Raw genomic sequence first — 57671 nt, forward strand, 5'->3', positions numbered from 1 at the left:
TGCGGCCGGCGGCCGGCAGTGAATGAGAAGAGGCCAGTTCCTCTATATACGTCAGACAAATCATCCGGGCTTGCTCGATGTCGCCAAGGCGCAGCGCTTCAAACAGCTGTTTATCCCGTTCCGCTTCCCCGCCGGCGCGCGTCGCTTCCGCCGGCAGAAACCCCACTTGTGCTTTTTGCCGGTCGGCGTAATAATGAGCGGCCGACAGCGCCTCATAGTACGAGGAACGAAGTTGGTCAAGGCGGGAAAACGGGGAGCCGAGCCCGATATACAGCGCGGCGCCGTACCGGGCCGAAAACTGCCGCGCCAAATCGAGCGCCAATGCCTGGATGACGGGCTTCCAGGCTGGCTCGCCATCGTTTGGGCTGCGGAAAAACAAGACCGGCAGGCGCCGGTTCGCCATCCGCCCGATCCAATAGCGCGTTGGCGCCTTCCCGCTAAGCTGCTTGTCCAGCCATGATTTCCATTCGTCAGCCACCCCTGCATCCGGGAACTGAATGACGAGGAACATCCCCGACGCAATCGAAAACGGCAGCAGTTCCTTCCATCGCTCCCACTCATCAGCCGATACGTCTTCTGTCATGAGGACGGACAGCCATTCGCTTTCCACAAGCGTCTGCAACCGGCGAATCTGCTCCTCGAGCTGGCGGCTGCTCTCCTCGTGTCGCCGCTTGGCCGCCACTTCTTGGCTGACCCGTTCCAAAGCCGAAATGACCTCCTCCTTCCGGCTCGGTTTCAATAAATATTCCTTGACGCCAAACCGCATCGCTTGTTTCGCATAGTCGAACAAATCAAACGCCGACACAATAATGAACTCCAGATCGAGGCCGTCTTGGCGAATCGCTTCGATCGCTTGCAGCCCGTCAAGGCCGGGCATTTTGATGTCAATCAGCATGATATCCGGACGATAACGCTTGGCGATCTCGACCGCCTCGCGCCCGTTGGCGCCCTCGGCGACCACCTCGATATCCGGAAGGTGGTCGCTAATCATTTTGCAAAGCGCTCTTCGCTCCAACGCCTCATCATCGACGATCGCCACTTTCACCGTTCATCCCCCCTTGCCATCTTGGCAGCCATAACCGCACCGTCGTTCCTTTTCCTAGTGCAGACTCGATTTCGGCCACATCCATCACTCCGTAAAACAGCTGCAGTCGGCGAATGACATTGTGCAAGCCGATGCCGGTTGAATGGCCGCGCCCTTGCTCACGGCGCGTCCGCGGTTCTTCGCCGCGGATCAACGCTTCAAGCTCCGCTTTCACCTGCTCATCCATGCCAACGCCATTGTCGCGCACTTCCACAACGACCCGCCCGTTTTCGGCGAAAACGGACACGGACAGCTCGGCTCCCTGCTCGTACGTCTCAATGCCATGGATGAACGCATTTTCAATCAGCGGCTGCAACGTGAGCGGCGGAATCGGTTGATCGAGGCAAGATGGTTCCGCCTCTAACGAAAACTTGATCCGATCAAAAAACCGCGTCTGCTGGATGAAGAAATATTCACGGGCGATGCGCACCTCATCGGCAAGCGTCACCGTCCGCTGCAAATCACCCAAGTTGTAGCGCAAAATGGCCGCCACCGCTTCAATCAGCCGCGACGTTTGCTGGGCGTCCTCCAAGTACGCCATCTTCGCAACCGTGTTCAGCGTATTGAATAAAAAATGCGGATTGATTTGGCTTTGCAAGCTTTTGAGTTCCAGCTCCTTCACCAGCCGGTCGAGCTCAGCCTTTTGTTTCATCTCCGCAATCAGCTGCTTTAAATTGCGGCGCATGTCATTAAACGTGATCGTCAACAGCCGCAGCTCATCGTTGGTCATCGGCTCAATATCCGGCCCGTCCAGCCGCCCGTCAGCGATGGATCGGGCAGCGCGCGAGAGAAGAATGATCGGCTTCGTTAAGTGGCCGGAAAAGAACACCGCCAGCAAGGCGCCAAGCAACAACGTCGTGACAAACAATCCCATTCCCATATAGCGGAAATAGCGGTTGCGCCGCTCCACTTCATCGTACCGCCGTTGGTAGGCCGTCAGCTCATCGTCAATCAAGTTTAACGTTTCCTCTTGCAAAAAGGACGCAATGTTCATCGTTTCATGCAAGTGGGATGAGTACAAGCCAATATTTCCAGCTTGAAAATGATAGACCGTCAGCGCCGCCTCCTCCAGCAAACTTTCAATCATATGTTCATAGTTTTCCGCCGCCAGCCGGTCGGACAGCACTGGCAAGATGGCGCCGAGCTGCCGGCGGCGTTGCTGCAGCCAGCGGAACTCCCGCTCATAAGCGCGTGCATACCGTCCTTCTTTTTCCGAGACGTACGCATTGAGCTGTTCCATCATTCGGTTTGCCCGCTGCGACACCTCATTGAGCAACAACAATCGGCGCATCCGTTGATCATAATCGCTCATCATCTCTTCGCTCGTCTGATACAAAAGAAACACCGCTCCGTTCAGCAAAAGCAAAAAAACGGTAAAGCAAAGCAGCATCTTCGTCCGAATGTTCATCTGAATTCCACCCCGCTGTCACCGGCGCTTTGTTGCCTGCATCGTCCTGCCGCTTCAAGTCGAACGTGTTCGAACGTCAAGGCGGCCATCTCTCATGCTTTAGCGCTCGCCAACCCTTCTCCGCTTTCAGCCCCCTCCCTACGGAGGCCTGGCAGGCCCCTTCATGGCGTGTTGACCTCATAATTGCGCGCCGGGCGCAGCGGCAAGTCTTTTTTCCGAATGACTTTCGTCTCCGTATTCGTCACCACCGGCACGTCTTTCCCGGCGACGATCTCGGCCATCATTTTGACAGCCTTGTATCCCATTTCATACGGCTCCTGCACCACCGTCGCCGCAATCGTTCCTTTTTGCAAATAGCGGATCGTCTCCGGCAGCGTGTCAAAGCCAATAATATACGTCTTTTGCTCCCGATGAAACTGCTCGACCACCTTGGCAACGCCAATCGCATCAAGCGCGCTCGTGCCGTAAAACGCATTCACATCCGGGTGCTTTTTCAAAATCGTATACGCCTTTTCCGCGGCTTGCACACGCGTAATGTGCGACTCTTCGATGGCAACGATGCGGATTCCTTTTTCCTGTCTCACTGCATCCTCAAATCCGCGCACTCGCAGCTGTTGGTGCGCCGCCGTCAAACTGCCGGTAATAATCGCGACCGTCGCCTTGCCCTTTGTATCCTCAGCCAACGCCCGTCCCGCGAGAAAACCGGCATAATAATTATCCGTTCCCACATAGGCGACGCGTCGGCTCGTTGGAGCATCCGTATCGATCGTCACCACAGGAATATTCTTGTCCGTGATTTCGTTAATCACTGGGACAAATTCCGCTTCCGTCAACCCTTGGGTGATGATCCCATCGACTTTCGCTGCCGCGGCTTTTTTCAAAATGCGCAAATGCTCATCAATATTCGCCTGCCGCGGGCCGATATACTCGAGGTCAACCCCCAGTTCTTTCGCCGCCGCTTTCGCTCCTTTTTCCACGAGCCGCCAGTAATCATTATCGAGTTCCTCCGGCACAAGCACGAAATGATAGGCCTCTTTTGTTGTTTCCGGAACCCGTTCCTTTTCTGATTTCGGATACGCATACACGTTCCAAGCGCAATAGGCGGTGAAGGAAGCGCTTCCAATCAGCGCGGCGATGCCGCCCCCGTAAAACAGCCGTTTCCACCAATCGCGCATCTTGATCCCTCCTACCGCCATTGTACACGAACGTCGGGGCGCTAGCCTAGACAAAAGAAAATGGATGAATTGCATCTATATGAAATCCAAATAGGGGTCAGTCCGGCCGGCATCATTCGCCATACGGCGATGGCCATGCCCATCATCAAGTGCAGAGCGAGCAAAAAAACCCCGTTCCGAAACAAGCTCGCTGCATCGGAACGGGGTCTCTCCACTCGTTTATCCTTTCAACTTTTCCACTGCCTCAACCGACAGTCCAGTCAATTCACAAATCGTTGGCACATCATATCCTTTCCCTAGCATCCGTTTCGCGATGTCCATCTTGCCTTTTTCGATTCCTTTTTCGATTCCTTTTTCGATTCCCTTTTCCATCCCCCGTTGCTCATACGACACGATGAGATCCGTCACTTTTTTCGCTTCCTTCGTTCCCATTTGGTTCACCTCGTTTCGCAATTGGATTTCCTCTTGTTCGGACAGCGTCAAATACGTCTCGAAAAATCCAAACAACAGCCGCTGTTTCGCTTCGTCAAGCTCCAAGCGGACGAGCATGCGCAAAAATTCTCTTTTCACTGCCACTCTCTCACTTTCATTATACCCCATTTTGCTTAACAAGGCGGCCGCGACCGGGTTGTCGCGGCGAATGTACTCACGCCATGGCTGTTTGCGCAGTTCAACAGTAAGAAAGCGGAAATCGACAACGGTTAGGAACGGAAACTTGATGGTGAACGAGGACGGTTCATCGCGGTGTTCGTCATAGCTGAAGATGGCAATGGGAAGAATGCGACGGCGGTATTTTTGAAACAAACGGCTGACATAAATGAACATGCGCTCGGGAAACGTCGGCTGCGTGTAACTTTGGTGTTCGATATGGACGATGATCAGCCCATCTTCCCCTTTCAATTTTGTTTCCACCAATAGATCCACACGGTGCTTTTCGCCGGCCGCCACATCCGTAAACACCTCTTCGGACAAAAAGGAGACGTGGCGGAAGTCGACTTGTTCATACACGTGCGGAAAAAACAGAAGCAAAAACTCTTCAAAAAACGTCGACAGCAACTCCTTAAACAACCGGTCGTGATCGATTCGCGTTTCGGACACGGTCTCCCTCCTTGTGATATTTGAACTTTCTTTATTTTCTTCGCCGCGCCTTGGGCAAAATCCTGCCGAAAAGGCTGGTGAAAAGCATTGATTTTGTCTAAAATAAGGGGAATGTGAATGGGAAGAAAGCCCTTGTGTTGTGCGGCTTTTCACGATGAAATGACAAAGCCGCCCCGGCGACAGGCGGCTTTGTCAATCGCTTTTCCAAACGATTTAGTTTCCAGCTACTGTTTTGGCCTGTTTAAAAAACTGCGGCAAATGTTCTTTATGCGCTTCAAGCATTTCGTCCAACATTTGTTTGGCGATGGTGTCAGACGGGACAAGCGGGTTGATCGTCATGGCGACGAGCGCGGTTTGGTAGTCGCCGGTGACCGCGGCCTCGGCAGCGACGCGCTCGAACGACTTGATTTGCTGGACGAGCCCACGCACCGCGACCGGCAAATCGCCGACGGCGATCGGTTTCGGTCCATCTTTCGTGATGACGCAGTTTACCTCCACCGCCGATTCCGGAGGGATGCTCGCAATGGCGCCGTTGTTTCTCGTGTTGACCGGCTGAATGTCGCGCTTGTCGTTGTAAATGGAGCTGATCAAGCTGCACGCGGCGTCGCTGTAGTACGCCCCACCACGCTGTTCGAGCTGCGGCGGCTTGATGGCCAAGTTCGGGTCTTTGTACAGCTCGAACAGCTCTTTTTCGAGCTGCTGCACAACCTCGGCGCGCGTCCCTTTCGTTTTCGCCGCCTCCAGCTCCTCGGCGAGCATTTTGTCTGTTTGGTAGTAATACCGGTGGTACGGGCAAGGCAGCACCTTCAACCCTTTTAAGAAATCCGGCTCCCAGCCAAGGTCAACGATGTTTTTCATCGTCACACCGGAGCGGTCTGGATGGGCGACGAGATCAATCACCTTTTCGGTCACCTCGACGCCGTCCAGATAGACGTGCAAGCCAAACACCATATGGTTCAAGCCGGCAAAATCAATGTGCACGCGGTCGGCATCAACGCCAAGCAGCTTGGCGACGCCCATGCGCATGCCGATCGGCACGTTGCACAACCCGACGACTTTCTCCTGCTTCGTATAGCGCAAGACGGCTTCTGTCACCATCCCAGCCGGGTTCGTGAAGTTGATCAGCCATGCATCAGGGCAAAGCTCTTCCATATCGCGAATGATGTCCAAAATGACCGGAATCGTCCGCAATCCCTTAAACAATCCGCCCGGGCCGTTTGTCTCCTGGCCGATCACCCCGTATTTGAGCGGGATGCGCTCGTCTTTCGCCCGTGCCTCTAGGCCGCCGACACGAAATTGCGTCGTAACAAAGTCTGCTCCTTCCAAGGCCCGGCGGCGGTCTAGTGTCAAATGAATCTCAATGGGCACACCGGCTTTTTCGACCATCCGTTTGGCCAGTGCGCCAACGATTTCGAGTTTTTCTTTGCCTTCCGGAATATCGACAAGCCACAATTCCCCGACCGGCAATTCATGATAACGCTTGATCAACCCTTCGACCAATTCCGGCGTGTAGCTCGACCCGCCGCCGATCGTCGCCATTTTCAATCGTTTATCCATACTCCTCTTCCCCTTTCGCCCTGTTGGGCATGGTATAATCAATGTAGGAATCAACCAGTGGGCTTGGAAGCGCCATCCTTTCCCAGCTATCGCACGTTCCGTCCCATGAAAGCGAGGTGTCCCGATGTTCACTCCTGAACAAATCGCCCAGTTCTCCGAGCTCGACTACGCCATTTACGACTATGTGATGAAACATCCTCATGAAGTCGCGTACATGCGCATTCGCGAGCTCGCCGAGGCCGTCCATGTCTCGCCGCCGACCGTGCTCCGCTTTTGCAAAAAGGTCGGATGCGAAGGGTTCAGTGAATTTAAAACGAAATGGAAGCTGTATTTGCGCGAGACAAAGCGAACCGCGATCATCAGCAGTCAAGAGGCGCTTAAGGAATTTTTCGAACGGACGCTGACCGCCGATTACGAGCGGACCATTCTGGATGCGGCAGCCGCGATCGCCCGGGCGGATCACGTGATTTTTGTCGGCTCCGGCAGCTCCGGCATTTTGGCTGAATACGGATCGCGCTATTTTTCTGCCTTTCAAAAGTTTTCCGTCTACATCAAGGACCCGTTTTTTCCGATTTACGGCCATTATTTCCACAACTGCGCCGTGATCGCCTTGTCGGTGTCTGGAGAGACGTCATATACGCTCGCCCAAGTGCACCGGTTCAAGGAAAACGGCAGCACGATCATCAGCATCACCAACCGGAAACATTGCACACTCGCGAACATCTCGGACTACAACTTGACGTATTATGCCACCGCCGAGCGGATGGGACAGACGGATGTGACAACACAACTGCCGGTCGTTTATTTGCTTGAGCGGCTCGCGAAGGAAATGTACCGGTTGCTGCCGACGCAGACTGACCGCGGGCCGAGCGGGCGGTGACAAAGCTACAGCTCGGCACCGTTCGTCGCAATCACACGCTGATACCATTTGTTCCCTTAAACGTTCGGCCCGGCTGTTTGGCAAACACATCCCATACCGATAATCCTTTTCCATCTTCGTTCCACGCCCCTTCGACTTGATACGCAGCTGATGCCGCACCCCATAAAAACCCGGGCGGAAACGGTTTCAGATGGCGATGCTCCATTCAGATCGTCTCCTTTCTCACAACAACGTCGATGAATCATTCTATCACCAATAAACCGTGTTTGGCGAAAAAAGTAAAGGGCGCGGCGGCTTTTTGTAACGAGACGAACGTGAAAAACAATTGTTTCTTCGGAGTAACAAACTGTTACAAAAAGGATAAGAAAAGCAAGCGCGCAGTATGCAAAAAGCAACCGTGAGGACGTTCCATGAAATGCGAGCAACGGCACTCTCCATCCTTGTAGAGAAACACAAGAAGAAAAAGGTGCTCCGTTCCATTGAGAGCACCCTTTTCCCCATAAAGGCCCGTCTTCAGCCCATTTATGTTTGGGAGAAATATTCAACCTAATCCATCGAGCCGCCATACAGATGAAGCGTTACGGCAAAAAGATTTTCCCCGGATTGAGAATGCCGTTCGGGTCAAACAGCTGTTTCAACCGTTTCATCCAAAGCACGGCGTCTCCTTTTTCTTCACGCAAAAACGCCCGTTTGCCGATGCCGATGCCGTGCTCGCCTGTGCACGTGCCGCCGCGCGATAAGGCATAGCGGACGATATGGGCGTGCACGCGTTCGATCCGCGCCATCTCATCCGCATCGTTCGGGTCAAAGGCAAGCACCGTATGGTAATTGCCGTCGCCGACATGGCCGAAAATCGCGGCGGTCATGTTCTGCTCGTTGACAAGCCGGCGCGTATCGGCGATCGCCCCCGGCAGCTCGGACAGCGGCACGCACACATCAGTTGAGAGCATCGCCTTGCCTGGATAGGCGGCTTGAATGGCGAACGCCGCATGGTGGCGCGCTTCCCACAGCTTCGCGCGGGCGAGCGAGTCGGTCTCGACCACAAACGAAACCGCCCCCTCCGCTTCGCACAATTCGTTGACAAGCTTTGTCCCTTCCTCGACGCTTGACGGGCTGCCGCTCAGTTCAATAAAGAGCGTCGGCTTCACCGGGTAATCGGTTTTTTTGTACGCATTGACCGCCGCGATCGTCGCCTCGTCAACGAGCTCGATTTTCCCCGGACCGACGCCCGCTTTCAGCACGGCAAACGCCGCTTGCGCTGCCGCCTCAAGCGACGGAAAGCACACTTTGATGGCCGTTGTCGCCTCCGGAATGCCATGCAGGCGGACAATAAGACGGGTGAACACGCCAAGCGTCCCTTCCGATCCAACGAACAAGCCGGTCAAGTCATAGCCGGCCGACGATTTCACCGCCAAGCTGCCCGTTTGCATGACCGAACCGTCAGCGAGCACCACCTCTAATCCGAGCACTTGATCGCGCATGACGCCGTATTTCACGCAGTTCGTGCCGCTCGCGTTCGTCGCCGCCATGCCGCCGATCGTCGCGTCCGCCCCCGGATCGACCGGGAAAAACAACCCGTATCGCTTCAGCGCCTCATTCAGCTGCAGCCGCGTCACCCCGGGCTCGACGATCGCCAAAAAATCATCGGGACGAATGTCAATGATGTGGTTCATCAACGTCAAATCGAGGCTAATCCCGCCTTGGACCGGAATGACGTGCCCTTCCAAGCTCGTGCCGGCGCCAAACGGTGTGACCGGAATGCGATGCTCGTTGGCAAACGCCATCACCCGGCTCACTTCCTCCGCCGTTTTCGGAAACACGACGACATCTGGCGCATGCGGCGCATGGTAGGCGATGCCTTTGCTGTGGTGTTCGAGCACCGTTTCATTGATGCTCACCCGCTCGCGGTCGCCGATCAATTCCAGCAGTGATTCGTATACGTTCATCGTTCTCCTCCTCACCCGATCGGATCAAGCGGCGCCACCCATCGATGCGCCGCCTTTTCTCTTGACGCACTCTGATGGTGGATCGATCGACCCGGATGGCATGGTTCGTTTAGTAACGGAGCAACGTTTCAATTCCTTCCGCAATCCGCTCGGCGTTCGGCAGCCAATCATCCTCCACCGACGGCACCGGATACGGCGTGTCGTAGCCGGCGATACGCACGATTGGAGCTGATAGAGAAAACAGCGCCCGTTCGCTGATCAAGGCCGCCACTTCCGCGCCAAACCCGCCTGTTTTCACCGCTTCATGGACGATCATCACCCGTCCTGTTTTTTCCACCGAAGTGATGATGGTGTCGATATCAAGCGGCTGCAGGCAGCGAAGGTCGATGACCTCCGCATTGACTCCTTTCGCTTGCATCTCGGCGGCGACTTTGGCGGCAAGCGGCACGGTCGCCCCCCAAGCAATGATCGTCACATCGTCTCCTTCTTTCACAACCCGTGCTTGGCCGAGCGGAATCGTGTACGGCTCTTCGGGCACTTCCATGCGAAACGCCCGATACAGCTTCATCGGCTCCAGAAACAGAACCGGGTCTTCATCGCGAATGGCGGAAATGAGCAGCCCTTTCGCATCGTACGGATTGGACGGCATGACGACTTTTAAGCCCGGCGAATGGGTAAACAGCGCCTCCAACGCATCGGAGTGCAATTCCGGCGTCCGCACCCCGCCGCCGTACGGGCTGCGCACGACGATCGGGCACGAAAACCGTCCGGCCGAGCGGAAGCGGATGCGCGCCGCCTGGGCCGCCAGCTGGTCCATCGCCTGGTACACAAACCCGAGAAACTGAATTTCGGCAATCGGGCGCATGCCGTTGATCGCCAGTCCAATAGACGTGCCGATAATGCCCGATTCCGCAAGCGGCGTATCAAACACGCGCCCCTCGCCAAACTGCGCAAGCAGCCCGTCCGTCGCCCGGAAGACGCCGCCGTTTTCGCCGACATCTTCGCCCAGCACGATGATGCGCGGATCGCGCTCCATCTCTTGGCGCATCGCTTCATTGATCGCTTCAATCATCGTCAATTCCGCCATTTATCTCACCCCGCTCCGTTGTTTGCGCCGCATCACTTCGTCTTTTTGCTCGGCCAGCAATTTGGGCGCCTCGCTGTACACACAATCGAATGCATCGACAATCGAACCGGACTTGCTGGCGATGGCCGCCTCGTACGCCGCGGTCACTTCATCATTCACTTGGGCGACAAGCGCGTCTTCCTGCGCTTCCGTCCATAATCCGCGCCGTTCCAAAAGCAGGCGCAGACGGCGGAGCGGATCTTTCGCCCGCCATGTCTCGACTTCTTCCGGCCGGCGGTATTTCGTCGGGTCATCCGCCGTCGTGTGCGGCCCGAGCCGATAGGTGAGCGCCTCGATCAACATCGGCCCCTCGCCGCGGCGAGCGGCTTCGACGGCCTGCTTCATCGTTTCGTACACCGCCAGCACGTCATTGCCGTCAACGAGCACCCCTTTCATCCCGTACGCAAGCGCCTTTTGCGCGATCGTCCGGCTGGCCGTCTGCTTCCGGTACGGGACGCTGATGGCGTATTGGTTGTTTTGGCAGAAAAAGATGACCGGCACGTTGTACACCGCGGCAAAATTCATCGCTTCATGAAAATCGCCCTCTGACGTCGCCCCGTCGCCGAAATACGCCACCGATACGTGCGGTTCGCCCTTCAATTTCGACGCCCACGCGCAGCCGACCGCATGAAGCGTCTGAGCAGCGATGATGATTTGCGTCGGAAAAATATTCACCCCATCCGGCATCCGTTTTCCCGACAGGCGGCCCTGCACGTAATGGAAAAACTGTTCAAGCGGCATGCCATGCATCAAGCATACCGCCACTTCGCGGTAGCTCGGGAAAATCCAATCGTCTTTATGAAGCGCAAGGGCGCTGCCGATTTGCGCCGCCTCTTGGCCGCTGAACGGGGCGTAGGTCCCGATCCGCCCCTGCCGCTGCATGCGCAACAGCCGCTCATCAATGACGCGCGCCCGCCGCATTTCCCGATAGGCGCGAAGCAGCCATTCATCGGAAAACGCCGCTAACTTCTCCTCATCGCCATTTCCGTTTTCATCGAGAATTTGCACAATCTCGACCGGCAATTTGTCCGGGTCAAACATGGGCTTCCCTCCTCATCATTTTTTCATCACGGCCCAGCTGCTTCTCTTTGTCGCTCGCTCTCTTCCAGCACGAAGACATGTCCTCCTAACCGAGCGCCGCCTACCGCACGTCCAAGAGCAACACTTCCGGATTTTCCAAATAGTGCGCCACCGTCCGCATAAACCGCCCGGCCGGCTCGCCGTCAATGACGCGGTGGTCAAAGGTGAGCGACATTCCCATCATATCGCGGATGACAATTTCGTCACCGACGACAACCGGGCGCCGTTTGATCGCATGCGCTCCGAAAATCGCCACTTCCGGATAGTTGATGATCGGCGTCGCAAACCACCCTCTGCCCGCGCCGGTGCTCGTGATCGTAAACGTGCTTCCTTGCAGCTCGTCAAGGCGAAGCGCCTGGCGGTGCGCTTTTTCCGACAGCTCGGCGATCTCAACGGCGAGCTCGCGGATCGATTTTTGATCGGCGTCGCGGATGACAGGGACGACAAGCCCCGCTTTCGTCGCCGTCGCGATGCCGATGTGATAGCGTTTTTTCAAGACGATTTCATTCGTCTCTTCATCGAGCGAAGCGTTAAACATCGGATATTGCTTCAGCGCCCTTGTCACCGCTTTAATAATAAACGGCAAATACGTCAGCTTGATCTGCTCCTTGGCCAGCTCGCTGGCCAGGTTTTTGCGGATCTCGACGAGCTTCGTCACGTCCACCTCGTCCATCCCGGTCACATGCGGCGCCGTGTACGCCGATTTCACCATTTTTTCGGCGATTTTTTTGCGCAAGCCGCGAAGCGGGATGCGCTCTTCTTCTGGAACCACAAGCTCCGTGCTGGCGATGGACGTCCATGCGGCTTTGTCTGCCTTTTGCTCTATCGCCGTGCCCCCAACTGGCAAAACCGCGGCCCCGCTCCTTTCACGTTGCTCTGCCACCGCCACGGCTGCTTCCCGCTCGCGGACATATCGCTCCAAGTCGGCGAGCGTCACCCGGCCGCCTTCGCCCGTTCCTTCCACTTCATCGATCGGAACGCCCAACTCCCGCGCCCGCTTGCGCACCGAGGGCGCGGCAATCGCCCGCTTGCGCCCCACCGTTGGGCGCGGGGCTTCTATATGAACAGCAGACGCAGGCTCCTGAGCCAAATGGTCAGTCGGCGCCGCTTCGGCCGCCACCGCCGCCTCGGTTTCCACGACAATCAACGGCTCTCCAACCTTCACCGTCGCCCCTTCCGGCCCGGCAAGCGCCACCACTTTGCCAGCGACCGGCGTCGTCATTTCCACCATCGCCTTATCCGTTTGAATTTCAGCGATCGGCTGATCGGCCTTGACCACATCCCCTTCGCGAATGAGCCAGCGGATGATTTCCGCTTCATGCAGCCCTTCGCCGATGTCAGGCAATTTAAATTCGTAGATCATGCCATATCCCCTTCCCCTTGTTCTCATGCTGTGATGGGAAACAAACACAATGGTGCAGCATCAATTGGTGCGGCGATCATGAGGAAACATAGAAGTTAAGCGCTTACAAAAAACGTGGTGACCATTCGTTTTTTCTACCAAAATATAAAATGAATATTTTAAATTTTCCAACCTACAAGATTTATGATAGTCTATAGATTGTCAAACTGTCAATATAAGGAGAGGGAGGAATTGACATGCGCCTTGCCACGATTCACCATATCGCTTTGATTTGCTCGGACTATGAACGATCAAAACGATTTTATACAGAAATTCTCGGATTTCGCCCCATCCGGGAGCAATACCGCGCTGAGCGCCGTTCGTACAAACTCGATTTGGAGGCTGATGGCGGCATTCAGCTTGAGCTATTTTCCTTTGAAAACCCGCCGAAGCGCCCAAGCTACCCGGAAGCGTGCGGACTGCGCCATCTTGCTTTGGCGGTGGACAACCTCGATGAAGCCATTGCCTACTTGCGCCAACACGGCATCGATCCCGAACCCGTCCGCGTTGATGAAGCGACCGGCAAACGATTCACCTTCTTCCAAGATCCGGACGGGCTGCCGATCGAGCTGTATGAAAACTAGAGAGAAAAGCACAGTTGCTCCATGACGATGACAAAACGAAGCCTCTCCGTTGATTTGTGGTACAATGGGGGCGATACAAATGAAGGAGGCCAAACAACATGATTCGATTCGCAACCATCGGCACAAACTGGATCACCGAAGCATTTCTTGACGCCGCGCGCCTCGTCGATTCCTTCGAACTCGCCGCGGTCTACTCGCGAACCGAGGAGACCGCAAAGCAGTTTGCCGACAAAGTCGGGGCGCCGCGGACGTTCACGGACTTGCAAAAGCTGGCCGAAAGCGACGGCATTGATGCCGTCTATATTGCCAGCCCGAACGCACTTCATGCCGAGCAGGCGATTTGGCTCATGAACCACGGCAAGCACGTCTTATGCGAAAAACCGCTCGCCTCCAATGCGAAAGAAGTCAAAGCGATGATCGAAGCGGCCAATCGAAACGGCGTCGTATTGATGGAAGCGATGAAGGCGACGTTGCTTCCCACATTCCGGTCCATCCGCGAGCACTTGCCGAAACTCGGCCGCATCCGCCGCTATGTGGCGAACTATTGCCAATACTCATCGCGCTATGACGCCTATAAGCAAGGAACGGTGCTCAACGCCTTCAACCCCGCTCTCTCGAACGGGGCGTTGATGGACCTTGGCGTCTATTGCCTGTACCCGATGGTCGTTTTGTTCGGCCAACCCCGCAGCGTGAAGGCGCAAAGCGTGAAGCTCGAATCCGGCGTTGATGGCGAGGGCTCGATCGTGCTCGATTACGGCGACATGGACGCGGTCGTCTTTTATTCGAAAATCACGAACTCACACTTGCCTTCGGAGATTCAAGGGGAAGACGGAAACATGATCATCGACGCCATCCACACACCAGCCAAAGCGGAAATCCGCTACCGCGACGGACGCGTCGAGGACATCACCGCGCCGCAGGACAAGCCGCCGATGTATTATGAAGCACAAGAGTTTATCCGTTTGATCGAAAACGGAGAACACGAATCGGCCATCAACTCGCACCGCCATTCGCTTTGGACGATGGAAATCATGGACGAAGCGCGAAAACAAACCGGCATCGTGTTCCCGGCCGACGATCGATAATAAAAAGGTTCCAACCTAGTCTTCCTGGGGCTCGGTTGGAACTCTTTTTCTTTCTGTCTCATTGGATTTCCTTGGCTACCGATAAGCCATGGCTGTCACCTTCTGCTAAAATACGGGCCAAGCCATCCGCTTTCATGCGTCATGACAAACGTCCAGTTGAACTCACTGTCCACCACATATAGATCGATTTTGTCGTTTTCCGTTGCCAGATCGGCGGCTTTCAAGCCGGACGCATCCTCCACGGTGAACGCATCGTCGCCATGTTGAAAGAAAAGATAGCAACACGTTTTCTCTTCTTGATCAAACGCCATTTCCGCTTCTTCTCCTGTGAAACAGCCTCTCATCCCATAGCTGAACACATGCCATAAGTAGCCGTTGACTCCATTCCGATTACGAAGGTGGATGTGTTGTTTTTCTTCCGCTGTCAAATGGCCGGCAAACACCTCTTCCCACTGTTGTCGCCATTGCGCTCCGAAACCGGACTGTTTGCGGATTTTGATGTTTCGGCGAGCTAACTGATGAAATAACTCCATTTCGTTTCTCCTCCTGTGACCTAATGTGGCACCGCCTTCATCGATGTGCTCATTTCGTCTATCAACAAGATGGCTTCTCACCATCTTCGTCACGCTGAGCGGTTTTCGTCCGCCCAGCCAATTCTCCGTTTCCGGCCGCACTTCGACGAGCAGTTGCTGCGCACCCTATGCAAGATAGTTTCCCCGCTCTTTGCGCCTGCCTCGCTGCACCGCCCCTATTCCCCCGTCTCGGCAAACCGGCAAATGCGCTCGCCGATTTCATCGCGGACGCGGCGAAACACCGCGAGTTTCTCCTCTTCGGTCCCTTCCGCTTTCGCCGGGTCGTCAAAGCCCCAATGGACGCGCTTCACGTGCGGCGGTGTGACCGGGCAGTGGTCGGCCGCATGGCCGCACAGCGTCACGACCAAATTAGCGCGGTTGAGGAGATCCGGGTCGATGACATCAGACGTTTGGTTCGAAATGTCGATGCCGACTTCCTTCATCACTTTCACCGCATTCGGATTGAGGCCATGCGCTTTAATGCCGGCGCTGTGCACTTCCCATTCCTCACCAAGAAGTTGTTTCGCCCAGCCTTCCGCCATTTGACTGCGGCACGAGTTGCCGGTGCATAAAAAGTATATGACTTTTTTCTTCATCGATGGTTCCCACCTTTACGTTGATGTTGGATTGCCCGAAGAAAAATACTTTCGCTGAAACGCCAATGCTACGTTGACAAGCGCCAGCATCACCGGCACTTCAATGAGCGGACCGATAACTGCCGCAAACGCCGCGCCCGAATGAATGCCAAACACCCCAACGGCGACGGCAATGGCCAGCTCAAAGTTGTTGCTCCCCGCCGTAAACGCGAGCGTTTAAAGTCAGCACCCGCAGCGGGCCGTCGGATTCGCTCTCTCGATTTTGCGAATGTTTTCGCCTTGGTCCGGAACGTACGACAACACCGCTTGCAACAGGGAGTAGTATTCGCTTTGCGGCCGGAGCGAATAATACACCCATTGCCCCCTCCGCTCCTCTTGGATCAGCCCGGCGTCTTTCAACTTGCGAAGATGCTGGCTGATCGCTGGCTGGCTGGTCGAAAACACCTCAAGCAGCTCGCACACACAGCACTCCCGCTGATTCAAAATCGCCAAAATCGTCAGCCGCGTCGGATCGCCGAGCAGCTTCAACACCCGAGCGGCTGCTCCTATCTCCATTGCGAGTTGCGGCATATCACCCCTCCATTCATCATCATATCATGATTTGCTTATATAAAAACGAACATCCGTCATGAAACGGCCACGCCGACCAATGAAATGGTTTCCGTCAATCAGTATATAAATGATATAAGTTAACCATGATGTATCGACAAAAGCAAGAAAAGCGAGCGTGCCGCATGTTTCCGCCGTACGCCCGCCAATGTCAGTCCATCCGCTTTTTCGCCGCCGACAGAAGATCGATTGCCTTCGTCCCCACCCCGACGAATGTTTCCAAAATCGCTTGCGCCCCAGCGATCGAAAAAATAAAAATGAACGGCATGGCGATCTTCGGGATGAATAAATACCCAAGCGCGAGAAAAATCGCGCTCCATACGCCCGCGCACCAGTAACAGTTCAACAAATAGCCGAATTTCGATTTCGGCACTTTCTTGATTTCCGTACTCCCGTCTTCGTGTTGGATTGTCTCTTTTTTCATAAACGGATTGCGAATAAACTCCGTGATCTTATCAAAGACGATCAAGTGGGTGAACCGATAGCTGGCCAAAATGATCATGATGTACGTCATCCAGTCGAGTTCACGAAGCATGGCGAGTCCCTTTCTTTTGCGAGCTTTTCCTTTAGTATGAACCAAGATGCGTTTCTTTATGACCTCCGATGGTTAATGGAGCCGGTCGAGGGAAAGAGCGGAAATCACTACTCACATGTCACACCCTAACAAGGTAGAAACAAAGGATTTTTGTAGATTGGTTGGTTTTGTTATCCCCTCTTGTATATGCTATAATAGATGTACATTATAGCCAGCGTATGTCTCGTACATGTTTTTTCAAAACAGGCATATGCTATTGCTAAGGTGGTGATAGCGTATGCGCAGAAAGGAGCATCGCCAGTTGCGAAGATCAGCCATCTCAAGGCGAAAAGATGTGCGAGCACAGTCATTAAGATCGATTTATGCTAAACCTGCTGTGCGAAATCGATACGCAAACATCAATGCGTCTTTAAGTTCAAGCATTTGTTTTGATCGGTTGCCTTCTGCTCCTTTATTGGATGTTAGCCCTGATGGTGTTGTGACTGTGAATCCCAATAATCCTGTGCATCAACGGTGGCTAGATGAAGAATGATGCAGCCGGGTGGTATTTACGATATATATTTTCGTTTTCAGGAAGGGCAGGGCGGTACATATCGTCCTGTTCTTATTTTGGGTTTTAGAGGCAATCGAGCCATTGCTATTGGAGTGAACTACCCACCACCTACGCTTCGCTTAGAGGTGGGGGCTTCAAGCGACTTGTGTGTGTTCGCTGAACGGTAAGCCACACACAAGAACCCTTTACGCTTCCCTTCGTTCCGAAGGTGTCCGTTCTAGCCATATTCTATCCTATTCGTTGGCTAACGCCAACCGACATTCATCTCCCACTTTCACTGGTGCTGGCGCACCTTCACGTTTAGAAGTAGGAGACTTCTTTCGGAGGGAAGTTAAAAGTCACAAGATCAAAACCAACATCTCGATACCCTTATCGAATACCAATTGTTTATTGGAAATATGTTGGATTAAAGGCACAATCATATGTTCAGTATGACTGGTATAACGAAATTCCACCTACCGTTCGGTTTCGGAAATTTTACGGGATTAAGCCCCTTTTTATCAAGGGAGTTGCCGCTGCTCCCGTGCATGAAACCGTGCATCTGTATTAACCAGCATGTCTTAGAACACCTAAGGCGTTCGATCATTGCCTAACGCTCCTCTGCAAGCTTCTCACTTTTCCCTCCACCGTTCGCTTGCTTCATCCGCCCGTTTCGCCACCGCCATCATGCTCATGATGACGAGCATCACAAACGAACCCACAAACATTCCCGCGATAAACGCGACCATGGCCCTCTCTCCCTTTTCTCGCATACTCGTTATTGGCCATTCTTTCCGTTTACATCTAAATCTATACGATGGGAGAGCTTTGTTCTATTATACGCCGCGTTTGACCGCCCGATGCTTGGTCCTTGCCCAACAGCGGCAAGCCCATACAATCAAAAGCGCCAGGAGCGCCCCACATGAATCAATCGCCACATCTTTTGGCGTCGCCGTCCGCCCCGGTTCAAACGATTGGTGCCACTCGTCGGTTGCCGCATACACCGTCGCAAACAGCCAAGCGCCCGCATACGCAAACCGTTTTGGCGCAAGCGCTCGCCACACAAGCGCGGCCAAAATGCCAAACTCGGTCAAATGCGCCGCTTTGCGAATCAAAAAATTCAAAAATGACGACCCCTCTTCATCCCCGCCGCCGAACGGCAAGTACGATAAAATCACCTGCAGCACATGCGCCGTATTCGCCCCGGTGAACCAGGAAGACTCGCTGAAGCTGTAAATGACGAGGCACCAGAGAATGACGGGGAGCCAGCGGGAAAGGAAAGCTCTCATCGTTTCACCTGCCAACAACCTTTTTCCCAACAAAAAAAGGTATCTAAACAACAAACGAAAGTAGACACCTTGTTCGCTAAACCCTTTACCATCATAACAGGGATGGTGATATTTTTCCATTTTCTTTTTTGAAAGCTTCTTCACCGTTGTTTTAAAATCGTTCGCTCACAGGCTGGAAAGAAGACTTCTTTTCCGTTCCCCTTTTCTTTCACCCATTCCCCTTTTAACATCTTTCCGAAAGAAGTCTCCCACTTCTAAACGAAGTGAAAGTGGGAGATGAATTTCGGTTAGGTATAGCCTAAAATTGTCTCTTTTTTGTGTGTTATGATATAATCAGTTTTAGAAAAATGAAAGGCTGTTGTATCAATGAAATTAGACAATAATAACCATTCAGTGTTCCTATTGTATTATCATCTTGTGCTGGTTGTAAAATATCGCAGACAAGTGATTGATGATACCATATCTGACTATGCAAAAGATATGTTTGTGAGATTGGGTAAAAATTACAATATTTCCTTGGTCGAATGGAATCACGATATGGACCATGTGCATATTTTGTTCAAAGCACATCCAAATAGTGAATTATCCAAGTTCATCAATGCCTATAAAAGTGCAAGTTCTCGACTGATCAAAAAGCATTTTCCGCAAGTGAAAAGAAAACTGTGGAAAGAAGATTTTTGGTCAAGAAGCTTTTGCCTGCTTACAACGGGTGGTGTGCCCATTGAAGTAATCAAAAAATATATCGAAAATCAAGGTATGAAGTGATGTGGTGTCGATATGGCAAACAAAGCCTATCAGTTCCGTCTATACCCAACAAAAGAACAAGAAGAATTGCTCGCCAAAACCTTCGGTTGTGTCCGTTTTGTGTATAACAAAATGCTTGAAGAACGCATACAAATGTTTGAAAAGTTCAAGGACGATCAAGAATCCTTGAAACAGCAAACATTTTCGACCCCTGCCAAGTACAAAAAGGAGTTTCCTTGGCTAAAAGAAGTGGACAGCCTTGCGCTGGCAAATGCTCAACTAAATTTGCAAAAAGCGTTTCAACACTTCTTTTCTGGCCGCGCTGGATTTCCCAAGTTCAAAAACCGCAAGGCGAAACAGTCGTACACCACAAATATGGTAAATGGCAACATCAAGCTTTCAGATGGCTATATCAAGCTGCCCAAACTGAAATGGATCAAGTTCAAGCAACACCGGGAGATTCCTGCCCACCATATCATCAAGTCTTGTACGATCACGAAAACCAAAACAGGAAAATACTATATTTCTATTCTCACAGAGTACGAACATCAACCTGCCCTAAAAGAAGTACAAACGGTTGTTGGGCTTGACTTTTCCATGAGTACGCTGTATGTCGATAGCGAGGGTAAGAGAGCCAATTATCCTCGATTCTATCGCAAAGCATTGGAAACATTAGCGAAAGAACAGCGTAAATTGTCTCGTAAAAAGAAAGGCTCGAATCGTTGGCACAAACAGCGTCTGAAAGTAGCGAAGCTGCATGAGAAAATTGCCAACCAGCGCAAGGACTTTCTGCATAAGGAGTCGCACAAATTAGCGAAACGGTATGATTGCGTGGTCATCGAAGACCTCAACATGAAAGGGATGTCACAAGCCCTCCATTTCGGTCAAGGCGTTCATGACAACGGCTGGGGCATGTTCACCACTTTCCTTCAGTACAAGCTGGCCGAACAGGGGAAGAAGCTGATCAAAATCGACAAATGGTTCCCCTCGTCCAAAACGTGTTCGTGCTGCGGTCGAGTCAAGGAGTCTCTATCGCTTTCTGAACGGACATTCCGCTGTGAATGTGGATTCGAGAGCGACAGGGACGTCAATGCGGCCATCAATATCAAACATGAGGGCATGAAACGATTGGCGATCGTCTAATTTGTCCTCGAACCGTGGGGCACACGGGGATCGCTCGGTCAACTTCCCATCATGAGATGGGATTACCCGAGAAGCCCCCACCTCTAAGCGAAGCGTAGGTGGTGGGAGTATGTCACGGGAGATTCTCTCCGTGTTTATGTTTTCATGAACAAGGGTATAGTAGTAAAAGAAAAATCTGTACATTTTTTCTGGCCAGCATTATAATTTTTAGAAAGGAGAATCAATGAGGTGATCAATATGCCCTCCGCTTTGGAAACGAAAATGAGGGTGACACTGTCTTGCACGGAACAGACCAATAAACCGGATAAGGATCTTCCATTTGCCGAATTACGGAAAAAAATAGCCAAACCTTCTCCCTTTGGCAAAAAATTAGTGGACATCTACAAACAAGGACGGTAGCCGATTATGTCTTTTGTGATGACATATGAAGATGCCATAGATGAACATTTTGGACAAGCGTCTATATACATGCTCATTTGGATCTAATAAAAAAAACTTAATCGATCCAGATTCCGTCCTGTTGTACATCGATGAAACGCATATCCGATCGTATCATGTGTTGCGTACGACATGGTCAGAGGTTGGCCGTCAAAAGCAAGTGCCGACGTTCGGCCATCATGCTCACGTATCGCTGTTTGGCGCCGTTAACGTCCATGATGGCGAAACAGTTCTTTATCAAGCAGGAGCGGCCAATGCGACAACGTTTTTGGATTTCCTGCGGGTTCTCAAAGAGCGTTACCCGGATCGTCTCATCGTCTTGGTGCTGGATAACGCCCGAATTCATCATGCCAAAATGGTGAGAGAGTTTTTGCGGGAAGAAGGACGGAGTTTTCACTTCATTTACCTTCCTCCGTATTCTCCGCAACTGAACCCGATCGAACGCTTGTGGAAATGGCTGAAAGACACTGTCATTGCCAATGTGTTTCACAAAGATCAAAACGATATCGCCCAAGCCATTGCCCGGTTTGTGGACTACATCCATGAACGCCCGAAGGAAGTGCTACAACGCCTAGGGTGTGCAGTGTAATCCAGAAGTTAACTTTTCAAGGTGCATCTATCCTGAAAACACCATTTAAGACAAAAAACGGAGCCCACCTAGCCTTCGGAATCGGATTCCAAAGGAAGGTATTTCAGTATATATATGGTTAATAAGTGCTATGCACTCGTTTTTTCCAGTTTCACTTCGTACCCTAACCCCTCTAATCGTTTCACCGTTTGACGCACGATGCTCGCTTCTCGCTGCCGATCCCAGTAGTCGGCTCCCAACTCTCTATACGGTTCCTTTCGAGTTAAGATGTAATAGATCATTTCTAAAATCGTTCTCCCGACCGCGACACTCGCTCGATTTGCTCCTCTTCGTTTGGCGATCCGATGATACTTGGCCGATAGGTACGTGTTCTTCGTCCGGGCGGCGGCACGGGCGCATTCCACGAGGCACGACCTTAGCTTCTTGTTCCCTTTCCTCGTTCGACCTGACAACCGTTTCCCTGCACTCTCATGATTCCCGGGAGCCATTCCGGCCCATGAGGCCAAGTGCGCGGCGGTAGGGAACCGGCTCATGTCCGTCCCGATTTCCGCTGCAATTTGTTCCGCGCTTTGCCGCCCCACTCCCGGGATCGTATCGATGAGCTCCAGCGCTTCATGAAAAGGGCTCGTTCGTTCCTCGATTTCTCGATCCAATCGGGCAATCGCTTCATCTAAATACTCCACATGACGCCATTGCTCGGCCAGCATCATGCGTTGATGCGGCCCTATCACTCCTTTCAACGCGCGCCGGAGCTCTTCCGTTTTTTGTTTCAGCCGCCCTTTGGCGAGCTGGGCGAGGGCCGCCGGATCGTCTTTTCCTTCGATAAGGGCGCGAATGATGAGCCGGGCCGACATCCCGTTGATGTCGGATACGACCGAAGAAAGCTTGATATTGGCTCCTTCCAGCACTTTTTGGATGCGGTTGAGCTCCCGTGCCCGTTCCTCGATCAAACTGCGCCGATAACGGACCAGTTCCCGGAGCTCCCGCTGAGCCCGATGAGGGATGTAACTCCCTTTTAGCAATCCATGGCGAAGCAAGTCCGCGATCCATTCAGCATCTTTGACATCGGTCTTTCGCCCGGGAACCGCTTTGATGTGTTGGGCATTGACGACAAGCACTTCGATCGGCTCTGTTTCGAGGAGATTATACACCGGCTTCCAATATACGCCCGTCGACTCCATGGCAACGTGCGTCACCTTTTTTTCTTTCAGCCAATCCACCAACTCCTCGAGATCGTCGGTCAGCGTACCAAACGTGCGAATCTCTTTTCCTTCAGGGGTAAGGGCGCAAGCCGTAATCGATTGCTTATGCACGTCCAATCCGCAACAGCGTTCATACAAGACGCGCATCGGTCCCCCTCCCTGCTTCGTTCTCAAAAACAGCTGGTGCAGTAGCCTTTGTTCAAGCATTCTATCCTGCGTGCTTCCCTCAAGGGAGCGACATTCCGTAGTGCACCAGACTACTGGGGTCCGTCTATATATCGGACTTTTACGTACCATAGATACAACGACCTCATGACCCCAGCCGCAAGGAGACCATTCGACAGAAGGTTGTTTTCATCCTTCCGATGGTGACGAAATTTTTTTGTCATGGGAGTCTATATAATTAAATGAAATGCCTGGTAAATATTAGGTTGATTTTTTACATCCAATTCTTTTTTGTTTTTCATTCAAATAAATGTTTGAATAATAAAAGAAATGAGGTATAATATATTCAAACGGAAATTTGAATATGAAAGGGGGATAATGAATGAGTAAGAAAGATACATGTGAAATTTATTGTTATGACGAAGAAAAAGTCAATCGAATACAAGGGGAATTGCAAAAAGAAGATATATCCAGTGTTGTCCTGTTGTTTAAAGCACTGGCAGATGAAAATAGGGCAAAAATTGCCTATTCACTTTGCCAAGATGAAGAGTTATGTGTATGTGATATTGCCAATATCATTGGGGCTTCTGTTGCAACCACTTCCCATCATTTACGGACTCTTTATAAACAAGGGATTGTAAAGTATCGAAAAGAAGGAAAGCTAGCATTTTATTCGCTGGATGATGACCATATTAAGCAGTTAATCATGATTGCGTTAGCACATGATAAAGAGGTGAAAGTCCGTGTCTGAACAACAAGCAAAATTATCTAAATCAGAAGCGAAAACCTACCGTGTTCAAGGATTTACTTGTGCAAACTGTGCGGCAAAGTTTGAAAATAATGTAAAATCATTGCCAGGTGTTCAAGATGCTAAAGTAAACTTTGGAGCATCTAAAATTACCGTTTGGGGTACAACAACCATCGAAGAATTAGAAAAAGCAGGGGCTTTTGAAAACTTAAAGGTTCGGGAAGATAAAGAAAAAGCAGTCAAGCGTGAACCTTTTTGGAAGCAAAAAGAGAATATTAAAGTGTACATTTCCGCCGTTTTGCTTGTGATCAGTTGGTTTTTAGGGAAGCAATACGGAGAAGAGCATATCTTTGCGACAATTGGATATGCTGCAGCAATTTTAATCGGTGGATATTCGTTATTTATAAAAGGTTTCAAAAACCTAGTTCGATTGAATTTTGATATGAATACGCTGATGACAGTGGCGATTTTAGGAGCTGCAGCGATTGGTGAATGGGGAGAAGGTGCAACGGTTGTTATTCTATTCGCCATTAGCGAAGCCTTAGAGCGTTATTCCATGGATAAAGCTCGTCAATCCATTGAATCGTTGATGGATATTGCTCCAAAAGAAGCATTAATTCGTCGCGGAAATGAAGAAATGATGGTCCCTGTTGACGATATTCAAGTCGGAGATATTATGATCGTAAAGCCTGGTCAGAAATTAGCGATGGATGGAATCGTCATCAAGGGTACATCTACGCTAAATCAGGCTGCCATTACGGGAGAAAGTGTTCCAGTAACCAAAACAGTCGGTGATGAAGTCTTTGCAGGAACATTGAATGAAGAAGGGTTATTGGAAGTAAAAGTGACAAAACGAGTGGAAGATACAACTCTTTCGAAAATCATCCATTTAGTGGAAGAAGCTCAAGCAGAACGAGCACCTTCTCAAGCGTTTGTAGATCGTTTTGCCAAATACTATACACCAGCCATTATCATTTTTGCTCTTTTACTAGCCGTTATTCCTCCATTATTTATGGGTGCTGATTGGAGCGAATGGATTTATCGAGGTCTAGCTGTATTAGTGGTTGGTTGTCCGTGTGCGTTGGTTATTTCCACGCCTGTTTCGATTGTAACTGCCATTGGAAATGCAGCGAAAAACGGTGTGTTAATTAAAGGTGGTATTTATTTAGAGGAAGCAGGAAACTTAAAAGTGATTGCTTTTGATAAAACAGGAACATTAACAAAAGGTGTTCCTTCCGTCACCGATGTAGTCACTTATAATGGCAATGAAAATGAACTAATGACCATTACAGCAGCCATTGAAAAAGGCTCACAACATCCACTTGCTTCCGCCATTATAAGAAAAGCAGAAGAAGATGGATTGAATTTTAATGATGTATCGGTTGAAGAATTCCAATCCATTACAGGTAAAGGGGTAAAAGCCAAAGTAAATAACGCAATGTATTATGTCGGAAGTCCAGGTCTTTTTGAAGAACTTCTTCCAAATGGCATCCAATCAGAAATAAAAGAACAAATTACAACCCTTCAAATACAAGGGAAAACGGTCATGGCATTAGGGACGGAAAAAGAAATTCTGGCGTTAATTGCCGTGGCAGACGAAATAAGAGAATCATCCAAAGAGGTTATTCGAAAACTTCATCAAGTCGGTATTGAAAAAACGGTGATGCTGACGGGAGATAACCAAAGAACAGCCGAAGCCATCGGAAAACAAGTCGGTGTTTCCGATATTAAAGCCGATTTACTTCCAGAAGATAAACTGAATTTCATCAAAGAGCTTCGCGACAAGTATCGAAGTGTTGCGATGGTTGGAGATGGTGTGAACGATGCACCAGCTCTTGCAGCTTCAACCGTTGGTGTGGCAATGGGTGGTGCTGGAACCGATACAGCCCTAGAAACAGCCGATATTGTCTTAATGTCTGATGATTTAAGCAAATTGCCATATACGATTAAATTGAGCCGCAAAGCTTTAGCGATTATTAAGCAAAACATTACTTTCTCTTTAGGGATTAAGGCATTGGCATTACTGTTAATTGTGCCTGGTTGGTTAACGCTATGGTTAGCGATATTTGCCGATATGGGAGCAACATTAATCGTAACATTAAACAGCATGCGATTGCTAAATGTGAAAGAATAATGCAATAGTTGAAGAAGACACACAAAAAGACCGAATTTATTTCGGTCTTTTTGTGTGGTTTAACTCACATTTCGCACCCTAACAAGGTCAAAACAAAGGATTTTTTATTTAGTTTTTCAGAATAACTTTTTGACCAACACGACGAGCGATGGCAATCCTTTTTTTACCATCGCTGGTCGTTCCGTATGACGTTACACGTAAATGCTCTCATCCAGCCCCAACCCCTGCAGAATCCTTCGTTGTTCAGGGGTGAGGGAGCGATCCAGTGAGCGTTGGATGCGTCCATCCGGCAGCTCCAGGAGGACGACGTTCACATATTGAAACAGCTGGAAAATCGCCTGCCCCGTCGGTCGGGTCAGCTTGCGGCCTCCGGCGCCCTTTAATGGGTGTTCGGGTGTGATGAACTGGCGCACTCGGCGCTGAAAAACGCGGTAAATCGCCAAGGCCAACAGAAACAAATAGCCTAATACTGCGACCCGTTCTGGTTTTTTGACGTAAATCTCATCCGTGAAAAACGGATCTTTCAAAAAAGCGAAGTTCATTTCCACCGAGATCTGCCCTTTATACAGCTTCAAGATCTCTTGGGCATCCATGGGTTGGCCCTTCCATTCCTTCGGAACGGTCGTGACAAGGACAAACCGGGACGCTTTCCGTCTTGCCTGTTCCCACGCGTCTTGGTCGAATTCGACGTCAAGGTGCAAGAAATACAGCGTCTCCACCTCGGGTTCCGCCCCTTTTTTCGGCCGTCCGCGCCGTTTTTTCAGGCGTACGGTCTCTTCGACCGCGGCCTCAACCCGATGAAACCGGGGGCGAAGGGACGCCTTGAGGGACGCCAAGGCTTGTTCGGCATCTTCCCGGCAGGAGAAGGGGTGACGCTCCCAACGGGCTTGTTCCTCGCGAAGAAGCTCCGCTTCTTTGGTTCGTTCTTTTTCAAGCGTCTTTCCTTTTCGCTGGTCGAGCGCACTCGATTCGACGACGATCAGCCGAACGGGGTGGCCTTCATAGGTGGAGGATGTTTCCCATACCCGATACGTGGCGCCGTTTCTCTCCGCCAGGGTAAAGGGTTCGCTCCACGGGATGTGAGGCGAATCGGCCTCCGCTAATGCCCGTTTCACGATCCGAAGCGACGAAGGGCCTCGGGTGATCAAAAAGGCGTTGGCCGCTTTGGTTTGCGCCAGAGTGTCTTTTGTCATCGCGGCGGAATCGGCCACGTAAATCCATTCGTCTTCCATCTTGGCTTGTTTGAGCTGTTCGTGGACACGGGACAGCACCTCCGGATTCCACGTTTTGTCAGGCAGGTTGCCGTCGTGCACATCGCCGTAAAACGGGATGCCGTCCTCGTTGCCGACCAGTCCGAAACCGATCTGTTTTTGCCAACGATGATGGCGGTTATAGCCATGTGTGATCTGCAAAGCCTCTAATGAGGCCGATTCATACGCGCCGTAAACGGTCTTGTCCGTCGTATCGGCGTGGAAGGCTCGGAGGGAAAGGCCTTCTTTGCGATAAATATGAATCAAGCAAGTGCTGATGACGTTGTGAATGCCAGCCTCATACAGGCGATCGAGATGACGGGCCAACGCATCGTCGTTCAACCAGGAAGGATGGAGATCGGGACGGATGAGTTTCTCACAATCGACCTCCTGAGCCCAATGTTCCAAGTGAACAAGGGCTTGCCGGCCGTCAAACAGATTGTAGATGATGGCCTGAACGGCATCGCTGACTCGAGTCTGGCACTGTGGATCAACGGGAACGAGATGGTCAATCAATTGGGGCAGGCCCAGTTTCTTGAATAGGGCACTTATTATATTCAAATAATCATTACGATAGACCTTTTTGACTTGAACGTTCATGAGAGAAAAACTCCTTCACTTTCCTTGTGTGTCAAGGATTCATTCGACATCGGAACGAAAAAATCCTCCCGATTTTCGTCGAGAGGGTGCGAAATGTGAGGTTTAAAAATCAACATTGAAATTTAACAAAGCCCTGATTAAAAACAGTCAAAACTAACAAAACAAATGACCTAAATTTTAGAGATCTTAATTAATTAAATGGGATTTTAATATATACATCGATGCTTGTTTTATTTTGGCCTATATGGACTCCAATGATCCAAGGGGAGATAAGGTATGTGAAATCCTCCAAAAGTGGCATAACGAAGGTGTAACGAAATTAGGGATCAGTACACATGTATTTGGGGAAGTAGTACATAACTTATTCATTCAAGAAATTCTATTACCATTAGAAATCCACCATAAAAATCAATCCAATTTACGTTCAAAGTCTCGCCATAATCATCACCTTGGGGAATCAGAAGAAAGCGTATCCTTCCTATATAACGTTTGGAAAAAACAGAATGCCAAGTTTCTACAAGAAGAACGTTTTTATTAATATTTCAGAATTAATCAAATTAGTGAAGATGAATTATCCCTCAAAAAGAAACAAGTTGCAAATCTTCTACAACAATTCCATTGATCGATATAATGAATTTTTATCTGCCCTAAGGCAACATTTCCACATTGAATTCCTAACTGTAGATGAGCATTTTTCATTACAATAATTTCCATGGTTAGAGAGATAAACAGGGTACCCCTTACGCGATACGGAGCTGTTTTTTGATCACATCAATGGGAATATCTTGCTTTGCAGCGTCATAAATGAACTCGACGACGCTGTGGTCTTTCCGCGACCGAAGAAGCTCCAGCCCGGTGGAGAGGTTTTGGCGGGATTCGGCGATGCTGTACACGCAGGAGAGCAGCACCACCGCCCAATACCGTTTCACCGCCCGAATGTGGCGAACGCGGTATCCATCCAGCTTCAGTTGATCTTTCGCCTGCCGGAAAAAGCACTCGATCGTCCAACGCTGAGCATAGTAACGCAAGATGTCTTCGTCCCCGAGTTCCCGGTCGGTGCTCAAGATGCAATGAAGATGTTCCGGCGCCATCGGCTGATCCGCCTTCCAAGCCAGCAGCACCACCGCGTCATCGAGGCCATGGATGGCCCCCTCATAGCGATACACGCGATAACGCTCCTGCCCCACCGTGACGAGGCGGGTGTCTTTGGACTCGATATAGCGGGCGAACTGCTTGGCTTGGATGGCGATGCCTTTCGGGTAGAGAATCCGGTTCGTCTTGAGCATCGCGATGACATGGAATCCCTGTTTCAGACAGGCTTCGATGAGCTTCTTAGACGGATACCACGAATCCATGAGCACATACACCCGCTGAGCCCGCTTCACCTTGAGCGAGGAAAGCATCTCGATCGCCAGGTCGATCTTGCTTTTTCCCGCTTTCTTGTCATACAGGCGGAACGCAAATGGGAACGCCTGCGTGAAGGTGTGCACCATCAGCCAAACGAGCGAATGCCCCCAGACCGATTGATGATCTTTATGCGAGTAGTGCCAGTCGCACCCTTGAATGGCGTGCACAGCCCGTGACGAAGGCTTTGTTTTTTGGCAAATCGTATCATCAATCGAAACAAAAAGGGGTTGATTCTTCCGTTTGGCCAGTCGTTCGACCTGGGAAAGGATCCACTCTTGAAGCTTCCCAAGCAGCCTTTCCTCGTTCCAAGGGCTTTTCGTGAAAAAGTGACTGAGCGTCGTTCGATGATTCGGATGAAAGCTCCAGTAATGAATATCAGTCAATGTTCCCGAGAATCCCTTGGTGGTCAAGGCATCGACAATATGAATGAGATGCTTGATGACCGGTTTGGAAAGCTGCAGCGTCAACCCCAGCGTGAAGAAAAACTTGTGGATTCCTTGGTGATGTGCTAATCTATTCATGAGACATGAACCTCCTTGTGGATAGTTGGTGGTACATCTATTCTAACCAAGGAATCGGGTTCATGTCTCCTTTTTTGTTTAGTTGTCAATTTATGTCAGTGAATTTGCTCATCTACAGTTCCTAACAACAGATGCCTACATTCAAGATTTAGCCTTGGCTCAAATGCGGCTGTTCCAGCTCGAAGCCTATGATGCCTTGCACTACGCCATTGCAACATACCATCATTATGACTACTTCGCTACGCTTGATGGCGATTTTGTCCATACTCTTTACAACCAAGACCCCGACCCAGCGTCGATTACAAAAATTATAAAAATCGCCTAGCCTTGACGTTCTTGATCGAGTCGGGGTTGAAAAAGTAAGGGAGGCAGAGAACTCTATGCCCTCCTTCATTTCTTCTCCACTCACGCGAGCTGCACCAAGTTCAACCATGTGAATTGGTGACAAAGAAAGAGCATGCAATATATCGGATCCGCCTTTATGATGTACAAAAAAGCGGAAGCATCCTACTCTGCTTCCGCCAACAGTTTCAACGTCGCCGCGACAAACATTTGCACGCCAATCTCAAGCGCGTCTTCGTCGATCGTAAAGCGCGGATGGTGGTGCGGGTAGACGATGCCTTTTTCTACATTGCCCGCGCCGACGTAGAAAAAGCTGCCGGGCGCTTTTTGCAAGAACGCCGAAAAATCTTCGCCGCCCATGTTCGGTTTCAAGCGAGCCACTGCCTCTTCACCGAACAGCTCGCGCGCTGTTTCTTCGATGACGCGGGTCACTTCATCGTAGTTAATGACCGGGCGGTAGCCGTAGTCAAATTGAAACTCATACGAGGCGCCGTGCGCTTCGGTGATTCCCTTGACAATGCGCTCCATCCATTGCGGCACCGTCTGGCGCAGCTCGGCGTCGAACGTGCGCACTGTCCCTTGGATTTCGACCTCCCCTGGCAGGACATTATGGGCCGTACCCGCTACAAATTGTGTCACGGACAGAACAAGCGGCTCGAGCGGATCGACATAGCGTGAGACGATGTGCTGCAAGTTCGTCACGACTTGCGCCCCGATGGCGATCGCATCGATCGTTTGGTGCGGCATCGCTCCATGGCCGCCTTTGCCGATGATGCGGATGAAAAAGCGGTCGGGTGCGGCCATCATCGGTCCATACACAATGCCGATTTTTCCGCGCTCAAGCGGCGACCAAAGGTGGGTGCCGATGACGACGTCCACCCCGTCCATGACGCCAGCTTGCACCATCTCTTCCGCCCCACCCGGGAACAGTTCTTCCGCGTGTTGGAACAAAAAGCGAATCTCACCATGAATGTGATCACGAAGCTGGGCAAAAATTTTCGCCGTCCCCAACAGCATCGCCGTATGGCCGTCATGCCCGCACGCATGCATGACGCCTGGGGTTTTGGAGGCAAATTCAAACGTGTTTTCCTCTTGAATCGGCAACGCGTCCATATCGGCGCGAATGGCGACGACCCGGCCTGGCTTTGGGCCGACAAGGCGCGCCATCACGCTCGTTTTCGTCGGACGGGTAATCTCGAGACCGCCGAACGATTGCAGCGTCTCGTACACAAACTGCGCCGTTTTCTCTTCCTGGAACGACAATTCGGGATGGGCGTGCAAGTGGCGGCGCCAGGCGATGACGTCCGCTTTCACTTCATCGACGAGCCGTTTGATTTCTTCCTTTGTCATCACGTTTCCCCCTCTTTTCCGCTTTCCTAATATTATAAACGGAAATTTTTGAATTTTCATTTCCCTATATTCATGAAGAAAGGCAGCCCGCTGCACGTTTAGTGAGTGAGCTGCTGTCCCAAACGTCATTCGTGATGCTCCACCGTTTCCTTTATCGCGCTTTGCCATCCGACCACCCCCGGCCGCCCAATCGACTCGTAGATTAAGCCGGCGGCTTCGGCCGCCTTCGGGTCGTAGCAATTCCGCCCATCCACCACAAGCGGTGTTTTCATCAGCGTCTTGTAACGGTGAAGGTCAAATTGCAGCACAGCCGGCCATTCGGTGAAAATGAAACAAACATCCGCGCCGCGAATGGCTTCCTCGATCGTCTCGCAACAAACAACCGCATCGCCAAAACGGCGGACGACATGTTCGAGAGCGGCTGGGTCCCAGACGCGCACGACTGCTCCTTCGGCAATGAGCCGCTCGATGTTCGCCAAGGCAGGAGACTCGCGCACATCATCGGTGCCCGGCTTGAATGCGGCGCCAAGCACGGCGACCGTCCGGTTGCGGAAATCCCCAATGTGCAGACGCGCTTTGTCAAGAAGTTTCCATTTTTGTTTCTCATTGACGTCGATCGCCGCCCATACCGTTTTGAGCGAATAGCCGTGGGAAGCCGCCAAGGAATAGAGGGCATTTGCATCTTTCGGCAGGCAAGAGCCGCCATACCCGACGCCGGCGCGCAAAAAGCGGCGGCCGATGCGCGGATCCATGCCGATTCCTTCCGCCACCGCCTGAATATCAGCGCCTACCAACTCGCATACATTGGCGATCTCGTTGATGTACGAAATTTTCAACGCCAAAAACACATTGGCCGCATACTTGATCATCTCAGCGCTTCTCCGGTCCGTCACGACGTACGGGAGGGCAAACGGGGCGTACAGCTCCTTCATCACCCGTTCAGCCCGGTCCGAATCCACTCCCAATACAATGCGCGGCGCCTGCAACGTATCGCGCACCGCCGTTCCTTGCGACAAAAACTCCGGATTGGATACGACGTCGAATTTCACCTCCGGCCGTCCGTTTTCCGCCAAAAAACGGGCGGCTTCATCGCCAGTGCCGACGGGCACGGTCGACTTGATAACGACAAGGCAATCGCGTTCGGCCGCCCTGGCGATGCGTCGCAATGCGCCCCATACATCATCAAGCCGCACAGACCCGTCCGGCTGCGGCGGCGTGCCGACGGCGATCATGATCACTTCCGCCCGTTGATACGCTTCCACATCGTTGGTCGTAAAGCGAAGGCGAACGCCGTTTCGCTGAATAAGCGAGTCAAGCCCCGGCTCATAAATCGGGACGATCCCTTCATTTAATAGGCGAATTTTCTCTTCGTTCACATCGACGCATGTCACATCATGCCCTTTATCGGCCAGACAAGCCGCGGTCACAAGTCCAACATATCCCGTTCCCGCAATCGCTATCTTCACGATTCCTCACACCTTTTCATCCATTGCGGCGATCGTCGCTTGTCCTCATTATATCGAATCGCCTGCCGGTTTTCACGGGTTCCGCCCCGTTGCTCGAACAAAAAACTATTTTCCACACAAAAAAGAGAATGCCCCAAAAGCAACGAGGCATCCCCCCTTCTTCCATATATATACATCAGATTATTCCCCCGACCGGGCGTACATGACCTTTTGAGTCAGCCCTTTACGCCGCATGTTTCCGTTTCGTTGCGGACGGCCGATCGATCATCAAGCCAAGCGCAGCGCCGATCAGCGCAGGGACAACCCAGCCGAGCCCGACTGAAAACAGCGGCGCCCATGAGAGGAGCGGTTCTAACCATGCCGTCTCCAGCCCGATCGTTTTCAAACCGTCATACAGGCTGAACATGCCGGTAAAGAGCAACGCCATCCCGTACACTTTCGCCGAACCATGGTAAAAGCGGCGGAAAAACGACAGGGCGACGAGCACGATCGCCAATGGATACAGCATCGTCAACACTGGAACGGAAACAGCGATCAACGCATTTAAGCCGAGGTTTGACATCAAAAAGCTAAATAAGGTTAATACAATGACATACGTTCGGTACGAAACAGTCGGGGTGAGCTCTTGAAAGTATTGCGCACAAGCAGCGACTAGACCAACCGCCGTTGTTAAGCAGGCAAGCGCCACGATCACGCCCAACAGCAACTTCCCCCCGCTGCCAAACAGCAGCGATGACACGTATGACAATAGCTCGGCTCCGTTGGCAAATGAGCCGACACCAGCCATTCTAGCACCAAGGGTAAATATTATACTTTTTTAACTATTGTGTCAACCAACTTCCACCCTTTCGCCCTTGCAGCCCTCAGGCAAACGCCTTGAAAAGCTAATGGCCCTCTATGGTCAGCCAGCGGTGATCCAAACAAGGCGAGGCGACAAAAACGCAGTAGATTCGTTATCCACTTTTTAGAAAAGGGGCGTACTATTGAAAATAATGGCGCATGGCGTTCACGATGGCCGTCGTCACCGCTTCTTGATAACCGTTTGTCGCCACAACCGCAGCGTCCGACCGATTGCTTAAATAGCCGAGCTCAAGCAACACGGACGGCTTCTCGTTTTCTCGCAACACGTAATAGTCGCCAAAGGCGATGCCGCGAAACGGCAATGCGGAAAGTTGCCTGAACAGCCCTTGGAACGATTGCGCCAATTCGTAGTCCGCAAACCGATCGTAATAGTAAATGGTGATGCCGGACGCATCTGGATCAGCGGCGCTGTCGTAATGCAGGCTAATAAACGCGTCCGCCTGATACAGGCGGGCGGCGGCAACACGCGCCGACAGCGGCACATACTCATCGCCGGAGCGCGTCAGCACGACGCGAGCGCCGTAAGATTGCAGCTTGTTTTTTAGAAGCCTCGCCGTTCCCAACGTCAACTCCTTTTCCTTAACGCCAGCGACACTTTGGGCACCGCCGTCTTTGCCTCCGTGGCCAGGGTCAAGGACGATCGTTTTTCCGGCCAGCGCCTGAACAGGACCGCGCGTCCAGCTGTCTACATAAAGGCGGGAGTCGCTAGGCGCGATGGCTGAAAGCAGCGAGCGGTCAGCCGACTGGGGCACTTCCGCTTCCTTTTCATTAGCTTGTCCATCCTTTACCTGCACATATGCGGATGACACCCACCCATCAAGCCCTGTTGAGGAGGCAATTTTGTACCATCCCGGCTTCTTTTCCACAATGTCAACTTCTTCGCCACGAACAAGACGGCCGATCCGCGGGGCGTGAAGCGACGGTTCAGCTCGCACGTTGAGTGAATCGGCGGCCACCGTTCCAGTCTGTTGTGAAATCGAGCGGGCCTCGGCTGGCGCCAAATACGATGCAGCGACCCAACCGATGGCGTCTTCCGTCACGACCTGTTTCCAGCCGCCTTCTTCCCCAATCACCAACACCGTTTCCCCTTGCGCCAAATGTCCGATAATTCGCCCGTCTCGGCTCGGCTCTTGGCGAAGGCGGAGCCGGTCTTCTTGCACGACGGCTGTCTCTTTTGCCAACGCGACGTACCGCGCCGCGAGCCACCCGGTCCGATTTTTCTCCCATTCAATTTTCAACCAACCGTCTTTCACATCCACCAACCGGTACACGTCACCGCGGTGGACGCTTGCCACCGGGCGGTACGGCACCCCCGGTCCTTGGCGGACATTCACGCGGTCCGCCGTCACCACCGCCAGACGCTTCGTTTCTTCCGTTTCTTTTTCTCCTTTCACTCCCGACGGCCAAAGGACCGCCAGCAACCAAAGCAAACAAAACGATGCGGCGAGCCATCCCCCCCGCCTCATGCGCGCTCCCTCCTAGTTCCCTCTCATTCTACTATATGGTTCGCGCACAATAGGCCATTTCCTGTCTGTCGGCCAGGAAAACCGCTCGACAGAACAGGCGCCGCCAACGTCCATGAACCGACAATGAATGCCCTGTTTCCGCACAATGTCCTCCAGCGTGACAGCCGCCAACAAACAAGACGCGAATGCTGCCGAGAACGCAACAATGGCGCAAATCCCGTCTGCACAAGCGCCCTTCGATGCCTCAAATTGGCGCAATCGCATGGCTGCCCCATTTCCTCACAAGCGCCCATCATAGAAAAAGAGGATGCCTCGTGTCGAGACATCCCCTTCCCCTTTACACCTTGGCGGATGGCCGGTCAAACCGAACAAACGCCTCCATGTAAGGAGCGGCCTGCGGCGGGTAGACACGTTGGACGGCCGCCAATGCGCCGTTGTTGGTGAACGCGGCTTCCAAGCACATGCCGGGCTCGACGTACGATTTCACCGATAGCGGCAAGCGCCAGTGGAACTGTTCGCCCGTCTCCAACCAGCGGATCGCGGCCTTTTCCCGTCCGACGCTCACCACCTGAAACATCCCGGTTCGATACTCCTCTTTCCTTTCTACCATTCCTTTCCAAATAATGTCAGCCATCCCCATTGGCAAATCAGGGCGATGATACAATCGAAGAAGGCGGACCGCTTTTAACAACGGCTCCTGCAATTCCGTCACGAGTTGGCGCACGACCCGGGCATGGCTTGTCCGATAGCGGCCGTCCAGCCATTTCGTGAACGCCTGAACGCCGCTTAATACTTGTTTCGCTTGATTGATGCTTATGTCAGGAGAAAACATGACGTAGTGAAATGCCAAACATTGCTGCCAATGGCGCGCTTCTAGCGCATCCCACGATGACAGCGGCGTCGTCTGCAAGTAATGGCCGACCGCCGTCACACCGAGGCGGTATTTCGCTTTCGTCGCCTCTGATTTTCCTTCCGTTTTTTCTTGGTAAAAACGGACGAGGTCGGCGCCGAAAAAGCGCATTTTCCATTCCGCCGGCATGGCAAAATATCCGCCCTCATCGAGCCGTTGCAATACTTGAACAGACGTTGTCCGCTTGATCTTAGGCGTCACAAATGGCGAGAGCGGCAAACCGTAGCGGGAACGGATGCTGTTCGTATCGACCATCACCGGACTGCCTTCTTGGCGGAGAAGTTCGAACGCATGGTACTCATATGCGCGCAGCCATTGCTCCACTGTTTCCTGCTCGCCGCTCATGGCCAATTCGTGAACGGACCGTCCCCCCCATTCTTCATGCGGCACATGCAGCGTCTGCTCTAACATCACCGCACTGTTGGCAACGAGCGCCATATATGACGGCTCACCCGGCGGCAACTGGACGTCGTATGACAGCAACTTCACTCCTTTAGGGACAAGGTGTGTCTTCGCTGACCGCGATACAACCGTCGCCGGCAGCCCCATTGCCTCAAGCGTCTTCGTCAGCACCCTCTCGGCGTCCGCATCAAAGGTGGAGAGCGTCATCGTCCGCCCCTGCCCCTCTACAAAGCCGGCTAGTTCGTTCAGATAAATCGGGCTGGAGGCAAGATCATCGCAATATTCATACGTCACACCGCGCAGTGAACCTTTGACGGCTTCGTCCGTTTCCTCATCCACGATCACGATTCCATGTCGTTCCAGCTGACGGAGGGCGTTGCGCGCATCAGGCATGTCGTAGACGACCGTCCATTGTTCAACTGCTTCCGTCCCGCGCTCCTGTAATGAAGAAGCACTGTGACACGCGTCGACAATATCAAGAAAACGGGAAAATGCCAACTCTTCGTACGGCATGTTCGTCTCTTGAAGGAGAGAACGCATTCGTTCCTCGGCCTTCTTCACTCCGTCCGGCCCAACGATGGAGGCAGCCCCTTGGATATAATGACCGCCGTCAAACGGCTCGAGAAACGCAAACATACCGCCCCAAGGCACTACATCCGGCATCGTCTCGCTAAATGGCAGAAACAACGTTTCCCCCGTCAATCGGTCGACCGCTGTCCCCCCGTCTTCACCGCGGTCCACAAACTGAACGAGACGCGGAACAAGCCGAACCCACCGGTCAAGCATGTTTCGCAGCTCCAACGATAAACGACGCCCTTTCTCGCGCCGAAACCATTCAACGCCGCGCATCCCGTTTGGGAAACGGTGAACGAACAAGTACCAAAGCGTTTCAAGCGGCTCAAGCATCTCACTGTGTTTCATTTCCCGAACGGCCTGACGGAACGCGTGCTTTATCGCCCGTTGTTCGGCGTAGGAGAGCGCCTCCTCTAAGAAACGGTGCACTTGTTGCGACAGCTCATACTTCTGTTCAAAAAACCGATGTTGCCGCGCCCTTTTCGCCTCTTCCTCCATCGCTTTGTTCATGCAGCATTTTTTATACTTTTTCCCGCTCCCGCACGGACACGGGTCGTTTCGGCCGACCGACATACGGCTCCCTCCTTGAATCAATTTCTTCGTTTTCTAATTTCTATCACCATTATTATTATTTTGATTCTTTCAGAAACAGGTTAAACTATAAGTATACAAAAACAATCCTAAAAAAGGAGACGATATTCATGGAAGAGAAAAGACTCATCGACTTGATCGACGAATTGATGACGAAGCTTAATTCAACGAAAACTTCCCATCCGCACGGTCGATGGACGGAAACACCAAAAAGCAAAAGCACGACATCAAAGAAACCGCGTCGCTCCAAAACCGCCTATCAGTTAAAAATATCCTTAAACGGCATCCGTCCGCCGATTTGGCGGCGCGTCCTTGTTCCCGGACATGCAACATTTCACGATCTTCATCTCATCATCCAAGAAGCAATGGGTTGGGAACAAGCTCATTTATACGAATTCGATTTCGGAAGCGTTCTCATCGGCATCCCTGACGGCTGGGATTCGTTTCAGCTGGAAAAAGAACTGATGGACGCCCGCCGCATCCCATTACAGCAATGGCTGACGGAAGAAAAACAAAAGTTTCTATATATTTACGATTTTGGCGACTACTGGCGCCATACCATCACCGTCGAAAAGATTGAAACACTCCCCAAACCGCTGGAACGCGCCACTTGCCTGAAAGGGAAACGGGCATGCCCTCCCGAGGATTGCGGCGGCGTCTATGGTTATTTGGAGCTGCTCGAATCAGCAGCAAACCAAGACTCCCTTACGGATCCGGAACTGCTTGAACGACTTGACTGGATGTATGACATGAAAGGCGAAGATTTTGATCCCGATGCGTTTAACATCGAGGAGGTGAACAAGCGGTTATCCTACATCCATCTGTAGCAAAGGGGGAGAAGGCGCCCAAACCAACGGCTGGGCACCTTCTCCCATGGATGCGCTGTATGTTCTTAACAAAACCCCCGTCCCGCAAATGTTTGCCAGACGAGCTCCTCGAGTTCTTCACGCAGTTCGGCTTCGTCGACTCCCTCAAGCAAACCGTCTTTTTTCCATGTTCGCATCGCCTTGTCAATCAAGCGGCGGACTTGATCGGTGTCCCAACCTTCGTCGTCAAACAGTTCTTCGACTTCGTCAAGCCATTCGTCAATCGCGGCATCCAACTCATCGCCGTCTATCATGCCTTCTTCGAAATCCCACTCATCATCAAGCCATTCCTCATCGTCATCATCCCACTCGCCATCCTCATCGCGATCCAGCATCTCGACCGCGAACAAGATAAATTCCATGGAAGTTGATTCGACTTCCTCGGCCGCCACTCCGTATCGTGCAGCCGCTTCCTCTGCATCCATGAACTCCTCTTCCGCCATCTGACCGGCAACATGGCGAAGCGCGGCTGCATACACGACCGGGTCATCGATGGCCGGTTCATCTTGTTCGCAATACATGCGCCAAAAGAACGCCGCATGGCTAAGCACCCGGGGCGATGTCTTTTCTTCTCTCCGCTTCAGCTCGTGAAGAACCGCTTCTTCGTCAGGATCGTTCCACTCCAATTCAGCCGACAGCTGCCATAGCCATTCGTGAAGAGCCAGATCGAGCGCTTCTGGAAACGATGTTCGCCAAAACGCGTCTGCCGCTTTCCCGCTTCGTTTTCTCTCCGCCTCAATCGCATGGGCGAGCCGTGTTCTTCCGTTCTTTGGAAACGGCAGAGCGGCTATAAAGTACGTAAACTCTTCCCCATATGGAAGGAGGAAGCCAAGCAAAACGTCCCCTTCTTCAGCCGGCGGAACGGGCTCGGACGTTAAAAAACGGACGCGTTTTTCTTCCCCGCTCACAAGATCGCGCACCATGAGACGCCGCTCTTCGTCGAAACGGACGATCTCACCAAACGACGGAATCCCCTCCGTCCATCGCTCCAAATGCGCTTGCACCGCCGGCCGCCAACGGTTGCGGCGCCGGTCTTGCATGTACGCCGAAAAGATTGTTGTCCCCTTCTCATCCACCGGCCGGCAAAAAACAGCCCAATCCGTCAACAATAAATGAGCGCCCACCTCTAACTCTTCCGGAAACCATTGAAACGAGCATTCCGCCATCGTTTCCACCAACACGTCCTCGTATCGCTCCGACGCAAACAAGACCACATCCTGCATGCATTCGACCAGCTCGCGCTCAATAATAGATGCAATCGATACCGCCTCTTGCTTTCCACAACAATGCTTGTACATTTTCCCACTGCCGCATGGACAAAGATTGTTTCGCGATGCCTTCACCATATAGCTACCTACTTTCTTTGTATCATAGTCATTGAACGTTCTCCCCCTCTACGCTAACGCTCGGGCCAGCTAAACACTTTGGGGAGACATTCACGATCAACGTGTGATGGAACTGCTTTCAGCAACACATATCGCAAGCACTTTGGGACTTCCGCCGCTCATGTCGAGAACATCGATTCGCATTCCATTTTTTATGCCTAACCAAAATCCTAGTTCTTCACCAAAAGGTGCCCTTGGCTTTTTCAAAACATGCCATATTTCCTTCTCCAAGGAGAAATCAGCCAATCCATGATTTTCATGCCGGTTGACACTCCGCACTCCTAAAGGTGTAGGATTCTTGGATCATTCGCGTCCTCATCCGTTTCTCGGTAAAACGAGAAAAACCCTGCTTCTCAAGCACACGTTATGGTGATGGACCAAAATCCTAAGAATATGAATGACTCTTACCATTGGGCTTGCCTGCATAATGGAGAATCATAGAGGCCGAGCCGAGAGAAACAAGCGCCCCGTCATTCATCGGGACGCCTACGGCCGGCGAAGCAAACGGGACAACGAGGCAAGCAGGCGCTCTTGAAACACAGCCCGTTCTTTCTCCACCTTGTCTGGCCACTCTTGCAACGCCTGAAGCCACGGCTCTACGTACGGTGAGAAAGACGGCGGATACACGCGGGCAAGATCGTCCAGCTTGCCGTTGCGATCGGTCGCGGCGACGATATACATGCCCGGCAACAGATGCGGCTCTGCCCGCTTCGGAATGTCCCATGTCACCGTTCGGTTATGGGCAAGCCAATCCAGCACCGCCTTCCCCTGTTCCACACGCTTGACGCGGAAAAACGAGAAACCGACGGAAAGGGGAATAGGCAAACCAAACAAACGAGCAAGCTGCCAAGCCATCAGTTCCTCATCCGCCTTTCCGTTCTCGCCCCTCCATTCATCCAGCAAAGCAAAGCAATGTTCCAATTCGCTTCTGACCTCTTCCAGCACGGCACAAACAACAGTTCGATGATTCGTTCCATAACGGCGGTCCAGCCAATCGGCCCACTCAAGCAACATATCGAGCGCTCGGCTCACCACTTCCCATGAAAACGAACTCCATCTTGACGGGATTTGCTCGACGATGCATTGTTTCCATTCTTCTTCTCCTACGTCCTCCCACGATGAAAACGTCCGCCCGGTCATATATTCACACACGAGCAAAACCACGGCCCAACACGCCTCTTTGGCCTCTTTTTCTCCGCTCACGATGACTTCGTTATAAAACACCAATGCGTCATCGGTAAAATACATCCCTTCCCATTCCGCGCGGATCAACAATGTCTCGGTTCCTTCCGGCCCCATCCATTTCATTTTCCATAAGTCCGAAAGACGATGTGATGAGCTAAACGGAGATGGGGGCAATCCATAACGGGAGCGAATGGGATTCACTCCGATGAGCACCGGCAAATTGGCTCGTTCTTGCATGTTAAACAAATGGAATTCATACTCTTTCAGCCACACATCCACTTCCTGCACACGCCCCTCGCGCGCCATTTCGTGAGGGGTTTTTCCATTCCATTTCTCAAGCGGGGTGTGAAGGGCTTTTTCCATTTGAACATCCAATCCGGCCATCGTTGCCACCCAAGGGGGAGAGTCTGGGTCTGAATCAATATGAAGCGAAACGTTTTCGATCCATTTTCGGCGCAAAACGGCTTCTGTCCCCCGTTTTCGTTCTTTTGGGGAATACCCAAACGCCTGCAGCAGCGACACGAGCTGTTCGGCCGTCCCTTCCTCCTCGGTAGACAACACGAGACGCGACCGATGAGCGGATAATGACCCGCCTAATTCAAACACATGAATCGGCTTGGGGGAAATCACTCCGACATAATGGTACACATTGGTGCACCATGAACCTTCCACTTTCTCCCCATCGTCATGATCAATGTGAGCGCGTCCGATCGAAGCAAGCTTCCTCATCGCCTCAGCGGCTTCCTGGCATTCGTATTCATACGTCCATCGCGTGCGCTCCTCTTGCACATCGTCCGCCCTCGGAGGATAGCCTGCATCAACGATATCGAGAAAATGTTCAACGGCTACCTTTTCATACGGCCAATCGGTTTGCGTCAACAAGACGCGAATGTTCTCTTCCGCCCGTTCCACGCCCTTCGGATCCACAATCGATGATACACCGCAAACGTAATAGCCGCCGTCAAAGGGCTCCAAAAAGGCAAACATGCCGCCCCAAGGGCGCACAACCTCCAATGTCTCGCAATACGGCATGAGAAGTTTCTCGCCCGTCAACCGGTCGACCGCCACTCCTCCTTCATCATGCAAATCGACAAATTGCACAAGGCGCGGCACAAGTCGAACCCAGCGGTCCAACATTTCCTTGAGCTCCGGAGACAGACGACGCCCTTTTTCCTGTTGAAACCATTCAACGCCGCGCAATCCATTCGGATAACGATGGAGGAAAAAACGCCAAAGCGTCTCAAACACCTTCAACTCTTCACGATGATCCTTTTGTTCGATCATTCGGCGAAATGTACGGTTGACCGCTTCGCGTTCATCATAAGACAGCGATTCATCCAAAAACCGCTGCACCATTTGCGACAGCTCATATTTTTGGTCAAAAAAGCGGCGCTGCCGCACCCGCTTGATTTCACGCTCCTGCTGTTTGTTCATGCAGCACTTCTTATACTTTTTCCCGCTTCCGCACGGGCACGGGTCATTTCGGCCGATTGCCATGCAAAATCCTCCCTTCTAATCATTCCTTTCCAAAACGGCGACCAAGATATTAAAAACTGTCGGAATCGCGCACAAAACCATTTTTCCCAATCCATTATGGATTCGGTCAAAACCGATCGTTCCCCGCCGCTTTTTTTGGAGTTTCACGAATGGAACGCATTCCATTCCCTGTTTCTACTTATAGAGGGCTTGGGTTGAGCCCAATGATGTTTGAATGAGAGAGCCCTTGTGGAACCGGCTTTCCTTTCTGACGAAATGCCGCTGACTTGCGCGCAGCGCCCGTTTTTCTGCCAGCTTCTAGATGAATCCCCGATCGGTGAAGATCTCCCACGCTACATCGCGGAGTTCTTTACGCAATTCTTTTTCATTCACTTCCTCAAGCAGGCCCTCATTCCTCCACGAACGGATGGCGCGGTCAATATGACGGTTGACTCGCTTCTCGTCCCATCCTTCACGCATCAACATCAGATCGATGTCATCGATCCATTCATTGATGCGCGCATCAAGCTCATCCCCTTCCTCTTCGAACCAGTCTTCCTCCCAGTCATCGAGCCATTGCTCGTCGTCTTCATCATCAACAGCCATCAGGAAAAAATCCAACGCCGCCGATCGCACATCTTCTGGCATCACGTCATACCGATCGGCGATGTCTTCCACCTCCGATCCTTCCGCCTTCATCAAATGCCCAGCCACATAGCGGAGCGCCGCCGCGTAGACGGGAACCGAATAAGGGAGGCGGGATGTTTTTCCGCAATAGATCGCCCATATGGCGAACGCTTGATTGAGCAGCGCCGCTGGCGCCTCCGGCTCGTTTTCATCGAGCTCGCGAATGACGGCCGCTTGTTTCGGATCATCCCATTTGAACTGTTTGGCGAACTGCCAAAGCCACTCCAAGACCACATCGGAAAGCACAGCGACGAACCGATCGCGCATCCATAAAGCCGATGGCCGACCGCTCCACTCCCCTTCTTGTTGAATCGCCCGAAGCAATCGATCTTTCCCTGACGCCGGGAGCGGAAACACCGCTGTGAAACACGTGAACACGTCTTGGTACGGCACAAGGAAGCCGAACACCACATCTCCTGTTTCGATCACGCTCGGCCATTGATCGGAAGTCAATAAATGAACGATCTTTTCCTCTCCCGTCAACAAATCCCGGACAACGGGGCGATTGTCGTCATCATAGCCGATGAACTCGCCAAGCGACGGAACGGCTCCTTCCCACCTCTCGATGTGCGCCTGAACGGACGGGCGCCACCGCTCCCAATGACGGCTTTTCCGGTAAGCAGAAAAGATCGTTTGTCCTGTTTCATCAACCGGCCAACAAAACAACATCCAGTTCACCGCCATGATCTGCACGCCAAGCTCGAGTTCCTCCGGCATCTCATCAAGCGGGAACTGGTCTAAAAGCTCTTCCGCCTCCCTCTCATACCGCTGCAAAACAAACTGACGCATATCATTCATGCATTCGATCAACTCGCGGTCAATCAATGACGAAATCGAAACCGCCTCTTTTTTTCCGCAACAATGCTTGTACTTTTTGCCGCTGCCGCACGGACAAAGGGCATTCCGCGACACCGTCATATCGTCACCCACTTTCCTTCGATTCGGCCTTGCCGTTATGTTCATTGTATCATAACAGAGAGAAAAGCAGGAATAAATCTCACGCCAAACAAACATAGCAACAGTACAATCCGCCATGCTATAATAAGTAGATATAAAGAATGAACGGAAAACGGGGGCTTTCTTCGGGAACCCATGATGCACAATGGACGGAAAGGACGGACTGATATGTTGCAGACCGCAATCTCCAAACCTCTGTTGCAAAAAGCCGCTGCCGACTTGCAGCGGGAATGGCCGTTTTCTCTCTTCCAACATGTCATCCAAAAAGGGCGGGAATTGTCACGGCAAGGGTTGGTGTATAACGTCACGGTCATAGACAGCGATTTTATCGAAGGAAAAGTCATCGACACCGCCATTCATGACGTGACGCTTGATTTGTCGGACATCTCCCTCCACAGCTGCACATGCGGGGCGGAAGATCTTTGCCCGCACGTACTGGCGCTGTTCTTTTACGTGTACGGAAATGTATTTGACAACGGCGAGTTGTTGCAGCAATGGAAACAAGGAAAGAAAAAACCGAACCGGAAAGCGGCATCGGTCCAAACACCGTCTGAACCAAACACAGCGGAATCGGTCGCCCAATGGCGGAAGCAGTTCGCCGACCTATTGGACGAGTGGAGCGCCCGCCACCGCCGCCGCAATGATTGGCCGTACCGCTTGTCCCATCAACTGTTTCCGCGACTCGTCAAAAACAGCCCGAAACACAGCGCTGTCCGTTTGTTGCATCGCTTTCATGCGGCCTTGTTTTTGCTTGACCATTTGTTCGAATACGGACGCGAACGCGGTTGGGACCGTGGGCTGTTGTTCGGATCATACGAGCAGTTTTCGTGGCAACAAGACGTCGATTATATCGCCGACGAATGGTTCGAAACGTTGGAACGGTTTCCGTCCGAACTGCTGCCCCCGTCTGTTGAAACGCACATCGAACAGACGATCCCGTATGTACGGGAGTTGTTGCTGCGGTGGGGAAAGGCGTCCCCTTCACTCGTCTACAGCCTATACACAACCGCTTGGGAGCTGCTGTTCACGAAAGAAGCGCAGCGCCGGCAAGAGAAAGAAACGCTGATCCGCCTGGCAACGGAAAAACAGTCAACCACTCTGTTGCTAGCTGCCGCCCATCTCGCCTTTTTACTCGGCGAAGATGACGAAGCGCTCGCCATCTACCGCCAACATCCCAAGGAAGCGGCTCCGTTTTTTATCGATTGGATGGAGCGGTTCGCATCCTCGCATTCGCCGGAACGTTTCGCATCATTTTGGGCGAAAGGAAAGCAAGAGCTTGCCTTCTACATATCCGCTCTTCCAGAGATGGAGCGGTCGCCGTTTGTCAACGAAATCGGTCGGCTGTACGAATCATACGCTCGCCAACACAACAAATGGGACGACTATGAGAAGCTGTTGGCCGCATGCTTCCCATACAGCGCGAACCGCTACGTTCATTGGCTGCTCGATCAAAGGCGCTACCATGATGTAGTCGACTTATACTTATGGGTGGACGCCACCGCCCATGACATTGATCCAACATTTCTCGCCATGCTGCAAAAACAAAACCCGGCGCTCGTCTTGCCATTGTATCACCGAGCGGTCATGCGTTTTGTCGAGGCGAAAAACCGCGCAAGCTATCGCGTCGCCGTGCAATATTTAAAAAAATTGCGTGCGTGCTACCGATCGTTGAAACGAATGAACGACTGGCAGATGTATCTTGAACAGCTGTTAGCCAAAACAGCGCGCATGCGCGCGTTTCATGAAGAAGTGGAGAAAGGAAAATTGCTTCTATGATGGAACAAGCGTTGCAGACGATCACCCTTTCATGTGAGTGGAGCGAAGAAGGACGATGCTTCTGGCTCAGCGGCCCGGACCGTGTTACGAGCTGGGCGCCGCTTGTGTTCGCCTGGCATGAAGAAACCTTTTACGGAACCTTGCTTGATGTCGCGACCGTCCACGGACGCGACGCGGTGCGGCTGTCCCCGTGGCAGGCGCTCACGTTTTTCGCCTGGCGTCCGTCCAACCGTTTTCTTTCCATCAAATGGGGAGATGAGTTCACCGCCCAGCTTGAAACATGGGCGAAGCAAATCATCGACGATGTGCGCACACGCTGCTTCCGTCCCGATTTCTCGGCGTGGAAACAAGGGCAGCCGTCTGAATGGGCCGAAGCTGAGCGGACGCGTTGGCGCGGACTCAAAGACGATCCGCACCCGCTTGTTGCGGCATGGCGGTCGCTGGCAATCGCCGACTGGCTGTCGCGCGACCCAGAGCTGCGCGGCATTTGGGGCGACATCGTTCGCGCTTATCCATTAATCGCCTCCCCCAGCGGCCAATGGATCGGAACGGAAGACGATTGGCTGGAACAAATCGGCTGGCTCGGCGACCGGCCGCCGTTTACGGTCGGGCTTCGCCTCGTCGAGCCGCCTGAGGACGGCGACGCATGGACGCTGGAAGCGGTGTTCATCTCCATCGACGACAGCGTCATCGCCTCTGCCCGTGATATTCCGCGCGCCTGGCGCCCATATGAATCATCGATCCAGCGCGCCATTCGCCGCATTTGCGCGATCGTGCCGTGGCTTGACGCCGGGGAGGGTCTGCGGACGGAACTGTCTAATGAAGAAGCGTGGCGTTTTTTGTCCGAAGACAGCTTAAAGCTCACCGAAGCGGGCGTACGCCTCTTGCTTCCCGACTGGTGGCACGACATCCGCCAGGCGCAGCTGTCGATCAAAGCGAAACTGTCGCCTTCCGTCAACGCCGAATCACTGTTCGGCCTTGAGCGGCTCGCTGATTTCGATTGGCGCGTCGCGACCAACGGGATTGAGCTGACGGAAGAGGAGTTTGCCGCTTTGGCGGAACAAAAGCGGCGCCTCATTCGCCTGCGCGGCCAATGGCTCATCCTTGACCCCGCCCTTGTCCGCCGCGCGCAGGCGCTCATGGAAAAGGCGAAAAAAGAAGGCGTGCCGATCCACGATATCGTGGCGCAAACGCTGTTTTCGGAAGCAGAGGAGCGCGAAGAGGCAACGGACGAATCGATCCCGATCCACATTGACGTCCATGATCAGTTCCGCGCGTTCATCCGCCAGCTCCAGCAGCTGGATGGATTGCCGAAAGCGAATGTGCCGCCGTCGTTTCGCGGCACGCTCCGCCCGTACCAGCAGCGCGGCGTCGACTGGCTCGTCTTTTTGCGCCGATTCGGCTTTGGCGCCTGCTTGGCCGATGACATGGGGCTAGGCAAAACGGTGCAGCTGCTTGCCTATTTGGCCTATGTAAAAGAAATGGAACGTCCAGACACGCCGGCGTTGCTCATTTGTCCGACCAGCGTGATCGGCAACTGGCAAAAGGAATGCGCCCGCTTCACCCCAGACTTGCGCGTCTACGTGCACCATGGACCGAACCGGGCGAAACACGATGCGTTCGTGCAAACAGCAGGCGAGGCCGATCTCGTCATTACGTCTTACAACCTTGCTCATTTGGACCAAGACGATTTAAAACAGATTCATTGGCATGCGATTTGCCTTGATGAAGCGCAAAACATTAAAAACGCGCAAACAAAACAAGCGCGCGCCATCCGCCGCTTGAGCGGAAAACATAAAATCGCCTTATCCGGCACGCCGGTTGAAAACCGTCTCGGCGAACTTTGGAGCATCTTCCACTTCCTCAACCCTGGCTATCTCGGCAGCCGTGCGGAGTTTGAGCGGCGCTTTGCCGGGCCGATTGAAAAAGAAGGAGATGCCCGCAAAAAAGCGGCGCTGCAGGCGCTCATCCGCCCATTTCTCTTGCGGCGGACGAAAACGGATGAAGCGGTTGCGCTCAACTTGCCGGATAAGCTTGAACAAAAAGAGTATTGCCCGCTCACGGCCGAGCAAGCAGCGCTGTACGAGCAGCTCGTCAACGATACGCTTGAGCGCGCCAAAAATGCCAGTCCGTTTGCGCGGCGCGGCTTGATTTTGCAAATGCTAAACGGTGTGAAGCAAATTTGCGACCATCCGGCGCTGTATTTGAAAGAACGCCGCCCCCGCCAGCTCGTTGAACGGTCGCACAAGCTCGAAAAGCTCATCGAACTGATCGAGCAAATTCGCGCCAACGACGAATCGTGCCTCATCTTCACGCAATACGTGCGAATGGGCGAGATGATCCAACAGCTGCTTTCCGACCTGTTTGATGAGCGAGTGTTGTTTTTGCACGGAGGCGTCCCGAAACAAACGCGCGATCGAATGGTCGAAGAGTTTCAAGCACGAAAAGCGCCGATTTTCCTTTTGTCGCTCAAAGCAGGCGGCACCGGGCTCAACTTAACAGCTGCCAACCACGTCATCCATTTCGACCGTTGGTGGAACCCGGCGGTGGAAAACCAGGCGACCGACCGCGCCTACCGCATCGGACAGACGAAATTCGTCCACGTCCATAAATTGATCACCGTCGGGACAATCGAAGAAAAAATCGACGAGATGCTCGAACAAAAACAAGCGCTCGCCGACATCATCACCGAAGGCGAGGCATGGATCACCGAACTGTCCGATGACGAACTGCGCGACTTGCTCGCCTTATCGGCTGCAGCGAAAGGAGGCGCTTGAGCATGGCGGAAGAAAAACGAAAGCGCAAGAAAAAAACGGCGGAAAACCCGTGGGAAAAGCTGCTGAAGCGGATGGAAGAAAAGCTGAACGAGCACGAAAAACGGCAAACGCAACGGGAAAGGGACACCACGCGGCTGATGAGCGCCGCCCCGACTCCATTGGACAAACAAAAAGCTCCATGAGCACGTTTTTGTCCTTCCCCGGCATGAAAATGATGAGTTTAGGCACGCGCATTTTCATGAAAAAATTCCGTGGGCGACGTTTTGCCCTCCCGCCCGGGCATGAACATGCCCCGTCAAGACGCGTGCCTTTTCATGAAAACAGCGTGGGATTCGTCCCACGCTGTCCGCTTTTAACGTCCTCTTGTCAACGAAACCATTCCGTCATGTCGATTTCAAGCCCGGGAACATGAACGGAGCGAACCGTTCCCGTTTTCACTTGAACATCCGCCTGCTCATATAGCCGTTCCTCATTGAGCCGGTATCCCGTCACAGCTGGCTTCATCGGATTGACAATCCCGCATTCGTGAACGCCGCACGCCATGTACAAATTGAACGTTGCGACAAGATCATGCGCCTGGTTCCACGGACTTAAAATCTCGACAATCAGCGGCGGAACCTCAATGTACTTCGTTCCATCCAACTCTTTCTCACCGCAAATGACCGTCAAATCGGGAACCATCGCCCATTACCGGCCAAAACGAAAAAAGGCCGGCCGCCCCCCTCTCATCAAAAGAAGGTGGGACGGCGCCGGTCCTTTTCCCTAAACGGAAGCGTACATTCGGTCGAGCTCTTGCGCCTCGTATTTCGCAAACGGGTCGATGAGCGAAATTTTTTGCGCCTCGGCGTCGCCGACGCCGGCGTACAGCTCAGCCGTGCCGTCGCCTTTGCGGATGAGTCCGCCGCTAAAGACAACGTTCGCCAAATCCGGCCGTTTCGCCGGCCCGTCTAAAAAGTGGGAGCGAAGCGCAAGCAATTCCAGCTCTGAACGCTCCATCGTCTCGGGATTCAACACGAACACCATCGGGTAGTAATGGCGGTTGCCGTGCTCGTCAAAGCAAGCGATATGGCCAAGCGCCCCCACAAGCCCGTTCGCCAGCAAATGCGCCTCATTCACGCCGCCCCATTCTTCATCCGTAAATTGGGCGTCCAAAATCGGCGCGGCCTCAATCACGTCCGGCGTCAACTCATCGAGCGAGAAAATGCGGGTGAACCCGATTTTCCCGCGTCCGCCTTTCTCCCCTTGCGGCCGGGTGAACACGCCGATCGAGCCATCTTTCAGCTCGACAAGGCGAATGTCTTTCATTCCGTCCGGCCCTTCGGCGAACTTTTCTAAGCGGCGAATGTTCGGTCCGCGGTAAAAGACCGTCCGCCAGCTCAGCTCGCCGTCAAACACCGGATGCGGAAACGTCTCCACGCCGCCGAACACCAACTGACCGTGAATGCGCGCCACAAACGGATCCTGCAAGGCGAACACCGGCGCCCCTTCACGAGGAACCCAGACGCCGTCGCGCTCGACGAAAAAGTACACTTCCGATTGCTCGCTGTCGCGCGCCTCGACGCGCCCAGCGATCACCCATTCTCCTTCATCCACAAACGGTGCGGAAATATTATAAACGTCCCGGTCCCCGACACCCGCAAAGCGGAGCTTTTCCGGCTCAAACGGCTGTGGGGCCAGGCGGAATTCATCGACTAATACTTGACATGTCTTCAATGTTGGCGATTGGAATAACATGATCATCCCTCCAGGCGTTGCCAAAAACGCCGTATGCATCGCTTTTGGCCATTTTCCCTGAACAGGTTCGAACAGGAAACGTTCTCCAACTTCCTTTCATGCCAGTCTAATCAATCGGACATGGATGGCTGCGCCACCTCCTAGGCTAGGCAAGGAAGTCAATGAAACTGGTTTGTGTGTTATATTATAATATGATATGAAGGATTGTGAAACACGTTATTCTTTGCCAAAAAAGCAGGGCCAAGACGAAGTCAAGGCCCTTTTTCTCCCTTTATTGGCGCTGTTGGACAAAACGGATGAATGCTTGATCAATATCCACCACCACAAACTCCACATCCTCGACCGGACCCAACACCTCGACAAACAACTGCGCCACGTTTTCTTTGTCAAGCCTTCCGACGCCTGTCCCTAGCGCTGGCAACGCCACCTTCTTGATTCCGTTCTCCCGACAGTGCGCGACAAGCCGCTCGAGACACGCCCGAACGATGTCATACGACGTCGCCCCTGCGGGCTGCTTCATCGTCACTAAGTGAAGGACCCCGCGAAACGGCAGCGAGCCTGCTCCTGTCACGTACAAATCGCCGGGCTTAGGGTCTTGCGCTTGACAGACGCGGATCGCTTCCTCCTCGATCACACGTCCCCCCGCCCGACGGATCGCCGCCGCCACGCCGCCGCCCATCGGCCCGATGCCGTTGGCGGCATTGCAAATGTACTCGACTCCTTCCACTTTGGTCAGATCGCCGACCATGGCACGAATCATCCGAACCCCTCCTTAGCCATGTTTATTCCCCCTCTTCCTCCGCCTCCATAAGCTCATCCAGAACACGGTTGATGGCAGACGATGCTTCATCGATGGCTTCCACTTGTATGAACTTCAATTCATCCTATTTCGCGCAGGAGACTCCCACTTCAACGACCAAAGGGAGTAAGTGGGAGAGGAATGCGCGTTCCCCCTTTCTTTTGTGTATGATAGAATAAAGGCGTGGAGAAAACCGTTCAATAAAGGCACTCCAATAACTGCTACTCGATGTATGGAGTTGGTTACAGGAAACGTTGTAACCGTAAAACATCGAGCGTAGGTCCGTCTGTTGTGTGTGGAAGCCAAGTACTGCCAACAGACACACCGAGAGAATCGGTAACGATGCAGGCATGACCTGCGTCGTTGGGTAGTCGTCAACCTGCCCCCTGATGCAACCCCAAGTCAAGGAAGGAGGACGAAGTCCGCTTGCACTTCTGGGGAGTGGCAAGCCCCCACTTCAAGCGTTAGCGAAGTGGGGGTAGTTGACCATCGATAATGCTTCGATAGCAGAATCTCCTTTTTGTCTTCATCCCTAAACAACGACAAGCTGTCATGCAAAACATGGAAATGCGACCGACTGATGGTTGAATTAGCTGCCCTTCGATCCCTTCGCCTCTGCCACCACCCGCTCCAAAAACGAAAGCAAGTCATCCCGCAGCTCCTCGTTTTGCAAGGCAAACTCAATCGTCGTTTCGATAAAGCCGAGCTTTTCGCCGACATCGTACCGCTTTCCTTCAAATTCATAGGCAAACACGCGCTGAATTTCATTCAACCGCCCGATCGCATCGGTGAGCTGAATCTCCCCGCCTGCGCCGGCTTCCTGTTTCTCCAAAAACAAGAAAATTTCCGGCGTCAACACGTAGCGGCCGACGATCGCCAAGTTCGACGGCGCTGTGCCCGGAGCTGGTTTTTCCACGAAGCGGCGCACTTGGTAGCGCCGGCCTTGCTGCTCGAGCGGGTCGATGATCCCGTAACGGTGCGTCTCTTCCTCCGGCACGCGCTTGACACCAATCACCGAGCTGAACGTTTGTTCATACTGCTCAATGAGCTGTTTTAAACAAGGTTTTTCCGCCTGGACGATATCATCGCCCAACAACACCGCAAACGGCTCGTCTCCAATGAAATTGCGCGCGCACCAAACCGCATGCCCGAGCCCTTTCGGCTCTTTTTGGCGAATGTAGTGGATGTCCACCTTCGACGGCTCTTTCACTTTCTCAAGCAGATCCAGCTTCCCTTTTTGCTTGAGCATCTGTTCCAGCTCGAACGCGTAGTCAAAATGATCCTCAATCGCCCGCTTCCCTTTCCCGGTGACGATAATAATGTCCTCAATGCCTGAGGCGATGGCTTCTTCGACAATATATTGAATCGTCGGCTTATCAACGATCGGAAGCATCTCCTTCGGCATTGCCTTCGTCGCCGGCAAAAACCGCGTCCCAAGGCCCGCTGCCGGAATGATCGCTTTGCGTACTTTTTTCATCTCCGATGGTTCCTCCTCTATCCGATGATCATCTGTTCTTTCGAGTCATGGCCAGTGTCTTTCATTGCCCAGCCGCAAACCGCTCTGCCGACCTGACCGATGAATCGGCGTTGTTTTTATTATACCAAATCCTGTTGAACGGAAAAGAAACGAAACGACGCAATGAGCGTTGAACGCTCTCCCACCTGCGCTCACGGTATGTTCGCGGCAAACCAAAAAAGAAACGCCCGGCCATCCAGGCGTTTCCGTTCTTACACCGCAACGTGCGGGCAACTTCGCTTTCATACTTTCACAAGCGAATCCAAAATCTCGCTAAGCTTCAGCTCCACGCACGCCATCGACGTATCCGCGGCGCCATAATACATTTTTACGATATCGCCATCGACAATCGCCCCGCATGAAAACACGACGCGGCCGAAAAAGCCGTTCACCTCATAATCCGCTTCCGGCTCGACAAGCGGCTGCTCCGAGCGGGCGAGAACTTTGGATGGGTCGTTCAAATCGAGCAGCACCGCCCCCATGCAATAGCGGTGGTCATCCGACGCGCCGTGGTACAACTCAAGCCAGCCGCGCTCCGTTTTGATCGGCACCGCTCCGCCGCCGATGCGGGCGCTGTCCCACTTTCCTTCGCGCAGACCGAACAAAAAGCGATGATTCCCCCAATGAAGCAGATTCTCCGACTCCGCGATCCACACCTCGGGGCGGCCGTTGCTTCTCGGCACCGGGCGATGAAGGGCGTAATACTTGCCGTTGATCTTCTCCGGAAAAATGAGCACATCTTTGTTTTCCGGCGCGAAAATCATGCCGTGGTGCGTCACCGTCTGAAAGTCTTTTGTCGACACCATCACCTCGCCGACTCCTTTTGGCGACACGGCGCTGAAATAAATGTAATACGTGCCGTCAATGCATGTAATGCGCGGGTCTTCAATACCGAATGTCTCGAGCTCATTCGATGGATAGACGAACGGGCGGTCGTCGATCACAAACCGCCGCCCGTCCCGACTGCGGGCGAGGCGCAAATACGAAAGCGATGTCAAGTAAGCGAATCGCTCCGTCCCCGCCTCTTTAATCACCCGCGGATCGGAAAAATCGTAGCGCGGATCGTCTTGGCGAAATTCGTAAACCTCGACCTTCCCCGTCTTTGGATTCCATACCGGCGCTTTCACGATATTCGGGTCATCCGACATCGGCCGCTCCGCCACCCGAAGAAGCAGCAACACCTCCCCTTGAAATTTCGCCACCCCGGCGTTAAACGCCCCGATCACTTCAAACCCGTCGTGGTGCGGCGGCACATCGTTCGGTGTAATCAGCGGGTTTTCTTCGTAGCGGTAAAGGTACATCGTCACCCCTGCCTTTCGTATTTCGTAAATGGATCAACGATTGTTAGTTTTTGCGCTTCTGCGTCACTTGTTCCAGCGTAAAAATCGGCCGTGCCGTCCCCTTTGCGAATCAGTCCGCCGCTAAACACGACATCCGCCAAATCCGGACGCTTCGCCGGGCCATCGAGGAAATGGGCTCTTGTGGCGATCAACTCCATGTCCGACGCTTCCCCCGTATTCTGGATTGAACGCAAACACCATCGGATAATAATGACGGTTCCGCTCCTGATCGAAACAAGCGATATGGCCCAAGACGCCGACGAGCCCATTGCCAAGCAAATGCACTTCGTTGGCGCCTCCCCATTCTTCATCGGCAAATTGGCCGTCAATCAATGGGGCATTCTCAATCGCCTCCACCGTCAACTCATCGAGCGCACCGATGCGGGTGAAGCCGATTTTTCCGCGTCCGCCTTTTTCCCCTTGCGGACGGGTGAAGACCCCAACCGACCCATCCCGCAGCTCGACAAGACGAATGTCTTTCATCCCGTCGGGACCGGTGAAAAAATGCGCCAATTCATTGATCGTTTTTCCGCGGTAAAACACCGTCCGCCAATACAACTTCCCGTGAAGCACGGGATGCGGAAACGTCTCCACGCCGCCAAACACGAGATGCCCGTGCACCCGCGAAACAAACGGATCCTGCAAGGCAAACACCGGCGCCCCTTCCCGCGGCACCCATGTCCCTTCACGCTCGACGAAAAAGTATACTTCTGATTGCTCGCTGTCTCTTGCCTCCACCCGTCCGGCAATGACCCACTCGCCATCGTCTTCAAACGGCGCGGAAATGTTGTACACATCCCGCCCCCCAACTCCGGCAAACACGAGCTTCTCCACCCGAAGCGGCTGAGGAGCACGCTGAAATTCCTCAAGCAGTGTCTGGCATGTTTTCATCGTCGGCGTCCTTGTCTGCATCACGTCTCTCCCTGCTCCCTCTTCCTATCATGATGTTTTTATTATTTTAATATGAACTGCATGCCTTCTGTGAACTACCCGCCACCTATGCTTCGCTTAGAGGTGGAGGCTTCAAGCGACTTGTGCGTGTTCGCCGAACGGTAAGCCACACACAAGAACCCTTTACGCTTCCCTTCGTTCCGAAGGTGTCCGTTCTAGCCATATTCTATCCTATTCGTTGGCTAACGCCAACCGACATTCATCTCCCACCTACTCACTGGGTTACACCCTTCGCGTTCCTTGAGGTGGGAGACTTCTTTCGGAAATCCGATAAAACGAAGGGTACAGCATCGGAATCGTCACGTGCCAAACCCGCTTCCAGCCGATCGCTCCGTCCATTTCCGCCGCTTCATACACTTCTTTCGTGCAGCTTTGACAACGGGCAGCTGTCGCAAATCGCGACGCCGAAAATCACGACCGTCGACATCGACCTGAAGCGCTACGGCAAACGAGCGGTGGAATTGTTGCGATGGCGGTGGGACAACCCGAACGAACCTTTTCAGGAAGTGCTATTGTCTACGAAACTGATCAAACGGGAATCCACAGCAACAAAACCAACGCGCTAGGGCGGGGCTGGCCTTTCGCCCCGCCTGTTTGATTTCCATTCACTTGAAGCCGCTTTGTTTCATTTCCTCAATCTCCGTCACAGGCAATCCGGTCAGTTCGTGAATCGTTTGCGCATCAAACCCTTTCATCAACATCCGTTTCGCAATGTGCCGTTTTTCTTGTTCCGCTCCCTCTTTGCGTCCTTCCTCCCGACCTCGAATTTTTCCCTTTTGCTCATATGAGATGATCAATTCCAGCACGCGTTCTTTTTCTTTCGTCTCCATTTGTTCCACCTCGCTTCGAAGCTGTTGTTCTTCTTCATCGGACAGCTTCACATACGTTTCAAAAAAGCCCATCAACAAACGCTGTCTTGCCTCGTCTAGCTCGAGACGCACCAACATGCGCAAAAATTGCTTTTTCAGTTCCACTCGTTCACTTTCAGTATACCCCATTTTGCTAAGCAGCGCAGCCGCCACCGGGTTGTCGGTGCGGATGAATTGGCGCCAGTTTTGCTTTCGCAACTCCACGTGGAAAAAGCGAAAGTCAAGCACATCGCCAAACGGAAAGGAGAGCGTGAACGAAGAGGGTTCATCTCGGATGGCATCATAGCTGAAGACGGCAATCGGAATGATCGGAGTGCGGTATTTTTCAAACAAGCGGCTGAAGTAAAGAAACATTCTTTCTGGAAATGACGATTGAACGTACGCTTGGTTTTCTACGTGAACAATGATCAATCCGTCTTTTCCTTTGAACTTCGTCTCGACGAGCAGGTCAACGCGGTACTTCTCCCCAGCCGTTACGTCCGTAAACAGCTCTTCGGACAAAAACGACAAATGGTTGAAATCAATATGCTCGTGCATATCCGGAAAGAAGAGAAGCACAAATTCCTCAAAAAACGTCTGCAACAACTCCTTGAACAACCGGTCGTGATCGATCGCCATACATTCACCTCACACGAATACGTTTCGTATTCTCTTTTTCGACATCATCAAGCAAAATCCTGCCGATGGCACAAAAATGGCTGTCCCTTTTCAAGAAGAGACAGCCAAGACGCCGACCGCAATGTGAAGCCCCCTCCATTCCTGGATATGAATGTTTCGCCACTTGCGCGCAAGGCCGAAAAGCAGGGGATGCCAAGGCGGCTACATCCCCGCCTTCCTTCCCCCAGCCGCCACTTTCACCCGGCGGAAACGGGCGACCACGTCATCCATCCCCCCGCTGCCGAACAACACGCCCGCGACGATGAAAAGAAAACCAGCCAGCTGCATCGGCGAAATCGGCTCGCCCAGCAGCCAATGCGCCCCAAGAAGCGAAAAAAACGGATTGAGATTGATGAACACCGCCGACTCAGCGGGACCAAGATGTTGAACAGCCTGATTGTAAAACATATGGCCGAGCGCCGTCGCGACGACCGCCGAAGCAAGGAAAATCATCCAAAGCGGAAGCGTACCTTCTTTCAAACTCGATAGGCCGCTCGGCTCGAGCACGAGGCTTAAGACAAACAGCCAAAGCGACCCGAAGACAAGCATCCACCCAGTCATCAACCGCGCCTCGACCGTCGCTTTTTTGATCATAATAAAGCTGATCCCTTGCGCCAAAACAGCCAAAAAGACGTACACATCCCCAATGGACAAATGGCCAAGGCCCCCGTCGCCGCTCGCCACAACAAACACGACGCCAAAAAACCCAAGCGCAATGCCAAGCAGCCGAAACAACGTCGGCCGCTGGCCTAAAAACACGATCGCCAACAGCGCCGTCACAAGCGGCACAAGCCCTAACACAAGACCCGCATTCACCGCTGTCGTCCTCGCAATTCCCAACGCTAAAAAGAAGTGATGGGCCACGACGCTGAACAAGGCGGCCACGCCAATCTGTTTCGCCTCCTTCCAACTGACTCGTTCCAGCTTGCCGATCCCCCATAAAAACAAAAGCACGACCAACCCGGCCGTTAGAATGCGCAGCGCTGTCAACGCGACGGGCGAAAAATGCTCCACAAGAATTTTCAACGCCGTCACATTCAGCCCCCAGGCGACCATGATCCCGACAAGCAACACATAAATGAATGATCTCTTCATCCCTCTCTCCCTCTCCTGCACGTTCGGTTTTTCTCAACATGGAAAAGGAAAAACGGAGCCGATGGACGCTCCGCTTTCCCACCCGTTTCCGCATAGAACGAATGAATTCAATTCCGCTGCAATGGCTTCTGCCCTCTATTT

At 52.6% G+C, this 57671-nt stretch carries 45 protein-coding genes and 4 pseudogenes (1 of these 49 cut by a window edge); 13 read left to right on the forward strand and 36 right to left on the reverse strand.

Annotated elements, in window-relative coordinates; translation table 11 throughout:
- The 5 genes from ACR1UW_RS00500 to ACR1UW_RS00520 all read right to left on the reverse strand — a co-directional run.
- Positions 1 to 1045: the 5' portion of a helix-turn-helix domain-containing protein gene (locus ACR1UW_RS00500; RefSeq protein ID WP_498934246.1), read on the reverse strand. It extends 497 nt beyond the left edge of the window; the window shows 1045 of its 1542 coding nt (coding positions 1-1045); the start codon lies at positions 1043 to 1045; its stop codon lies beyond the left edge, outside the window.
- Complete coding sequence (locus ACR1UW_RS00505) at positions 1023 to 2492, reverse strand: sensor histidine kinase (RefSeq protein ID WP_011232679.1); 1470 nt, start codon at positions 2490 to 2492, stop codon at positions 1023 to 1025. Before ACR1UW_RS00505 ends, ACR1UW_RS00500 begins: the two co-directional genes overlap by 23 nt.
- Before the next feature lie 161 nt (positions 2493 to 2653).
- Entirely contained in the window at positions 2654 to 3667 is a 1014-nt protein-coding gene (locus tag ACR1UW_RS00510; protein ID WP_014196867.1) for a sugar-binding protein, read from the reverse strand.
- A 219-nt stretch (positions 3668 to 3886) separates the two neighbouring features.
- Positions 3887 to 4765 carry an Rpn/YhgA-type helix-turn-helix domain-containing protein gene (locus tag ACR1UW_RS00515; protein WP_014196869.1) on the reverse strand — a complete coding sequence of 293 codons (879 nt, stop codon included), beginning with the start codon at positions 4763 to 4765 and terminating at the stop codon, positions 3887 to 3889.
- A 213-nt stretch (positions 4766 to 4978) separates the two neighbouring features.
- Positions 4979 to 6322, reverse strand: coding sequence for a 6-phospho-beta-glucosidase (locus ACR1UW_RS00520; RefSeq protein WP_011232682.1), 1344 nt, complete (start codon positions 6320 to 6322; stop codon positions 4979 to 4981).
- A 124-nt stretch (positions 6323 to 6446) separates the two neighbouring features.
- On the opposite strand from ACR1UW_RS00520, the gene ACR1UW_RS00525 reads away from it, so the two are divergent.
- Positions 6447 to 7202, forward strand: coding sequence for a MurR/RpiR family transcriptional regulator (locus ACR1UW_RS00525; RefSeq protein WP_011232683.1), 756 nt, complete (start codon positions 6447 to 6449; stop codon positions 7200 to 7202).
- 43 nt (positions 7203 to 7245) lie between these two features.
- Here ACR1UW_RS00525 and ACR1UW_RS00530 read toward each other — a convergent pair.
- The 5 genes and pseudogenes from ACR1UW_RS00530 to ACR1UW_RS00550 all read right to left on the reverse strand — a co-directional run.
- A pseudogene (locus tag ACR1UW_RS00530) lies at positions 7246 to 7407 on the reverse strand (family 1 glycosylhydrolase); the annotation flags it as partial.
- A 373-nt stretch (positions 7408 to 7780) separates the two neighbouring features.
- Positions 7781 to 9148 carry an FAD-binding oxidoreductase gene (locus tag ACR1UW_RS00535; protein ID WP_498934249.1) on the reverse strand — a complete coding sequence of 456 codons (1368 nt, stop codon included), beginning with the start codon at positions 9146 to 9148 and terminating at the stop codon, positions 7781 to 7783.
- A gap of 109 nt (positions 9149 to 9257) precedes the next feature.
- A complete protein-coding gene (locus tag ACR1UW_RS00540; RefSeq protein ID WP_011232686.1) occupies positions 9258 to 10235 on the reverse strand; it encodes an alpha-ketoacid dehydrogenase subunit beta in 978 nt (325 codons plus the stop codon).
- Entirely contained in the window at positions 10236 to 11315 is a 1080-nt protein-coding gene (gene pdhA / locus ACR1UW_RS00545) for a pyruvate dehydrogenase (acetyl-transferring) E1 component subunit alpha (protein WP_498934252.1), read from the reverse strand.
- A 100-nt stretch (positions 11316 to 11415) separates the two neighbouring features.
- Positions 11416 to 12717 (reverse strand): dihydrolipoamide acetyltransferase family protein, encoded by a 1302-nt coding sequence (locus ACR1UW_RS00550; RefSeq protein ID WP_498934254.1) that lies wholly within the window; start codon positions 12715 to 12717, stop codon positions 11416 to 11418.
- A 236-nt stretch (positions 12718 to 12953) separates the two neighbouring features.
- Here ACR1UW_RS00550 and gloA2 point away from each other — a divergent pair, with 236 nt between their 5' ends.
- The gene (gloA2, locus tag ACR1UW_RS00555; protein ID WP_033011380.1) at positions 12954 to 13340 is read left to right on the forward strand and encodes an SMU1112c/YaeR family gloxylase I-like metalloprotein; all 387 of its coding nucleotides are present in this window, start codon (positions 12954 to 12956) and stop codon (positions 13338 to 13340) included.
- A gap of 98 nt (positions 13341 to 13438) precedes the next feature.
- Positions 13439 to 14425, forward strand: a complete 987-nt coding sequence (locus tag ACR1UW_RS00560; protein ID WP_237420916.1) for a Gfo/Idh/MocA family protein — start codon at positions 13439 to 13441, stop codon at positions 14423 to 14425.
- A 95-nt stretch (positions 14426 to 14520) separates the two neighbouring features.
- On the opposite strand, the gene ACR1UW_RS00565 is transcribed toward ACR1UW_RS00560, so the two are convergent.
- The 7 genes and pseudogenes from ACR1UW_RS00565 to ACR1UW_RS00595 all read right to left on the reverse strand — a co-directional run bounded on the left by ACR1UW_RS00565 (position 14521) and on the right by ACR1UW_RS00595 (position 18558).
- On the reverse strand, positions 14521 to 14958 hold the full coding sequence (locus tag ACR1UW_RS00565) for a DUF4275 family protein (protein ID WP_150826036.1): 438 nt from the start codon (positions 14956 to 14958) through the stop codon (positions 14521 to 14523).
- A gap of 215 nt (positions 14959 to 15173) precedes the next feature.
- Positions 15174 to 15593, reverse strand: a complete 420-nt coding sequence (gene arsC, locus ACR1UW_RS00570; protein WP_498934255.1) for an arsenate reductase (thioredoxin) — start codon at positions 15591 to 15593, stop codon at positions 15174 to 15176.
- Between the two features lie 15 nt (positions 15594 to 15608).
- Positions 15609 to 15809 (reverse strand): annotated as a pseudogene (locus ACR1UW_RS00575) (arsenic resistance protein); the annotation flags it as partial.
- A gap of 6 nt (positions 15810 to 15815) precedes the next feature.
- The gene (locus ACR1UW_RS00580; RefSeq protein ID WP_096226099.1) at positions 15816 to 16163 is read right to left on the reverse strand and encodes an ArsR/SmtB family transcription factor; all 348 of its coding nucleotides are present in this window, start codon (positions 16161 to 16163) and stop codon (positions 15816 to 15818) included.
- Between the two features lie 190 nt (positions 16164 to 16353).
- Positions 16354 to 16737, reverse strand: coding sequence for a DUF1360 domain-containing protein (locus tag ACR1UW_RS00585; RefSeq protein WP_498934258.1), 384 nt, complete (start codon positions 16735 to 16737; stop codon positions 16354 to 16356).
- A gap of 1164 nt (positions 16738 to 17901) precedes the next feature.
- Positions 17902 to 18018, reverse strand: a complete 117-nt coding sequence (locus tag ACR1UW_RS00590) for a DUF3789 domain-containing protein (protein ID WP_011232702.1) — start codon at positions 18016 to 18018, stop codon at positions 17902 to 17904.
- An 87-nt stretch (positions 18019 to 18105) separates the two neighbouring features.
- On the reverse strand, positions 18106 to 18558 hold the full coding sequence (locus ACR1UW_RS00595) for a VanZ family protein (RefSeq protein ID WP_053532861.1): 453 nt from the start codon (positions 18556 to 18558) through the stop codon (positions 18106 to 18108).
- A 366-nt stretch (positions 18559 to 18924) separates the two neighbouring features.
- Between ACR1UW_RS00595 and tnpA the strand changes: the two genes are divergently transcribed.
- The 3 genes from tnpA (at position 18925) to ACR1UW_RS00610 (ending at position 21472) form a co-directional block, all read left to right on the forward strand.
- Positions 18925 to 19323, forward strand: a complete 399-nt coding sequence (gene tnpA, locus ACR1UW_RS00600) for an IS200/IS605 family transposase (protein WP_498934260.1) — start codon at positions 18925 to 18927, stop codon at positions 19321 to 19323.
- A gap of 12 nt (positions 19324 to 19335) precedes the next feature.
- Positions 19336 to 20445, forward strand: a complete 1110-nt coding sequence (locus ACR1UW_RS00605; protein WP_498934262.1) for an RNA-guided endonuclease InsQ/TnpB family protein — start codon at positions 19336 to 19338, stop codon at positions 20443 to 20445.
- 439 nt (positions 20446 to 20884) lie between these two features.
- On the forward strand, positions 20885 to 21472 hold the full coding sequence (locus ACR1UW_RS00610; RefSeq protein WP_498934264.1) for an IS630 family transposase: 588 nt from the start codon (positions 20885 to 20887) through the stop codon (positions 21470 to 21472).
- A gap of 128 nt (positions 21473 to 21600) precedes the next feature.
- On the opposite strand, the gene ACR1UW_RS00615 is transcribed toward ACR1UW_RS00610, so the two are convergent.
- Positions 21601 to 22821: an IS110 family RNA-guided transposase gene (locus tag ACR1UW_RS00615; RefSeq protein WP_498934266.1), complete on the reverse strand. Its 1221-nt coding sequence runs from the start codon at positions 22819 to 22821 to the stop codon at positions 21601 to 21603.
- 400 nt (positions 22822 to 23221) lie between these two features.
- Between ACR1UW_RS00615 and ACR1UW_RS00620 the strand changes: the two genes are divergently transcribed.
- Together ACR1UW_RS00620 and ACR1UW_RS00625 are read left to right on the forward strand one after the other, a co-directional pair.
- On the forward strand, positions 23222 to 23590 hold the full coding sequence (locus tag ACR1UW_RS00620) for an ArsR/SmtB family transcription factor (RefSeq protein ID WP_011230088.1): 369 nt from the start codon (positions 23222 to 23224) through the stop codon (positions 23588 to 23590).
- Positions 23583 to 25721 carry a heavy metal translocating P-type ATPase gene (locus ACR1UW_RS00625; protein WP_498934268.1) on the forward strand — a complete coding sequence of 713 codons (2139 nt, stop codon included), beginning with the start codon at positions 23583 to 23585 and terminating at the stop codon, positions 25719 to 25721. The genes ACR1UW_RS00620 and ACR1UW_RS00625 overlap by 8 nt, the downstream gene beginning before the upstream one ends.
- A gap of 191 nt (positions 25722 to 25912) precedes the next feature.
- On the opposite strand, the gene ACR1UW_RS00630 is transcribed toward ACR1UW_RS00625, so the two are convergent.
- From ACR1UW_RS00630 to ACR1UW_RS00660, 7 genes are all read right to left on the reverse strand, one after another.
- The gene (locus ACR1UW_RS00630) at positions 25913 to 27571 is read right to left on the reverse strand and encodes an IS1634 family transposase (protein WP_429903820.1); all 1659 of its coding nucleotides are present in this window, start codon (positions 27569 to 27571) and stop codon (positions 25913 to 25915) included.
- 740 nt (positions 27572 to 28311) lie between these two features.
- Positions 28312 to 29499 carry an IS701 family transposase gene (locus ACR1UW_RS00635; RefSeq protein WP_050368573.1) on the reverse strand — a complete coding sequence of 396 codons (1188 nt, stop codon included), beginning with the start codon at positions 29497 to 29499 and terminating at the stop codon, positions 28312 to 28314.
- A gap of 507 nt (positions 29500 to 30006) precedes the next feature.
- On the reverse strand, positions 30007 to 31191 hold the full coding sequence (locus tag ACR1UW_RS00640) for a M20 family metallopeptidase (RefSeq protein ID WP_498934270.1): 1185 nt from the start codon (positions 31189 to 31191) through the stop codon (positions 30007 to 30009).
- A 125-nt stretch (positions 31192 to 31316) separates the two neighbouring features.
- Positions 31317 to 32657, reverse strand: coding sequence for a UDP-glucose dehydrogenase family protein (locus ACR1UW_RS00645; protein ID WP_237420922.1), 1341 nt, complete (start codon positions 32655 to 32657; stop codon positions 31317 to 31319).
- A gap of 223 nt (positions 32658 to 32880) precedes the next feature.
- Positions 32881 to 33468, reverse strand: a complete 588-nt coding sequence (locus ACR1UW_RS00650; protein WP_407066709.1) for a branched-chain amino acid transport system II carrier protein — start codon at positions 33466 to 33468, stop codon at positions 32881 to 32883.
- Positions 33469 to 33637: 169 nt separating this feature from the next.
- Positions 33638 to 34984, reverse strand: a complete 1347-nt coding sequence (locus ACR1UW_RS00655; protein WP_237420924.1) for an N-acetylmuramoyl-L-alanine amidase family protein — start codon at positions 34982 to 34984, stop codon at positions 33638 to 33640.
- Positions 34985 to 35321: 337 nt separating this feature from the next.
- Complete coding sequence (locus ACR1UW_RS00660; RefSeq protein WP_049624260.1) at positions 35322 to 37442, reverse strand: YecA family protein; 2121 nt, start codon at positions 37440 to 37442, stop codon at positions 35322 to 35324.
- Between the two features lie 128 nt (positions 37443 to 37570).
- Between ACR1UW_RS00660 and ACR1UW_RS00665 the strand changes: the two genes are divergently transcribed.
- On the forward strand, positions 37571 to 38287 hold the full coding sequence (locus ACR1UW_RS00665; RefSeq protein WP_237420925.1) for a plasmid pRiA4b ORF-3 family protein: 717 nt from the start codon (positions 37571 to 37573) through the stop codon (positions 38285 to 38287).
- A gap of 65 nt (positions 38288 to 38352) precedes the next feature.
- On the opposite strand, the gene ACR1UW_RS00670 is transcribed toward ACR1UW_RS00665, so the two are convergent.
- The 3 genes from ACR1UW_RS00670 to ACR1UW_RS00680 all read right to left on the reverse strand — a co-directional run bounded on the left by ACR1UW_RS00670 (position 38353) and on the right by ACR1UW_RS00680 (position 43977).
- Positions 38353 to 39672, reverse strand: coding sequence for a YecA family protein (locus ACR1UW_RS00670; protein WP_064213497.1), 1320 nt, complete (start codon positions 39670 to 39672; stop codon positions 38353 to 38355).
- Between the two features lie 525 nt (positions 39673 to 40197).
- On the reverse strand, positions 40198 to 42393 hold the full coding sequence (locus tag ACR1UW_RS00675) for a YecA family protein (RefSeq protein WP_237420927.1): 2196 nt from the start codon (positions 42391 to 42393) through the stop codon (positions 40198 to 40200).
- A gap of 297 nt (positions 42394 to 42690) precedes the next feature.
- The gene (locus ACR1UW_RS00680; protein WP_498934275.1) at positions 42691 to 43977 is read right to left on the reverse strand and encodes an SEC-C domain-containing protein; all 1287 of its coding nucleotides are present in this window, start codon (positions 43975 to 43977) and stop codon (positions 42691 to 42693) included.
- A 207-nt stretch (positions 43978 to 44184) separates the two neighbouring features.
- On the opposite strand from ACR1UW_RS00680, the gene ACR1UW_RS00685 reads away from it, so the two are divergent.
- Genes ACR1UW_RS00685 through ACR1UW_RS00695 form a run of 3 tightly spaced genes read left to right on the forward strand, consistent with a single transcriptional unit; the run spans position 44185 to position 48751 of the window.
- On the forward strand, positions 44185 to 45792 hold the full coding sequence (locus ACR1UW_RS00685; RefSeq protein ID WP_237420929.1) for an SWIM zinc finger family protein: 1608 nt from the start codon (positions 44185 to 44187) through the stop codon (positions 45790 to 45792).
- Positions 45789 to 48569: a DEAD/DEAH box helicase gene (locus tag ACR1UW_RS00690; protein ID WP_498934277.1), complete on the forward strand. Its 2781-nt coding sequence runs from the start codon at positions 45789 to 45791 to the stop codon at positions 48567 to 48569. The genes ACR1UW_RS00685 and ACR1UW_RS00690 overlap by 4 nt, the downstream gene beginning before the upstream one ends.
- A gap of 2 nt (positions 48570 to 48571) precedes the next feature.
- The gene (locus tag ACR1UW_RS00695) at positions 48572 to 48751 is read left to right on the forward strand and encodes a hypothetical protein (RefSeq protein WP_033013721.1); all 180 of its coding nucleotides are present in this window, start codon (positions 48572 to 48574) and stop codon (positions 48749 to 48751) included.
- Between the two features lie 184 nt (positions 48752 to 48935).
- Here the strand turns inward: ACR1UW_RS00695 and ACR1UW_RS00700 are convergent, their stop codons facing one another.
- The 6 genes and pseudogenes from ACR1UW_RS00700 to ACR1UW_RS00725 all read right to left on the reverse strand — a co-directional run bounded on the left by ACR1UW_RS00700 (position 48936) and on the right by ACR1UW_RS00725 (position 54870).
- The gene (locus ACR1UW_RS00700; protein ID WP_033013720.1) at positions 48936 to 49250 is read right to left on the reverse strand and encodes a Uma2 family endonuclease; all 315 of its coding nucleotides are present in this window, start codon (positions 49248 to 49250) and stop codon (positions 48936 to 48938) included.
- An 81-nt stretch (positions 49251 to 49331) separates the two neighbouring features.
- The gene (locus tag ACR1UW_RS00705) at positions 49332 to 50303 is read right to left on the reverse strand and encodes an MTP-1 family protein (RefSeq protein WP_237420931.1); all 972 of its coding nucleotides are present in this window, start codon (positions 50301 to 50303) and stop codon (positions 49332 to 49334) included.
- A gap of 271 nt (positions 50304 to 50574) precedes the next feature.
- Positions 50575 to 51063, reverse strand: a complete 489-nt coding sequence (locus ACR1UW_RS00710) for a macro domain-containing protein (RefSeq protein ID WP_020755180.1) — start codon at positions 51061 to 51063, stop codon at positions 50575 to 50577.
- A gap of 628 nt (positions 51064 to 51691) precedes the next feature.
- Positions 51692 to 52579: a UTP--glucose-1-phosphate uridylyltransferase GalU gene (galU, locus tag ACR1UW_RS00715; protein ID WP_498934280.1), complete on the reverse strand. Its 888-nt coding sequence runs from the start codon at positions 52577 to 52579 to the stop codon at positions 51692 to 51694.
- Positions 52580 to 52860: 281 nt separating this feature from the next.
- The gene (locus ACR1UW_RS00720) at positions 52861 to 53919 is read right to left on the reverse strand and encodes a BtaManbiosPhlase (protein WP_498934282.1); all 1059 of its coding nucleotides are present in this window, start codon (positions 53917 to 53919) and stop codon (positions 52861 to 52863) included.
- A 2-nt stretch (positions 53920 to 53921) separates the two neighbouring features.
- Positions 53922 to 54870, reverse strand: a pseudogene (locus tag ACR1UW_RS00725) (MTP-1 family protein).
- A gap of 404 nt (positions 54871 to 55274) precedes the next feature.
- Here ACR1UW_RS00725 and ACR1UW_RS00730 point away from each other — a divergent pair.
- Positions 55275 to 55475, forward strand: a pseudogene (locus ACR1UW_RS00730) (substrate-binding domain-containing protein); the annotation flags it as partial.
- Positions 55476 to 55514: 39 nt separating this feature from the next.
- On the opposite strand, the gene ACR1UW_RS00735 reads toward ACR1UW_RS00730, so the two are convergent.
- On the reverse strand, positions 55515 to 56396 hold the full coding sequence (locus ACR1UW_RS00735) for an Rpn family recombination-promoting nuclease/putative transposase (protein WP_328074974.1): 882 nt from the start codon (positions 56394 to 56396) through the stop codon (positions 55515 to 55517).
- Between the two features lie 201 nt (positions 56397 to 56597).
- Positions 56598 to 57530 (reverse strand): DMT family transporter, encoded by a 933-nt coding sequence (locus ACR1UW_RS00740; RefSeq protein ID WP_498934284.1) that lies wholly within the window; start codon positions 57528 to 57530, stop codon positions 56598 to 56600.
- Positions 57531 to 57671: the final 141 nt, after the last annotated feature.

It is taken from the genome of Geobacillus lituanicus (assembly GCF_050994965.1).
In the GTDB taxonomy this organism is placed as follows: Bacteria; Bacillota; Bacilli; order Bacillales; family Anoxybacillaceae; genus Geobacillus; species Geobacillus stearothermophilus.

Bases quoted from the DNA above. Each gene is read 5' to 3' on its own strand.
- arsC (WP_498934255.1), bottom strand. From the start codon at position 15,593: ATGAAGAAAAAAGTCATATACTTTTTATGCACCGGCAACTCGTGCCGC.
- galU (WP_498934280.1), bottom strand. From the start codon at position 52,579: ATGAAAAAAGTACGCAAAGCGATCATTCCGGCAGCGGGCCTTGGGACG.
- pdhA (WP_498934252.1), bottom strand. From the start codon at position 11,315: ATGTTTGACCCGGACAAATTGCCGGTCGAGATTGTGCAAATTCTCGAT.
- ACR1UW_RS00620 (WP_011230088.1), top strand. From the start codon at position 23,222: ATGAGTAAGAAAGATACATGTGAAATTTATTGTTATGACGAAGAAAAA.
- ACR1UW_RS00540 (WP_011232686.1), bottom strand. From the start codon at position 10,235: ATGGCGGAATTGACGATGATTGAAGCGATCAATGAAGCGATGCGCCAA.
- ACR1UW_RS00610 (WP_498934264.1), top strand. From the start codon at position 20,885: ATGAACATTTTGGACAAGCGTCTATATACATGCTCATTTGGATCTAAT.
- ACR1UW_RS00665 (WP_237420925.1), top strand. From the start codon at position 37,571: ATGGAAGAGAAAAGACTCATCGACTTGATCGACGAATTGATGACGAAG.
- ACR1UW_RS00590 (WP_011232702.1), bottom strand. From the start codon at position 18,018: ATGGTCGCGTTTATCGCGGGAATGTTTGTGGGTTCGTTTGTGATGCTC.
- ACR1UW_RS00675 (WP_237420927.1), bottom strand. From the start codon at position 42,393: ATGGCAATCGGCCGAAATGACCCGTGCCCGTGCGGAAGCGGGAAAAAG.
- ACR1UW_RS00615 (WP_498934266.1), bottom strand. From the start codon at position 22,821: ATGCGCGTCTTGTATGAACGCTGTTGCGGATTGGACGTGCATAAGCAA.
- ACR1UW_RS00630 (WP_429903820.1), bottom strand. From the start codon at position 27,571: ATGAACGTTCAAGTCAAAAAGGTCTATCGTAATGATTATTTGAATATA.
- ACR1UW_RS00670 (WP_064213497.1), bottom strand. From the start codon at position 39,672: ATGGTGAAGGCATCGCGAAACAATCTTTGTCCATGCGGCAGTGGGAAA.
- tnpA (WP_498934260.1), top strand. From the start codon at position 18,925: ATGAAATTAGACAATAATAACCATTCAGTGTTCCTATTGTATTATCAT.
- ACR1UW_RS00520 (WP_011232682.1), bottom strand. From the start codon at position 6,322: ATGGATAAACGATTGAAAATGGCGACGATCGGCGGCGGGTCGAGCTAC.
- gloA2 (WP_033011380.1), top strand. From the start codon at position 12,954: ATGCGCCTTGCCACGATTCACCATATCGCTTTGATTTGCTCGGACTAT.
- ACR1UW_RS00640 (WP_498934270.1), bottom strand. From the start codon at position 31,191: ATGACAAAGGAAGAAATCAAACGGCTCGTCGATGAAGTGAAAGCGGAC.
- ACR1UW_RS00595 (WP_053532861.1), bottom strand. From the start codon at position 18,558: ATGAGAGCTTTCCTTTCCCGCTGGCTCCCCGTCATTCTCTGGTGCCTC.
- ACR1UW_RS00680 (WP_498934275.1), bottom strand. From the start codon at position 43,977: ATGACGGTGTCGCGGAATGCCCTTTGTCCGTGCGGCAGCGGCAAAAAG.
- ACR1UW_RS00740 (WP_498934284.1), bottom strand. From the start codon at position 57,530: ATGAAGAGATCATTCATTTATGTGTTGCTTGTCGGGATCATGGTCGCC.
- ACR1UW_RS00550 (WP_498934254.1), bottom strand. From the start codon at position 12,717: ATGATCTACGAATTTAAATTGCCTGACATCGGCGAAGGGCTGCATGAA.
- ACR1UW_RS00585 (WP_498934258.1), bottom strand. From the start codon at position 16,737: ATGCTTCGTGAACTCGACTGGATGACGTACATCATGATCATTTTGGCC.
- ACR1UW_RS00635 (WP_050368573.1), bottom strand. From the start codon at position 29,499: ATGAATAGATTAGCACATCACCAAGGAATCCACAAGTTTTTCTTCACG.
- ACR1UW_RS00510 (WP_014196867.1), bottom strand. From the start codon at position 3,667: ATGCGCGATTGGTGGAAACGGCTGTTTTACGGGGGCGGCATCGCCGCG.
- ACR1UW_RS00700 (WP_033013720.1), bottom strand. From the start codon at position 49,250: ATGGTTCCCGATTTGACGGTCATTTGCGGTGAGAAAGAGTTGGATGGA.
- ACR1UW_RS00505 (WP_011232679.1), bottom strand. From the start codon at position 2,492: ATGAACATTCGGACGAAGATGCTGCTTTGCTTTACCGTTTTTTTGCTT.
- ACR1UW_RS00720 (WP_498934282.1), bottom strand. From the start codon at position 53,919: ATGTACCTTTACCGCTACGAAGAAAACCCGCTGATTACACCGAACGAT.
- ACR1UW_RS00565 (WP_150826036.1), bottom strand. From the start codon at position 14,958: ATGGAGTTATTTCATCAGTTAGCTCGCCGAAACATCAAAATCCGCAAA.
- ACR1UW_RS00660 (WP_049624260.1), bottom strand. From the start codon at position 37,442: ATGTCGGTCGGCCGAAACGACCCGTGTCCGTGCGGGAGCGGGAAAAAG.
- ACR1UW_RS00560 (WP_237420916.1), top strand. From the start codon at position 13,439: ATGATTCGATTCGCAACCATCGGCACAAACTGGATCACCGAAGCATTT.
- ACR1UW_RS00690 (WP_498934277.1), top strand. From the start codon at position 45,789: ATGATGGAACAAGCGTTGCAGACGATCACCCTTTCATGTGAGTGGAGC.
- ACR1UW_RS00655 (WP_237420924.1), bottom strand. From the start codon at position 34,984: ATGAGGCGGGGGGGATGGCTCGCCGCATCGTTTTGTTTGCTTTGGTTG.
- ACR1UW_RS00685 (WP_237420929.1), top strand. From the start codon at position 44,185: ATGTTGCAGACCGCAATCTCCAAACCTCTGTTGCAAAAAGCCGCTGCC.
- ACR1UW_RS00705 (WP_237420931.1), bottom strand. From the start codon at position 50,303: ATGTTATTCCAATCGCCAACATTGAAGACATGTCAAGTATTAGTCGAT.
- ACR1UW_RS00605 (WP_498934262.1), top strand. From the start codon at position 19,336: ATGGCAAACAAAGCCTATCAGTTCCGTCTATACCCAACAAAAGAACAA.
- ACR1UW_RS00735 (WP_328074974.1), bottom strand. From the start codon at position 56,396: ATGGCGATCGATCACGACCGGTTGTTCAAGGAGTTGTTGCAGACGTTT.
- ACR1UW_RS00695 (WP_033013721.1), top strand. From the start codon at position 48,572: ATGGCGGAAGAAAAACGAAAGCGCAAGAAAAAAACGGCGGAAAACCCG.
- ACR1UW_RS00525 (WP_011232683.1), top strand. From the start codon at position 6,447: ATGTTCACTCCTGAACAAATCGCCCAGTTCTCCGAGCTCGACTACGCC.
- ACR1UW_RS00535 (WP_498934249.1), bottom strand. From the start codon at position 9,148: ATGAACGTATACGAATCACTGCTGGAATTGATCGGCGACCGCGAGCGG.
- ACR1UW_RS00710 (WP_020755180.1), bottom strand. From the start codon at position 51,063: ATGATTCGTGCCATGGTCGGCGATCTGACCAAAGTGGAAGGAGTCGAG.
- ACR1UW_RS00580 (WP_096226099.1), bottom strand. From the start codon at position 16,163: ATGCCGCAACTCGCAATGGAGATAGGAGCAGCCGCTCGGGTGTTGAAG.